At 61.0% G+C, this 57671-nt stretch carries 49 protein-coding genes (2 of these 49 cut by a window edge); 24 read left to right on the forward strand and 25 right to left on the reverse strand.

Going from position 1 to position 57671, the window contains the following annotated elements; genetic code table 11:
* Positions 1-157, forward strand: the end of a protein-coding gene (locus ACA046_RS32050; protein ID WP_076013163.1) for an aminoacyl-tRNA deacylase and HDOD domain-containing protein. 1244 nt of this gene lie to the left of the window's left edge; only the last 157 of its 1401 coding nucleotides appear in the window; its start codon lies off the left edge, out of view; the stop codon is at positions 155-157.
* A gap of 135 nt (positions 158-292) precedes the next feature.
* Here the strand turns inward: ACA046_RS32050 and ACA046_RS32055 are convergent, their stop codons facing one another.
* From ACA046_RS32055 to tagH, 13 genes are all read right to left on the reverse strand, one after another.
* Entirely contained in the window at positions 293-673 is a 381-nt protein-coding gene (locus tag ACA046_RS32055; RefSeq protein WP_008439448.1) for a hypothetical protein, read from the reverse strand.
* Between the two features lie 125 nt (positions 674-798).
* A complete protein-coding gene (gene tagQ / locus ACA046_RS32060; RefSeq protein WP_421523266.1) occupies positions 799-1722 on the reverse strand; it encodes a type VI secretion system-associated lipoprotein TagQ in 924 nt (307 codons plus the stop codon).
* Positions 1723-1806: 84 nt separating this feature from the next.
* A complete protein-coding gene (locus ACA046_RS32065) occupies positions 1807-3519 on the reverse strand; it encodes a formylglycine-generating enzyme family protein (RefSeq protein ID WP_063033839.1) in 1713 nt (570 codons plus the stop codon).
* Entirely contained in the window at positions 3512-4696 is a 1185-nt protein-coding gene (locus ACA046_RS32070) for an ABC transporter permease family protein (RefSeq protein ID WP_459024759.1), read from the reverse strand. Before ACA046_RS32070 ends, ACA046_RS32065 begins: the two co-directional genes overlap by 8 nt.
* Positions 4696-5400: an ABC transporter ATP-binding protein gene (locus tag ACA046_RS32075; protein ID WP_459024761.1), complete on the reverse strand. Its 705-nt coding sequence runs from the start codon at positions 5398-5400 to the stop codon at positions 4696-4698. The genes ACA046_RS32070 and ACA046_RS32075 overlap by 1 nt, the downstream gene beginning before the upstream one ends.
* On the reverse strand, positions 5400-8417 hold the full coding sequence (locus ACA046_RS32080) for a serine/threonine-protein kinase (protein WP_497675613.1): 3018 nt from the start codon (positions 8415-8417) through the stop codon (positions 5400-5402). Before ACA046_RS32080 ends, ACA046_RS32075 begins: the two co-directional genes overlap by 1 nt.
* Complete coding sequence (locus ACA046_RS32085) at positions 8414-9133, reverse strand: PP2C family protein-serine/threonine phosphatase (protein WP_076013169.1); 720 nt, start codon at positions 9131-9133, stop codon at positions 8414-8416. Before ACA046_RS32085 ends, ACA046_RS32080 begins: the two co-directional genes overlap by 4 nt.
* Positions 9134-9787 (reverse strand): type VI secretion system-associated protein TagF, encoded by a 654-nt coding sequence (gene tagF, locus ACA046_RS32090; protein WP_497675614.1) that lies wholly within the window; start codon positions 9785-9787, stop codon positions 9134-9136.
* Positions 9784-13284 carry a type VI secretion system membrane subunit TssM gene (tssM, locus tag ACA046_RS32095; RefSeq protein WP_497675615.1) on the reverse strand — a complete coding sequence of 1167 codons (3501 nt, stop codon included), beginning with the start codon at positions 13282-13284 and terminating at the stop codon, positions 9784-9786. Before tssM ends, tagF begins: the two co-directional genes overlap by 4 nt.
* Positions 13281-14570, reverse strand: coding sequence for a DotU family type VI secretion system protein (locus tag ACA046_RS32100; protein WP_063033833.1), 1290 nt, complete (start codon positions 14568-14570; stop codon positions 13281-13283). The genes tssM and ACA046_RS32100 overlap by 4 nt, the downstream gene beginning before the upstream one ends.
* A gap of 6 nt (positions 14571-14576) precedes the next feature.
* Entirely contained in the window at positions 14577-15911 is a 1335-nt protein-coding gene (gene tssK / locus ACA046_RS32105) for a type VI secretion system baseplate subunit TssK (RefSeq protein ID WP_076013173.1), read from the reverse strand.
* A gap of 14 nt (positions 15912-15925) precedes the next feature.
* On the reverse strand, positions 15926-16432 hold the full coding sequence (gene tssJ, locus ACA046_RS32110) for a type VI secretion system lipoprotein TssJ (protein WP_063033831.1): 507 nt from the start codon (positions 16430-16432) through the stop codon (positions 15926-15928).
* Positions 16433-16484: 52 nt separating this feature from the next.
* Entirely contained in the window at positions 16485-17822 is a 1338-nt protein-coding gene (tagH, locus tag ACA046_RS32115; RefSeq protein ID WP_497675616.1) for a type VI secretion system-associated FHA domain protein TagH, read from the reverse strand.
* A 404-nt stretch (positions 17823-18226) separates the two neighbouring features.
* On the opposite strand from tagH, the gene tssA reads away from it, so the two are divergent.
* The 16 genes from tssA to ACA046_RS32195 all read left to right on the forward strand — a co-directional run bounded on the left by tssA (position 18227) and on the right by ACA046_RS32195 (position 38321).
* Positions 18227-19246: a type VI secretion system protein TssA gene (tssA, locus tag ACA046_RS32120; RefSeq protein WP_497675617.1), complete on the forward strand. Its 1020-nt coding sequence runs from the start codon at positions 18227-18229 to the stop codon at positions 19244-19246.
* 54 nt (positions 19247-19300) lie between these two features.
* Positions 19301-19807 (forward strand): type VI secretion system contractile sheath small subunit, encoded by a 507-nt coding sequence (tssB, locus tag ACA046_RS32125; protein WP_010168268.1) that lies wholly within the window; start codon positions 19301-19303, stop codon positions 19805-19807.
* 2 nt (positions 19808-19809) lie between these two features.
* Entirely contained in the window at positions 19810-21306 is a 1497-nt protein-coding gene (gene tssC, locus ACA046_RS32130; RefSeq protein ID WP_017476732.1) for a type VI secretion system contractile sheath large subunit, read from the forward strand.
* Between the two features lie 153 nt (positions 21307-21459).
* Positions 21460-21948 (forward strand): Hcp family type VI secretion system effector, encoded by a 489-nt coding sequence (locus ACA046_RS32135; RefSeq protein WP_003213345.1) that lies wholly within the window; start codon positions 21460-21462, stop codon positions 21946-21948.
* Between the two features lie 209 nt (positions 21949-22157).
* Positions 22158-22673, forward strand: coding sequence for a type VI secretion system baseplate subunit TssE (tssE, locus tag ACA046_RS32140; protein WP_063034108.1), 516 nt, complete (start codon positions 22158-22160; stop codon positions 22671-22673).
* Positions 22670-24529 (forward strand): type VI secretion system baseplate subunit TssF, encoded by a 1860-nt coding sequence (gene tssF, locus ACA046_RS32145; RefSeq protein WP_063033828.1) that lies wholly within the window; start codon positions 22670-22672, stop codon positions 24527-24529. The genes tssE and tssF overlap by 4 nt, the downstream gene beginning before the upstream one ends.
* Positions 24493-25536: a type VI secretion system baseplate subunit TssG gene (gene tssG / locus ACA046_RS32150; RefSeq protein ID WP_008439466.1), complete on the forward strand. Its 1044-nt coding sequence runs from the start codon at positions 24493-24495 to the stop codon at positions 25534-25536. The genes tssF and tssG overlap by 37 nt, the downstream gene beginning before the upstream one ends.
* Positions 25529-28201 (forward strand): type VI secretion system ATPase TssH, encoded by a 2673-nt coding sequence (gene tssH / locus ACA046_RS32155; protein WP_497675618.1) that lies wholly within the window; start codon positions 25529-25531, stop codon positions 28199-28201. Before tssG ends, tssH begins: the two co-directional genes overlap by 8 nt.
* A gap of 158 nt (positions 28202-28359) precedes the next feature.
* Positions 28360-30306: a type VI secretion system Vgr family protein gene (locus ACA046_RS32160; RefSeq protein WP_497675619.1), complete on the forward strand. Its 1947-nt coding sequence runs from the start codon at positions 28360-28362 to the stop codon at positions 30304-30306.
* Between the two features lie 15 nt (positions 30307-30321).
* The gene (locus tag ACA046_RS32165) at positions 30322-30756 is read left to right on the forward strand and encodes a DcrB-related protein (RefSeq protein ID WP_017476738.1); all 435 of its coding nucleotides are present in this window, start codon (positions 30322-30324) and stop codon (positions 30754-30756) included.
* Between the two features lie 14 nt (positions 30757-30770).
* Positions 30771-35093: an RHS repeat-associated core domain-containing protein gene (locus ACA046_RS32170; protein WP_497675620.1), complete on the forward strand. Its 4323-nt coding sequence runs from the start codon at positions 30771-30773 to the stop codon at positions 35091-35093.
* Positions 35093-35680 carry a hypothetical protein gene (locus tag ACA046_RS32175; protein ID WP_497675621.1) on the forward strand — a complete coding sequence of 196 codons (588 nt, stop codon included), beginning with the start codon at positions 35093-35095 and terminating at the stop codon, positions 35678-35680. Before ACA046_RS32170 ends, ACA046_RS32175 begins: the two co-directional genes overlap by 1 nt.
* 71 nt (positions 35681-35751) lie before the next feature.
* Complete coding sequence (locus ACA046_RS32180; protein ID WP_497675622.1) at positions 35752-35910, forward strand: hypothetical protein; 159 nt, start codon at positions 35752-35754, stop codon at positions 35908-35910.
* 12 nt (positions 35911-35922) lie between these two features.
* The gene (locus ACA046_RS32185) at positions 35923-36684 is read left to right on the forward strand and encodes a pentapeptide repeat-containing protein (protein WP_497675623.1); all 762 of its coding nucleotides are present in this window, start codon (positions 35923-35925) and stop codon (positions 36682-36684) included.
* Positions 36685-36815: 131 nt separating this feature from the next.
* Positions 36816-37013 (forward strand): hypothetical protein, encoded by a 198-nt coding sequence (locus ACA046_RS32190; RefSeq protein WP_497675624.1) that lies wholly within the window; start codon positions 36816-36818, stop codon positions 37011-37013.
* Between the two features lie 438 nt (positions 37014-37451).
* Positions 37452-38321, forward strand: a complete 870-nt coding sequence (locus ACA046_RS32195) for a hypothetical protein (protein WP_459024791.1) — start codon at positions 37452-37454, stop codon at positions 38319-38321.
* 110 nt (positions 38322-38431) lie between these two features.
* Here ACA046_RS32195 and ACA046_RS32200 read toward each other — a convergent pair whose 3' ends face one another.
* The 3 genes from ACA046_RS32200 to ACA046_RS32210 form a co-directional block, all read right to left on the reverse strand.
* Entirely contained in the window at positions 38432-38707 is a 276-nt protein-coding gene (locus ACA046_RS32200; RefSeq protein WP_003213368.1) for an HU family DNA-binding protein, read from the reverse strand.
* A 191-nt stretch (positions 38708-38898) separates the two neighbouring features.
* Positions 38899-40047, reverse strand: a complete 1149-nt coding sequence (locus ACA046_RS32205; protein ID WP_497675625.1) for an NAD(P)/FAD-dependent oxidoreductase — start codon at positions 40045-40047, stop codon at positions 38899-38901.
* 41 nt (positions 40048-40088) lie between these two features.
* A complete protein-coding gene (locus tag ACA046_RS32210; protein ID WP_003213373.1) occupies positions 40089-40256 on the reverse strand; it encodes a rubredoxin in 168 nt (55 codons plus the stop codon).
* Between the two features lie 196 nt (positions 40257-40452).
* On the opposite strand from ACA046_RS32210, the gene ACA046_RS32215 reads away from it, so the two are divergent.
* The gene (locus tag ACA046_RS32215) at positions 40453-41016 is read left to right on the forward strand and encodes a chorismate--pyruvate lyase family protein (RefSeq protein ID WP_459024794.1); all 564 of its coding nucleotides are present in this window, start codon (positions 40453-40455) and stop codon (positions 41014-41016) included.
* Positions 41016-41906 (forward strand): 4-hydroxybenzoate octaprenyltransferase, encoded by an 891-nt coding sequence (gene ubiA / locus ACA046_RS32220; RefSeq protein WP_497675626.1) that lies wholly within the window; start codon positions 41016-41018, stop codon positions 41904-41906. The genes ACA046_RS32215 and ubiA overlap by 1 nt, the downstream gene beginning before the upstream one ends.
* Before the next feature lie 32 nt (positions 41907-41938).
* Here the strand turns inward: ubiA and ACA046_RS32225 are convergent, their stop codons facing one another.
* Complete coding sequence (locus ACA046_RS32225; RefSeq protein ID WP_497675627.1) at positions 41939-42319, reverse strand: COG4315 family predicted lipoprotein; 381 nt, start codon at positions 42317-42319, stop codon at positions 41939-41941.
* A gap of 152 nt (positions 42320-42471) precedes the next feature.
* Here ACA046_RS32225 and phoB point away from each other — a divergent pair, with 152 nt between their 5' ends.
* The 3 genes from phoB (at position 42472) to ACA046_RS32240 (ending at position 45992) form a co-directional block, all read left to right on the forward strand.
* Positions 42472-43161: a phosphate regulon transcriptional regulator PhoB gene (phoB, locus tag ACA046_RS32230; RefSeq protein ID WP_003195617.1), complete on the forward strand. Its 690-nt coding sequence runs from the start codon at positions 42472-42474 to the stop codon at positions 43159-43161.
* A 79-nt stretch (positions 43162-43240) separates the two neighbouring features.
* Positions 43241-44527, forward strand: coding sequence for a phosphate regulon sensor histidine kinase PhoR (gene phoR, locus ACA046_RS32235; RefSeq protein WP_459029469.1), 1287 nt, complete (start codon positions 43241-43243; stop codon positions 44525-44527).
* Between the two features lie 124 nt (positions 44528-44651).
* On the forward strand, positions 44652-45992 hold the full coding sequence (locus ACA046_RS32240; RefSeq protein ID WP_076013189.1) for a hemolysin family protein: 1341 nt from the start codon (positions 44652-44654) through the stop codon (positions 45990-45992).
* Positions 45993-46104: 112 nt separating this feature from the next.
* On the opposite strand, the gene ACA046_RS32245 is transcribed toward ACA046_RS32240, so the two are convergent.
* The 8 genes from ACA046_RS32245 to ACA046_RS32280 all read right to left on the reverse strand — a co-directional run bounded on the left by ACA046_RS32245 (position 46105) and on the right by ACA046_RS32280 (position 56442).
* Positions 46105-46755, reverse strand: coding sequence for a M23 family metallopeptidase (locus tag ACA046_RS32245; RefSeq protein WP_497675628.1), 651 nt, complete (start codon positions 46753-46755; stop codon positions 46105-46107).
* Between the two features lie 132 nt (positions 46756-46887).
* Positions 46888-47787, reverse strand: a complete 900-nt coding sequence (locus ACA046_RS32250; RefSeq protein WP_459024803.1) for a response regulator — start codon at positions 47785-47787, stop codon at positions 46888-46890.
* A 168-nt stretch (positions 47788-47955) separates the two neighbouring features.
* The gene (gene phoU, locus ACA046_RS32255) at positions 47956-48717 is read right to left on the reverse strand and encodes a phosphate signaling complex protein PhoU (RefSeq protein ID WP_076013194.1); all 762 of its coding nucleotides are present in this window, start codon (positions 48715-48717) and stop codon (positions 47956-47958) included.
* Positions 48718-48789: 72 nt separating this feature from the next.
* Positions 48790-49623, reverse strand: a complete 834-nt coding sequence (gene pstB / locus ACA046_RS32260) for a phosphate ABC transporter ATP-binding protein PstB (protein ID WP_076013195.1) — start codon at positions 49621-49623, stop codon at positions 48790-48792.
* A gap of 139 nt (positions 49624-49762) precedes the next feature.
* Complete coding sequence (pstA, locus tag ACA046_RS32265; protein WP_459024806.1) at positions 49763-51433, reverse strand: phosphate ABC transporter permease PstA; 1671 nt, start codon at positions 51431-51433, stop codon at positions 49763-49765.
* A gap of 15 nt (positions 51434-51448) precedes the next feature.
* Positions 51449-53482 (reverse strand): ABC transporter permease subunit, encoded by a 2034-nt coding sequence (locus ACA046_RS32270; protein ID WP_459029471.1) that lies wholly within the window; start codon positions 53480-53482, stop codon positions 51449-51451.
* Between the two features lie 430 nt (positions 53483-53912).
* Positions 53913-54902 carry a phosphate ABC transporter substrate-binding protein PstS gene (locus tag ACA046_RS32275; protein ID WP_076013198.1) on the reverse strand — a complete coding sequence of 330 codons (990 nt, stop codon included), beginning with the start codon at positions 54900-54902 and terminating at the stop codon, positions 53913-53915.
* A gap of 250 nt (positions 54903-55152) precedes the next feature.
* The gene (locus tag ACA046_RS32280) at positions 55153-56442 is read right to left on the reverse strand and encodes an MFS transporter (RefSeq protein WP_497675629.1); all 1290 of its coding nucleotides are present in this window, start codon (positions 56440-56442) and stop codon (positions 55153-55155) included.
* A gap of 456 nt (positions 56443-56898) precedes the next feature.
* Here ACA046_RS32280 and ACA046_RS32285 point away from each other — a divergent pair, with 456 nt between their 5' ends.
* Positions 56899-57303, forward strand: a complete 405-nt coding sequence (locus tag ACA046_RS32285; protein WP_003176975.1) for an acyl-CoA thioesterase — start codon at positions 56899-56901, stop codon at positions 57301-57303.
* Positions 57304-57360: 57 nt separating this feature from the next.
* A protein-coding gene (locus ACA046_RS32290) for a D-hexose-6-phosphate mutarotase (RefSeq protein ID WP_459024812.1) crosses the window boundary here: on the forward strand, positions 57361-57671 show its 5' end (the start). It continues 589 nt past the right edge of the window; the window shows 311 of its 900 coding nt (coding positions 1-311); the start codon lies at positions 57361-57363; its stop codon lies beyond the right edge, outside the window.

A 57671-nucleotide genomic window follows, 5' to 3' on the forward strand; every position in this document is an offset into this window, starting at 1 on the left:
CAGCCGGGGGATCGGCTCCGGGCCGGACGAAGACATCCCGGACGAACTGCTTGAGCGCCTGGGGCTGACCCGAGACAAGGCAGAGGATGTGGTGGCTAAAGTGCTGGATGCGGAAACGTTACTGCGCGAGTTGGCGTCGCAGTTCAGCCAGGGATAAATCGGGCGCCTGTTACACCGTATTCGCGAGCAAGCCCGCTCCCACATTCAATCCCATTCCAAAGTTGGAACTCGGTCGAATGTGGGAGCGGGCTTGCTCGCGAATGCAGGCGACGCGGTATTGCTGAAGAAACCCCTAGCCTTTGGGCTTTTTCTTCGGCTTCAAATACTTGGTCAACCCCTGGAACCAGATCACCAGCGCCGGGTTGCCCTTGATCTGGATCGACTTGTCCTGAATCCCCGTCATGAACGCCAGTTGTTTGTTCTTCGCCTGCATCGTGGCGAAGCCGTAGGCGGCGTCCTTGAAGGCAATAGCAAACGCAGGCGCGGGATGAACACCCGAACGGCTGGTGATGCGCTGGTCTTTGACGATGAAGTGACGGGCAACCTTGCCGTCGAGAGTCTGCAGCTGGAACGCCAGGTCCTTGTCACCCAACTGCTGCTGGAACGCAGGGTTGGTGCGGCTGGCTTTGCCCATCAACAGGCCAAGCATCCAGAGAAGAAAGCGAAATTTCATGCACACGGCCTCAGTGTAATTATTGGGTGGCCGCAGCAGTTTAACGATTTGCGCAAATAACGCTACCGATCTCCCGTTTTAGCAGGAGATCGGCTGGCGTTTACCGCTTATAGCAACAACTTTGCTTAGACGTTAGGGCAAGGAACCGGTGCCCAATCCGCCAGGTTTGGATCGCGGCAAGTGCCTTCGATCTGCGCTTTACCGGCGCTGGCAACCTGCTTGCTTTCAGCTTGCTTGGTCTGGGCGGTCTGGATGGTTTTCTCGGTCGCTACGGCTTCTTTCGGCACGGTTGGCAGCACCGGCTTCTTCGCGACTTTTACCGGCTTCTTGCCTTTAGCTGGCGTCACCACCGGCGTGGTATCGGCAGTCGCAACAGTAACGACGTCGGCACGTTGTACGCCCACTTGTTGCAGATCCTGCTCGTACGCCTGGGTGTAGTTGTTCAGGTCTTCGCTGGCCTTGCCGTTTACCGCGACGATCAGGTCGTTGGACTCTTTCAGGCCCGAGACGATTTCTGCCAGGCGCTTGCGGCCTTCGGTGTCGTTAACGGTCTTGGCCTTGCGGTCAGCCACCAGCTTGGTGAATGCGCTCTGATAGCACTGCTGGGACGCCTTGGCATACGCGGTGCTGCGATCGATGTCGGAAGCGCGCTTGTTGACGTCAGTGGCGTAGGAGGCGATGCGCTGGTTGTCATCGGTGATCTGCTTCTGGCGCTCGGTGTAGTAACCCGCTGCACCACCGGCCAGGGCGCCGCCCGCTGCGCCGATCGCGGCGTTGCGGCCACGCTTGTCGGAGTCGCCGGTCAGGGCGCCCAGCAAAGCACCACCGGCCGCACCGATTGCAGCGCCGGTGACTACCGACTTGGTCAGGTCCGAATCGGTAGCACGCAGGTGCTGCACCGGCTCGTAGCAGTTCGGGTAGTACTCGACCTTGGTGGTCGAGGAGACCTTGGAGGTTGGCGACGTTGCGCAACCGGTCAGCACGGTGCTGAAACCAGCAGCGATCAACAGCAGATGACGCTTGGAAACTGCCTTACGGGAAAAAATCATCGTTGTGTTCTCTTTTAAGTTTGACTTGCCCAGCACGGCCCACCGCCGCCTGAGTCCTTTCCAAGCTCGCCATACAACCAACGGTCAAGACCGCTGACCGCTCGCTGCGAGCAATTCCTTCAAAATCGTCGCCGGGTCGGCCCGCTGTTGCTTGCGGTAGTTGCCCACATGGCGAACGAATAACGTCGCACGCGTCACCAGGCTCTTGCCCAGTACCGGCTTGCGATCCAACTCTTCCTTGATCCGTTGAAACTGCGCCTGGATCACGGCATCGGTGTAGCGCGTGCCGGTGGCCAGGTTGTCGATATAGATCGCCACCGCGCCGTCCAGCGCGCTGCGCCCATTGGTGATGGCCGTGGCGAACAGCTGCGCGCTGGCTTCATCCTTGGCGTCGATGGCCTGCTGGCGGCTCTTCTGCAAATTGATCAGGCGGATGTTGTAGTTGTTGATGGTCTCTGCCACCAGGGCCGCAGACTGAATCAGGTTGCCGGCCGCTTCTTCGCGCTGCTGGGCGATCAGCGAGACGTTGCGCTTGAGCTCTTCGTTGACCAGCCCAAGTTCGGCTTGCAGGCGCGGGTCGACGCTGGCGGCGATGATGCTGTCCAGGCGCTTGGTCGGGTCCTGGGCGTCGTCGATGGCGTCGGTCAGCGAGGCCAGGCGGCCTTCTTTCTGCCACTGGGCGAACAGTTCCTTGTAGCGCGAGCGCGGTGCCGACAAGGCGCCAATCGCCACGCGGAAGCCGGTGGTCTCGTTGCTTTGTTCGGTGCCGTCGGCGGCGAACAACGGGTACTCGCGGCGCATGCCGGTGAACAGCGTGCCCTCGCCTTCCAGGTAGTTGCCGCCCTTGACCACGAACCCGCCATAGGTACCCTGACGACGCCCGGCGTGCACCAATTGAAAGGACTCCTGGACCATTTCCGCCGCGTTGCCGATCACATCGAACATGCCGATCGGGTTGGGCAACTTGGTGCCGATGGGCATCAAGCGTGCGGCCTGGCCGGTGCCACCGGCGACCTGATTGAACACCGCATAATCGGCGAGGGGGCCGTCGCTTTCGCTGCCCTCGGTGCGCCGTGGGAACAGCCGGCCTTCCAGGTCCTGACGGCTGACTGCCTGGCCGCCGCGTGCGGCAAACTCCCACTCCACCTCGGTAGGCAGGCGCACAAAACCCAGACCGCCGTCATCCGCCGAAGCACCGCGACCACTCACCGGCAGCAGCTCGCGGTGATACTTCATCAGCCACGCGCTGTACACCGCCGAGAAGCGTTCCGCCTCAAAGCGCGACAGCTTGACCTTGGGCAGGCGCGCCGCCATGCCGGTGGGTACGTCGCACGCCGGGGCCGGCTCGCCACTGGCCAGGGACTGCGCCTGGGACATGACCTGCGCGTATTGCCGTGCGGTGACTTCGTACTTGCCGATGAAGTACAGCATCGGCTTGAGCGGGGTCTTGGCGTCGGTCTTGGGCATCAGCGGCGCGATGACCTTGTTCCAGTCCTTGGGCAGGTCCTTGAGGGTGAACTGGCCGTTAATGAAGTCCCGGCGATAACCGGAAATGAACGACTGCTGGTAGCCCGCTTCGCCCTCGCTGAACGGGTAGCCGAGGCTGATCTCGCGGTCATCCAGGGTGCCTTGGGCCAGCACATAGGCGTAGCGGAACACCATGTTGCCTTCGCAGGGCAGCGGCAGGCTGACGTCGTCCGGCAACGGCTTGGGGTTGTCCAGCTTGTCGCTCGCCTCATCGGCCCAGGCCACGCAGGACAGGGTCAGCGCCACGGCGGCGCCCAGTAACTTATACATCTCTGATTCCTTCAGAAGCCTGGATCCGCGCCACACGCCAACCGCCACAGGCCGCCGCCACGGCGCTGACGCCAAGGACAGCTGCCAAGGCCAGGCCGTAGTGACGCGCCAGCAGGTGACTGGCGTACTCGCCCGGCACCTGCACGAATAATTGGTTCAGGCCGGACTGCGCCAGGCCATACAACACGCCACTCAATACAGCGGAAAACCCGGCGCTATAGAGCGCCTGCAACACCACGAACAGCAACAGCCCGGCGGTGGAAAACCCCAACAGCCGCAACACCGACAACTCCCGACGCTTGCGCTCTACCGCTGCCAGCGCTCCGGCAAAGATCGCGGCAAATGCGCCCGCCAACGCCAGCCCGGCGATGATCCAGAACACGATCGACAGGTTGCGGCTCAACGACTGCACCTGGGCGATAGTCTGGGCCTGGGTCGACACCAGCAGATTCTGCCCGGCGAAATACACTCGCAACGGCTCCACATCCACCAGGCGCCGTGCATACAAACGGAACGCCGGGTAAACCCGCTGCTCACTCACGCCCACCGCATCGCCGTCCCAGCCAAACGCCGGCACCGCGCGGCCATCGCGATAATCTTCCGCCGCTTCCAGCAAGCCCAAGGGCGCAAACAGCCCATCCCGAGCGAACGCCTCCAGCGGCAATACCTGCAGCACTTGAACCCGAGTGCGCTGCGACTCGACCCGCCCCGCCACCTGGCGACCAAAAACCGCCTCCAGCCAATCCCCGGCCTTTGCCCCGAGCTTCTCGGCGGCGGTGTGGCTCAGCACGATTTGATCCAGGCCCTTGGGCATCGGCATGCCGGCCAGCAATGGATCGTTGTCGGCGGTCGGCAGCATCTCCACCGTCACGGCGCCCAACTGCGCCGTCGCCGCAATTTGCCGGGTGCGTGGCAAGGCAAACGCCACGTCGCCGCGCTGGCGGAGCTGCTCGACAAACTCATTGCTGAATCGACCACCGCCCAACGGAATAATTTCCCGGGTGGCCGGGTCGTTTTCCAAACGTTCGGTCAAACTGCTAACCAGTCCATATTTCAGGCCAAATAACACCAGCAACGGCGCGATCACTGCCACCAGTGCGAGCACCGAACACACCGACAGCCACGCATCGTTGCGGTAATCCTGCCAGGCCAGGGAAGCCACCAGGGCGATACGCATCAGCAGGCCTCCCCGAGGGTCGCGATGACGCCGCCGTCGGTGTCGCGACGGCAACTGATGCGCCGCACCTGCAAGCCACTGGCCCGGGCCAGGGGTTCGTCATGGGTCGCGATCACGCAGCACGCGCCGTTATTCCGGGCTTGGGCCAACAGCGCCTGCATCACCCGCTCGGCGTTCAACGGGTCAAGCGCAGCGGTGGGCTCATCCGCCAGCAACAGCTGCGGACCGTGGGCCAGGGCTCGGGCACAGCTGACCCGCTGGCGCTGGCCGACGGACAACGCCGCCGGCTTCTTATCCAGTTGATCAGAGATTTCCAGCTGCTCGGCCAACCGCGCCACGCTGCCATCGTCCCTCAACCCCAGGAGTTGCCGCGACAATGCAATGTTGCCGCGCACATCGAGAAAACCCAGCAGGCCGCCGGTTTGCAGTACATAACCCAGGTGCCGACTGCGCAGGTCCGCCAGCGCACTTTGCTGATCGCCGCGCCAGAGCCCGGCGATGTCGATGCGGTTGAACTCGAACTGCCCAACCTGATCCGGCGCCAACACCAACGCGAGCAAATCCAGCAAGGTGCTCTTGCCACAGCCACTCGGCCCGACCACCGCCACTTGTTCACCCGCACGCAGTTGCAGGCCCGGTATCACCAGGCTGTAGCGCTGGGCACCAACGCCCCGGCTCTTGTGCACCGCGCTCAAGTTCAGCATTACGGCAGCGTCGACAGCGGCACGCGGTACAACGCATCACCCGGCTCGGCATCGCCGAAACGGACCCAGTTCGCCACGTCGTTATGGAAGGTCTCGTAGAGGCGGATTTTCGAATCCAGCTCGTCGATAAAGTCTTCCTGCTCGGCCACACTCAACGACAACCACAAGTCCTGGGTCATGTTCAGCGACTTGCTGCGGTACGGCAGGCCTTCGAGGTATTCGCCAAGAATGCCGCCGTCCGCCAGGTTGCCGCCTTTTTTCAAGGCCTGTGGATCGCGACTCATGTAGGCCGAGGCGCTGGCGATTTCCTGGAAGAAATCCTTCGGTGAGGTCTGGGTTTTACGCGCCGCGTCGACGATCAGTTTCAGTGACTGCTGCAAGTCGTTGAGCTGCAATTTGGTCAACATCACGCACACCTGGAAGGCCGGCAGTGCGGTGTTGGTCAGGTCGCGGTCGGCGGTCCAGGCACTCACCAGTTGCGGCGCCTGGCTCGCGGTTTTGCGGCCGAGGAAATCCATGTGCATCGCATAACCGACGGCGGCGGATTTGTCCGCCAGGGTCGGCGTGGTGCTGAGCAGCGGCACCGGCTGCGGCGTGTTGCTGCGCACCTGATGCACCAGATTGGCGAACACCGTACCGATCTCGTCGACCCGCTCGCCGAACTTGCGCACATCGCCACCGGGCACCGGCGTGTACAGGTCGCCGATCTGCGGGTTGGCGTCGGCGGTGAGTGTGCGGTACTGGGTTTCGGCGCCGCTGTGGGTTTTCTTGCCGGCGTCGGTGCGCAGGTGCAGGGCGTAGATCTTGATCTGCTTGCCCAATGCAGCCTGGCGTACTTCGGCTTCGTTCATCTGGGTGGTGGCGAACGGGTCGTTCTTGCGCAGCGCACCGGCGTCGGTCACCAGCAGGATCAGGCGCCCGCCGTAGCCGGACCAGTCCATGCCTTCCACCGCCTGCATCACACCGGCGAACGCATCTTCGTTGAACGAGTGGCTGGACACAGTGGACGCCTTCACCTGCCGCGCCATGTCGAGAAAGCGTTGCGGGTCGCGGCCCTGGTCGAGGGTGATCAGGGTCTTGGCCACGTATTCCAGGCCGGGGGTTTTCCTGATGCTGTTGCGAAAGCCCACCAGGCCAAAGCTCACACTGTCCAACTCACCACGTTCGGCAATACGGGTTTGCAGTTCGTGGACCACGTCGCGGACCTGGTCGATATACGGCTGCATGGACACGGTGGTGTCGACCACCAGCACCACGGCCGTACGGAAGGCATCGGCGTGGGCGTCGGTCACCGGGGTTCGGCCGACGGCCTTGGCAATGGTGTTCGGTGTGCTGCCGGGGTCGATGGAGGCGACGTTGAGCAACTGCACCGGCTGGCCGTTTTCGTCGAAGCTCTCTTTGGAGTCGAAGATCGGCAACAGGTAGAACTGGTTTTGCGGAACGGCGCTGGTGCTGGGTTCCAGGGCCAGCACTTGCTGGTTGTCCTCGCTGTTTTTCTGCACCTTAAGCAGCAGGTTTTTCGCCGCCGCCGGATCAGCCAGCAGTTTTTCCACTTCTGCGGATTGGCGCAGGAACATCACCGGTGCCCGGCCCGAACGCTCGGTGAACTTGAGCACCAGGCTCTGCTTCCAGTCGCTGACTTGCGCCGCCGGCAACCAGCCGTCGCTGCGCCCGTCGGTGGCAGCACCAACCCGCAGCCACGGGCTGCCGTCGACGTCCTTGCGCTGGTAGACATAGAGCACCGAAAACGCCGGCAAACCTTCGCCTGCCGTGCCGCCCGCGTCACTCGACAGTTTTGCGCCGGGCTTGCTCAGTACCCGCTGGAACAGGGTTTTCTTGCCTGCCATCAGCAACGGCCGTTGGCCGCCATCGGCCTGCGCCGTAACCGGTTGCGCGGCAGGCGGCGTGGCAGGCGGTGTGACGGCCTTGACCGCGTCGGCAACCGGCGGCGCGGCGGGTGCGTCATCTTTCAACCACCAGTAACTCGCGCCACCAATCGCCAGCGCGACCGCTACGGCAACCGCTGCCAACGCCATCATCGGCCCACGGTTCTGTTCGGACACGGCGGAGTGTTGCGTCGGTGTTACCACCGGCTGGCGCACGGGTTGTGGCTGCGGCTTTTCAGTCGGAATTTCGATTGATACCGGCGTCAGTCCGGCCAGGTCATTCGTGACCGAAAGCGGAATCGGCAAAGGCCGAATCAACGTCGCCTCGACCTCGGCCTCCTTCGGCAACTGATCCAACGCCGTCAGCAACGCCGCTGCATCCGGGAAACGTTCCGCCGGGTCTTTGGCCAGCAGCTTGCGCAGTACCTCTTGATAACGCCCGTGATGCACCGGCAACTCCGGCAGCGGTTCAGTCAGGTGCGCCAGCGCAGTGGAAAGCGCATCGGTACCGTTATAAGGCAGCTTGCCCACCAGAATTTCGTAGAGCACCACGCCCAGCGCATACAGGTCGGCACGGCCATCAATCTCCTGGCCCCGCGCCTGCTCCGGGCTCATGTAGCTCGGCGTGCCAACCGCAAATCCGGCCTGGGTGAACTGCGTGCGGTCATCCAGGGATTTGGCGATACCAAAGTCCGACAACACGGCCGTGCCATCCGCGCGGAACAGAATGTTCGCCGGCTTCACGTCACGGTGGACCAACCCCTGGGCGTGGGCATAGCCCAGCGCCGACGCGATCTGGCGGATATACGTCAGCCCCTGCTCCGGCGTCAGGCCAGCGGCGATGCGCTCCTTGAGCGTGCCATTGGGCAGGTATTCCATGGCCATGTAATACAGCTCACCGACATTGCCGATGTCATGGATGGTCACGGTGTGCGGGTGGGACAGGCGCGCCAGGGTCTTGCCTTCGCGCAGGAAGCGTTCGCAGAAGCTCGGGTCGGCCGCCAGCGCTGCCGCCATGATCTTCAGCGCCACCTTGCGCTCCAGGGACCGCTGGGTCGCCAGGTACACGCTGGCCATGGCGCCAACGCCAATTTCGCCTTCGATGTCGTAGCCGGGAATGACGATGTTCATGTCGACACCTTCACAACGATGGCGGTGATGTTGTCCGGCGCGCCGCGATTGAGCCCCAGGTGCACCAGGCTGCGGACGATTTCGTCAGGCTCGGCATGGCTCAACACTTCGCGAATCTCGTGGTCCTCGACGGTCTTGTTCAGGCCGTCGCTGCACAGCAGGTAACTGTCGCCGGGGGCGATCAACAGGTCGACCGACGACAACGCCAACTGCGCTTCCACGCCAATCGCACGGGTGACGATATTCGCCCGTGGGTGCACCCGGGCGTCGGCTTCGCTGAGCAGGCCGCTGTCCTGCAAGTCCTGCACGTAGCTGTGGTCGCGGGAAATGCCTTCCAGCACGCCATCCCGCAGGCGGTACAGGCGGCTGTCGCCGGCCCACAGACACACGCCGCGCAAGCCTCGGGTGGCGAGCAACACCACGGTGCTGCCCATCATGCTCACGCCACGGTGGGCGGTTTCTTCGCGTACTGCGCCGTTGACCCGCAACAGGTCGCTGCGCAATGCCGCGGTGTATTCCTCAAGGGAACGGCCGACGGGAATACTGCGCAGGCTATCGACGATCAAGCTGCTGACGTAGTCCCCTGCCGCATGCCCGCCCATGCCGTCGGCCACCACCCACAGGCCGTTTTCCGGCAAGTCGAGGCAGGCGTCTTCATTGACTTGGCGAACCATGCCGACATGGCTTTTGCTGGCGGATTTGAACGTGGACCGCATCTACACAACACCTTCTTGGCCAAGCAAAAATTGCGCAAAATCGTCGGCGGCAGGCAGGCCCTGACACCGCAATAAACCGGGGGAAATCTGTTGCGAACCACGGCCCCACCACAGGCTCGCGCCTTCGCAGGCCTGTTCGGCAAGCGCAGTCATCCGCGCTTGCGGGTCTGTGGCAGCGACGCGTTGCAGGCCGGCAAAGCGGCTACCCAAGGTGCGTGGTTGGCAGGCTGGAGCGCCGAGGGATTCGATCCCGTCGCTGAAACCTTCGAAGGTGGCGCCGGCATCCAGCGTGCTCAGCAGCAGTTCTTCCACTTGTTCAAACCAAGCGTCCGGGCCGCTGACGACGGAGGCCGGATCGCTGTCGTGATCCAACAGCGCAGCCACCGTCAGCGGGAAATAGCGCCCTACCCGGTCGATGCTTGGCATCACCACGCCCACCGCCGCGTCCGGCCCGCACACACCGGGTGCCAACACGAAGCGCCACAACGGGCTGACCAGGTAAGCGTTCAACCAGTCAGCCCCAAGGCGGCTCTGGCTGGCGAGTAATCCGGACGCCAGCCAGCTGTCCCAAGGACCGATAAAGCTCTGCGGCAGCGCGCGGCTGACAAAGTCGCCGCGGCTGGCCAACTTGCCGTAGAAACCCAGCGTGTTCATAGCCGCTCCGGCAGGCTGAAGCCGTTAAGCACGCGGCTCTTGAACGGGTTGAAGGCGCTGTTGGCCCGCAACTCGTAGGAGATGCTCGCACCGTCGACTCGCAGGCGCAGGTTGAAACGGTCTGGCGAATTGCCGGCGGTCAGGTCTGATTGTTCCAGCAACCGGAACCACGCCCACGGGCCATCCAGCGTCACACCGGAGCGCCCACTGGCCGACGGCGGCATGATGGAAATGCGCACCACACCAATGCTGCCGGGATTGGGCCACTGCATCGCAACCGGGCGGCTCGGGCCATGGTCGTAGCTCAGTTGCTGGCCGTCCAGGTCCAACAGGAACTGGGTGATGGTCGCGTCCATGGCCACCGGCTTGAGCTCAAAGCGCACGATCGGCTGGGTGCCACCGGCACGGAAAAACGCATCACGAATGGTCGCCGCGCGCTGGAAGGTTTGCAGCACGCCCGGCGCGATGCCGAGTTTCTGCGCCGCGCCCGGCTGCCAGCGCCAGGTTTGCGTGGAGGTGTCGACGTAAGGTTGCAGGTACTTGCGGAAGTAATTGTCCATCACCCCGCCCACCCCAAAGAACTGCCCGAAGTCATCCAGGGTCGCGTCCCGCGCACTGCCGGGCGACATCGGATAGCGCCCGGCCAGTGACTGGCGATACACGTTCACCACTTCACTGACCCACGCCGCGTTCAGCTGGTTACGCACCCCGCCCATCATGCTGTTGGTGGTGGAGTTGACCACTGACTTGACCATGCCCTGCACCAGCGGCGGCTGGCGTTCGGCATTCAGGCTAACCCGCGTGGCCGCAGCCGTTGCCTGGTTTTTCGCTTCGCCGAGCAACGCATCGCCACTGGCGCCGACCATGGCGCTGACCTGCACATACAACGCATTCATGTCCGACAGCAGGCCATCAATGGCCGCCGGTTCGCCGTCGTTCTTGCTGACGATGCTGTTGAGTTCGGCGAAGTGCGCCGTCACCGGATCTTCACTGGCCGCCGGTGCATTCGCGGTCGGTTGGTCCTGGCCGAGCAGGCTGCCGAGGCGCTCCTTGAGCTTGTCCACGCCACCCTCCACCGGCGCGCCCTTGGCGGCCAGCAGGCGTTCTTCCGCCTGCAAGTCGGTCTCCTTGGACACCGCCACCAGCAGCTTCTTCAGCGGCGAGGTCGGCCCGGAAATCACCCGCAAAACGTCGGCCGCCTGGGCCACGCTGGTGATCGGCACAAAGTCGATGTCAGCCAGCAAGGCGTCCCACTGGCGTTGATAGTCCTGGAAGTACAGGCGACGCACGTCGGCCGCGAGGCTGACCACGTTCTGTTGATCGGCCGGCTCGCGGCCCAGCACCCATTGCTCTTCAGCGAGGGTGCCAGTCTGGTTCAGGCTGGTCAGCAGGAAGCCCTGGCGATAACCCTTGGCGGTGAAGAAGCCGCTCAACGGCTCACCCAACGGCTTGCCACTTTTGCGACTGAACACCAGCGCGGCATCGCGGCCCGCCGCTTCGTTGATGCGAAAGTCCGGCACGCCTTCCGGCAGTTTCTGGCGCTTGATGCGGTCGTAGACGCGCTGGGCCACCGGCAGTTGCTGCAGTTGCCGACGCAGGTCGTCGATCAAGCGCGGGTCAAGCCGGGCGCTGGGCGGATGCCGCTCGAACAAGGCCTGCAAGTGCCCGATCAGTGCCTGGCGTTGGTCCGCCGGCAGGTCTCGCGGCAGGTTGCGGTCCCAGTCCAGGGCGATCCAGGCCTTGATGAAGTCCGGGTCGTAATGCTCACTGTCAGCGAGCATCAGGTAGGCCTTCAAGCCTTCATAGAGGAAGTCGGAATTACCGCCGCCGTGCAGTTGCTCTTCGATACGCGTCACCAAACGGGGCGCGAACACGGCAATCAACAGCTTGCGGTAGACGCTGGCGGATTCGGCTTCGAGCATGTCGCCCTGATACAGGCCCAAGCCTTCGGACCAGCTCGGCGAGTCCCCCGCCAGGTTCTTCACCGCATTGAGCAGCGGCAGTACCGCCAGTACTTCGCGCTGCGCCGGGCTCAGGTTCTGCACGGTCTGGCCCAGCGGTGCGACCTTCTGGTCAACCTGGGCGATGTAGGCCTGGTTGGCGCGATAACTCACCCACCACAGGGTACTGACGACCAGCACCAACGCCACGGTTGCGGCCAACACGCCACGGGCAATCCACTTGCGACGGCGCTCGACCTTCGGGTTGACGCCCACCAGGCCGCGCTCGGCAAACGCCACGGCGGTGAACAGTTTTTCGATGAAATAGCTGCGCCCGGTGCCGGTCTGGCGCGCCAGGTGCTGGCGGTCCAAGTTCATGCTTTGGGCCATGGCGCCGATCAAGCGGTCAATCGGGCTGCCTTCCTGGGTGCCGCTGGTGAAGTACACGCCGCGCAGCAAGACGCGCTCTTCAAAGGCGTTGGGTTTGAACACGCCTTCGAGGAAGCCTTGCAGGCAATCCTTCAACGCGCCGAACTGCTGCGGGAAGCCGTAGATCAGGTCGCGCCGCGCCGGGTCGCGTTCCTGTTGCAGGCGTTCCACCAGGCGCTCGTTGAGCCGCTGTTCCAGGCCGGCGAATTCGCTTTGCAAATGGGCCAACGGGCTGTCGCTGTTCTTGCCGTCGTCGAGGGCAAAGGTCATGCCCCACACCTGGGCGCGTTCTTCCTTGCTCAGGTTGTCGAAGAACTCCATGAAGCCCGGCACCAGGTCGAGCTTGGTCAGCATCAGGTAGATCGGGAAGCGCACGCCCAGTTGGGTGTACAGCTCCTGGATGCGCAGGCGGATCGCAGCGGCATGGGCGGCACGCTCGGCGTCGCTGCCCAGCAGCAGGTCCGAGAGGCTGATGGCGATAAATGCACCGTCAATCGGGCGCCGGGAACGCTGCTTTTTCAGCAGGTCGAGGAAGCCCAGCCAGGCGGCTTTATCCACCGTGGAGTTGCTGTCCTGGGTGGTGTAGCGGCCAGCGGTGTCGAGCAATACGGCTTGGTCGGTAAACCACCAATCGCAATTGCGCGTACCGCCCACGCCCCGCACCGCACCGGCCCCCAACTGCGCAGCCAAGGGAAAGTGCAGGCCGGAATTGACCAGCGCGGTGGTCTTGCCCGAACCCGGCGGGCCGATGATCACGTACCACGGCAGCTCATACAGGTTGCGGCGCTCGTCACCGCCCAGCTTGGCCTTTTTCAACAGGGCCAGGGCTTCGTCCATCCGCTGGCGCAGGGTTGCCAGCTCTTCGGCAGTGGCGACACTGGCCGGGTCTGCCGGGGTTTCTGCGGCAAGGCTGCGCATCACCTCGGCGGCCTGGCGGCGGGCCTGGATAATCCGGAACACGCGGTAGGCAATCCACACCGCGAACACCAGGATGATCAGCGCCCAGCGGCGCCCTTCCGGCACCAGCACATCGAGCAATGGCCCCACAAACCAGATGATCAGGCTTAAGGCGATCAGACCCAACAACGGGATCACCCAGCGAATCAAAAAACTGAAAAACGCCTTCACTCGACCCCCTCCGCCAATACGGTGATTTCTACCCGGCGATTGCGCGCACGGCCTTCAGCAGTGGCGTTGGTCGCCACCGGCTCGGTGTCGCTACGGCCCTCGGCGCTGAAGCGTTCCGCCTGGCCGGTCTTGGCCGCGAGAATCTCCAGCACCGACTTGGCCCGCGCCTCGGACAGCGCCCAGTTGGACGGGAAACGCAGGGTCGCAATCGGACGGTTATCGCTGTGGCCGGTGACGCGCACCTGGCCCTTGACCTTGCGGATGGCGTCGGCGATGCGCAGCATCAGCGGCTGGAAGTCATCAACGATGCTGGAGCTGGCCGAGGCGAACAGTTCATCGCCACGGATGGTCACCACGGAGCGGTCGACAGCATCTTCCACCGCCACGCGACCGGCCTTGATGTCTTCCACCAGGAAACCCGCCAGGCGTGGCCGCTCGATGATTTTCGGCTGCGCTACCGGACGGTCGATGGCCTGCACCGGGATCTCGCCCAGGGCATGAATATTCTTGAACACCGGCTCGGCATCCGACGCCAGTTTCATCCGCAACCCGAACAGTAACGCCAGCAACAGCGCCACGCCGATCGCCACGGCGATCCACGGCGGCATGAATTGCGCCAGGCGATCACGGGCCACGGTCACGCCGCGCCAGTGGGGCGACAGCTCGCGCTCATGCTCGCCACGGGCACTGCGAATCGCCGCCGCGGTGCGCTCGCGCAAGGCTTCCAGCTGGCTGCGGCCGTCGTTCATCACGCGGTAGCGACCTTCGAAACCCAGGCACAGGCACAGGTACAGCAGTTCCAGCAGGTACAGGCGTTCCCGCGGGCTTTGCAGGCAGTGATCCAGCAACTGGAAGACCTTTTCGCCGCCCCAGGCTTCGTTGTGCACGGTGATCAGCAGGCTCTGCTTGCCCCAGTCACTGGCACTGCCCCACGGCGTACTCAGCACGGCTTCATCGAGGGCGGTGCACAGTGCGTAACGCGCGAGCAGCACATCATTGCGGGCCACGCCGGCGGCCTCGGCACGTTCTTCAAACTGGCGCAGGTAGGCCAGCAATTGCGCGCGCAGGCTCGACGGCGCCGGGTGCGAAATCGTGTTGCGCAAGCGCGTCAGCAGCGACAGCAACGGGCCGGCGGCGCTTTCCAGCGGGTTCAGGCCTTGGGCCTTGCCGGTCAGGATCGGCGCGGCAGGCATCGACAGCGGCGCCGGTTCTGCGCGAACCGGTTCCGGTGCGCGGCCACCCGGGCGCGGCATGAACTGGGTGCGGTCATCGTCATTGGGATGCATCGCGGATTATCCTCGGATGGCCCAGAAAGCCAGGTTCAACCCCGGGAACTGGCCAGCGATGTGGAACGCAAAGCCGCCGGAATTACTCAGTTGCTGCCAGTGCTCGCTGCCCCGGTCCAGCTCGTAATAGGTGCTGCCTGCGTGGTACGGAATCTGCCGTGGCGCCACCGGCAGCGGCAGCAGGCCGATGCCCGGCAGTTGCAGGTTGACCAGGTCGCGGATGTGTTCCACCGAGCCGACTTTGCTTTGCTGGCCGAAACGCGCGCGCAGGGTTTCGCCCGGCACATCGGCACGCACCACCAGGATGAAACTGGCGCTGTCGATCAAAGTTTTGTCGGCCAGCATCGCCACGTGCACGCCGTAGGCTTTCTCGACAATCGGGATCGGCGTGGCCTTGCTGTCGATCAGCATCGACAGTGCTTCGCGCAGCGCCTGCATCACCGGGGTGAAGCTCAGGGCCAGGTCGTCATGCTGGTATTGCGGGTATTCCTGGGGGCGGCGGCCAGTGGTGGAGAAGGTCGAGAACTCGCCGGCCAGGCTCACCAGCTCACTGAAGAAACGCTCCGGGTGCAGCGGGCTCAACTGGCTCAGGTGCTGGATCAGCGGCTGGGCACGGTTGACCAGTTGCAACAGCATGAAGTCGGCAATTTCCGAAGCGCCACCGGCGCCCGAAGCCACTACGCGCCCGGCCAACGCTTCGCCGCGCTGGTGCAGCAGGCCCAGCAGTTCGCTGCGAAACGCGGTCAGCGGTTTGCTGGCAGCCACGTCGAGTACCGGCGGGATGTAGCTGTCGTCCAGCACCAGGGCGCGGTCGGCGCGTTTTTCCTTGATGCGCACCAGGCCGATGGCTGCGTAATCGCTGATGCCATCCTGGGCAGTCAACAGCCGCAGGGCACGGGAACCGACCGCCACCGGCGCACGGTTTTCAAAGGGAGCGTTGTCGTCGCGCACTTCGCGCACCTGGCTGACGTAGCGCGCCGCTTCCAGGGCTTCGCCTTCGTCGACGGTGTCGCGGGCGCCGGCACGCTTGAGCGGCAGCGCCAGGTAGACCAGGCCATCGCGCAGGTGGTCGTCGATGTTCAACGGGCTCGGCGCCAGGTCATCCTGGGGGATATTGAACGGCGTACCGTCGGGCAACAAACCGCGTGCCGAGACAATCGCCAGCTTGCCCTGGGCCAACAGGCCCTGGTCGATCAACAATTCGGAGAAGCCCCAGGCCCCTGCCGACAACGGGCGGCTGCGCGCATCGATCAGGTTTTCCAGGTAACGGTCATGCTGCTGGAAGTGCTGCGTTCCGATGAACATGCCTTCCGACCAGACCACGCGATTGTTCCAGGACATGGGGGCTCCGATTCTTATTGGGCAGGGCTGGATGGGGGAACCACGACGTCGGCACGCACCGCATGCACATCGAGGCTGATCTGGTATTCGGTGTATTGGCGCGCCGGCACGTTAAGCACGGTGCGCCACACGGCGCGGTCCAGTTCGCGATAGCCCACCAGCAGGCCGATCTGGCGGGTGGACGGGTCGAGGTCGCGCTGGATGCTCAATTGCTGGCCGGGCTGGATCACCACTTCGTCCTGGTCGAGCAGGTCGAGGCCGAGGGTCGACTGGGCGCGATCGGCCAAGGCGAAGTAGTCGGAACGGCTGAAGGTGGCGGCGTTTTTCAGTTCGAAAATCCGCACCCGTACCGGGGCTGCCTGGCCATTGGCGCCGGGGTTGAGCCCGGCGATGGCGTGGAAATGCAGCTCGACGGCGGCGGTGTCTGCCTCAGCCTCGGGGGCTTCGGGCTTGGCCGCATCCTTGGCACACGCCGTCAGCAGAAGCGCGGTGGCGGCTGCGAGTAAAAACCTGGGAATCATCCTGCGTCCTCAATGACGTACTTAGCTATCCGTTGTTCCATGTACTGCGATGTTAGTGACGCTGTCGGCTGCTGTGCTCTTCGTAGGCACGGCTGAATTCACGCCCGAACAAGTCCTGGAAATCTTCCTGGGCCTCGCGGGAAATATTGCTGTAGAGCTCGGTGAACTGCTGCCAGTACTGGGCCTGGCGCGAACCGTTGAAAATGCTCGACAGCCCGCCGGGTTTGCCCATGCGCTCTTCGAGCTGCGCCGGTTCAAAGCGCGTCAGCAGGTGCTTGATGGCGGCTTCGACCCCGGCCATTACCGCCAATTGGTGTGCGCGCAGATCGTCGAAACTGTCGCGAACCGCCACGTCCGGCGCCATAAACGCCTGGTTGCTGTGACGTAGGAGCAGCAGTAACGCTTCATCGGCGTTGGGGGCGAATTTCAACGGGTTGTTTTCCACCGGTTGAATCACCGTCTGCTGCATGCGGAACTCACCCTTGAGGCTGCTGCGGGCACGCAATACGTCGATCAGGCCTTCGACCATCAGCCGGTAGCTGCGGCCGATGCTTTCCATCTGGGTTTCGGCCTGGGCCTTGTCCAGCCGCAACTGATCGAGGCCGGCACCGCGCAGGAAGGCTTGCAGCAAATCGGGTTGGTTGGCGTCGACCACCGGGAGCGGTTGCTCGACCTTGGGTGGCTCGATAATCGGTGCTGGAGGAGGTGGCGGCGGCGGCGGCGGCGGCGCAACAGGCTTGGGTGCCGGGGCATCACCAAACAAATCCCAGTCGTCGGGAATGATTGAGCCCGAGACCACCGGCGCAGGCGGTTCAGCCACGGGCAGCGGTGTCGGCGGACGGAAGTCGTGTTGCTCGGCCGGTACGTGATCGTGCACGGTGGCCGGCGGGACACTGGTGGGCGCGAGGAAGTCGAACAGGTCCGGCAGGGTGTCCATCGACGAGGCGCCCTGGAACTGCGGCGCGATGACCGGGTGCGGCGTCGGGGTGCTCACGGCGGCGCCCATCAGGGCTTCGAAGCTGTTGGAGGCGTCACCGGTGAAAGACGGGGTATCTGTCACTTTCAGGTTGAAATCGATACGCGCCTGGATTTCGTAATCACCGATGCGGATCAGCTCACCGTCTTGCAATGGCTCGCTGTTTCCCCGGCGCAAACGGATGCCAGCGTTGACTAGCTCAACACCGTTAGTGCTGTTATCGGTTAAATAATAACGACCATCTTTGTATTGAATAACGCAATGCTGCGTGGAAACCAGGCGCTCCGGGTCAGGCAGTATCCAGTCATTTTCGGAACCGCGGCCAATAGCCATCACCCCCTGATCCATGGACTTTTCAGGGCACTGGCCAGGGGTAATCTTGTGATAACTAGTGATAGTCAAACACAGCGACATCATGCCTCCTTGCTGATACTTCGCGCGCGGCCGTTCCCTGGGAGAAATGCTCCCGAGGGATCCACGACAGATCCTTCCAAAACCTTGAAAGCCTGCTTCAACCCGCGTAATAGCTGATCTTAACCGGCCTGTATGACAAAAATCCTGCCTCGGCACCTGCTTCGACTGATCAGTCGCGCAGGATGTTAAGCACCGCACATCTGTCATAGAGGGCGAATAGCTTACCTTGACAAGGCATAAGTACTACACCAAAAATGCACAACTTCTTGAACACCAATGATGGCACTTTGAAATCAGCATGATGTCAAAGCGCTAAATATGACCAAGAAAACATGCAAAGTTCCTCGCGCAACTAATGCATGAGTTGCCCGTCATCTAACGGGCTGATAGGGAGATCGAATTTAGTGGATGTGCCTCTGCTGCTCGCCGCCGTTTCCGCGACTTCGCCTTGTGGCGAAGACTTGGAATATGACGCCGATTATTTGCATCTTGAGCGTGCCGCACAGGGTCAACCCGAGCGCAGCATGGGCGACTCGATCCTGCCCGCCGAACCTCCGGAATGGCGCAGCATCCAGCAGCAAAGCCTCGACCTCCTGCAACGCAGCAAAGACCTGCGCATCACACATTTCCTGTTGCAAAGCGCCCTCGCCCTCCAGGGCATCGCGGGGCTTGCCGACGCGCTCACGCTGATCAACGCGCTGCTGCGCGAATACTGGGCCGACCTGCATCCGCGCCTGGATGCCGATGATGACAACGACCCCACCGTGCGCATCAACGCCCTCAGCGGCGTGGCCAGCGACGCGAACATCCGCCTGCTGCGCGAAGCCATTCTTACCCGTTCGCGCACCTTCGGCCCCGTCAGCCTGCGCGCCGCGCTGAATGCCAGCGGGCTGCAGAATTTTCCCGGCGAAAGCCTCGGCGCCGAACAGCTCAACGGCGCGTTCCTCGACAGCGATGCCGAGCAACTGCAAGCCACCCGCGACGCGCTGAACGCCGCCCGCGCCGCCTGTGATGCCATCGAACAATACGTCAGCGACCAGGTCGGTTCCGCCCAGGGCGTGGACCTCGGCCCCTTGAAGCAACTGCTCAAGCAGGCCGTGCAGGTACTTAACCAATACGCCCCACACAGCGGCGCCGCCAGCGAGCCCGAGGTTGTCAGTGACGACAATGCCCCCTCGGTTGAATACGCCGCCGCGCCCGTTGCAGCACGCCCGACCGGCGACATCGCGAGCCGCGATGAAGTGCTGCGCAGCCTCGACAAAATCCTTGCGTACTACACCCGCCACGAGCCTTCGAGCCCGCTGCCGGTGCTGTTGAACCGAGCGAAGAATCTGGTGCACGCCGACTTTGCAGCCATCGTGCGCAACCTGATTCCCGACGGCATGTCCCAATTTGAAAATCTGCGCGGGCCGGACAGCGAATAAGCGTACGGATCGCGCAGTTACAACACCGTCGCTCAAGCGACCAGGAGCAGCAACGTGGCGAAGCAAAGTTCTCAGAAATTCATCGCGCGCAACCGTGCGCCTCGGGTGCAGATCGAGTACGACGTCGAGCTCTACGGCGCCGAGAAAAAGGTCCAGCTGCCCTTCGTCATGGGTGTGATGGCCGATCTCGCCGGCAAGCCCGCCGAGCCTCTGGCGCCTGTGGCCGACCGCAAGTTCCTTGAAGTGGACGTCGACAACTTCGACTCGCGCCTCAAGGCCATGCAGCCACGCGTCGCGTTCCACGTGCCCAACGAGCTGACCGGCGAAGGCAACCTGAGCCTGGACATCACCTTCGAAAGCATGGACGACTTCAGCCCCGCCGCCGTGGCGCGCAAGGTCGACTCGCTGAACAAGCTGCTCGAAGCCCGCACGCAGCTGGCCAACCTGCTGACCTACATGGACGGCAAGACCGGCGCTGAAGAAATCATCATGAAAGCGATCAAGGACCCGGCATTGCTGCAGGCCCTTGCGAGCGCGCCGAAGCCGGCAGGGGACCAATAATCATGACCGAGAATACCGCCCGCGAAGGCGCCCAGAACCTGGGCGCTACCGAAGAAACCAGCGAGTTCGCGTCGCTGCTGCTGCAAGAATTCAAACCCAAGACCGAGCGTGCCCGCGAAGCCGTGGAAACCGCCGTGCGCACCCTGGCCGAGCAGGCACTGGCCCAGACGGACCTGGTGTCCAACGACGCGATCAAGTCGATCGAATCGATCATCGCCGCCATCGACGCCAAGCTCACCGCCCAGGTCAACCAGATCATCCATCACCAGGATTTCCAGCAACTGGAAAGCGCCTGGCGTGGCCTGCACTACCTGGTGAACAACACCGAGAGCGATGAGCAGCTGAAGATTCGCGTGCTCAATATCTCCAAGCCGGACCTGCACAAGACCCTGAAGAAATTCAAGGGCACCGCGTGGGACCAGAGCCCGATCTTCAAGAAGATGTACGAAGAAGAATACGGCCAGTTCGGCGGCGAACCTTACGGCTGCCTGGTGGGCGACTACTACTTCGACCAGTCGCCTCCCGATGTGGAGCTGCTGGGCGAGCTGTCGAAAGTCTGCGCTGCGATGCACGCACCGTTCATTGCCGCTGCTTCGCCGACTGTGATGGGCATGGGCTCGTGGCAGGAACTGTCGAACCCGCGCGACCTGACCAAGATCTTCACCACCCCGGAATATGCCGGCTGGCGCTCCCTGCGTGAATCGGAAGACTCGCGCTACATCGGCCTGACCATGCCGCGCTTCCTGGCGCGCCTGCCGTATGGCGCCAAGACCGACCCGGTGGAAGCCTTCGCCTTCGAAGAAAACACCGACGGTGCCGACAGCTCCAAGTACACCTGGGCCAACGCGGCCTACGCGATGGCGGTGAACATCAACCGTTCGTTCAAACACTTCGGCTGGTGCTCGCGCATTCGTGGCGTGGAGTCTGGCGGTGAAGTCGAGAACCTGCCGGCCCACACTTTCCCGACCGATGACGGCGGTGTGGACATGAAGTGCCCGACCGAAATCGCCATCAGCGACCGCCGTGAAGCGGAACTGGCGAAGAACGGTTTCATGCCGCTGCTGCACAAGAAAAACACCGACTTTGCCGCCTTCATCGGCGCCCAGTCGTTGCAGAAACCGGCCGAATACGATGACCCGGACGCCACCGCCAACGCCAACCTGGCCGCGCGCCTGCCGTACCTGTTCGCCACCTGCCGTTTCGCTCACTACTTGAAGTGCATCGTGCGCGACAAGATCGGTTCCTTCAAAGAGAAGGACGAGATGCAGCGCTGGTTGCAGGACTGGATCCTCAACTACGTTGACGGCGACCCGGCGCACTCCACCGAAACCACCAAGGCCCAGCATCCATTGGCGGCTGCCGAAGTGATCGTGGAAGACGTTGAAGGCAACCCGGGGTACTACAACTCTCGGTTCTACCTGCGCCCGCACTACCAGCTTGAAGGGCTGACGGTGTCGCTGCGCCTGGTATCGAAACTGCCTTCGGCGAAAGGCGCGTAACACCGTCGCTCGTTCCCACGCTCCGCGTGGGAACGCCGCTCGGGACGCTCCGCGTCCCAGTGACGCAGAGCGTCACAAGATGCGTTACCACGCAGAGCGTGGGAACGATCAGCGTTAACAAATTCTGTGGCTGAGACCACACAGGGAGAAAACATGGCTGTTGATATTTTCATCAAGATCGGCGACATCAAGGGCGAGTCCATGGACAAGGCCCACAAGGACGAAATCGACGTATTGAACTGGAGCTGGGGCATGGCCCAGTCCGGCAACATGCACGTTGGCGGTGGCGGCGGCGCAGGCAAGGTGAACATCCAGGACCTGTCGCTGACCAAGTACGTCGACAAGGCCTCGCCTAACCTGATGATGCACTGCGCAAGCGGCAAGCACATCGACAAGGTCACGCTGACCGTGCGCAAGGCCGGCGGTGAAAGCCAGGTCGAGTACATGATCATCAACCTGGAAGAAGTGCTGGTCACCTCCCTGAGCACCGGCGGTTCGGGCAGCGATGATCGCCTCACCGAAAACGTGACCCTGAACTTCGCCCAGGTGATGGTGGACTACCAGCCACAGAAAGCCGACGGCACCAAAGACGGCGGCGCGATCAAGTTTGGCTGGAACATTCGCTCCAACACCAAACGCTGATTTGTCACCCTCGCTCCGTAGCAGCTGTCGAGCGGAGCGAGGCTGCGTTCGAGGACGAAGTCCTCGCAATCCGGCACCGATAGTTGACTGATAAGTCCCGGTGCCCGGTTTACGACTGCTTCGCAGCCGAACGCAGCCTCGCTTCGCTCGACAGCTACTACGGGTCGGGCACTTTGTTCCTCTCGCAACCCGTCCGTGGAGCTGCTTTGGTGGTAACTGAAATTGCTTCCCGCGATCGTCTGCAACCGTCTCTGCTGGACCGGTTGACCGACGATGACCCGACCAATCCCAAGGAAAGCGCCGACAAACGCGTGCTGTCCCTGAGCCAATTGAAAGCCTCGGTGCTGCGTGACCTGACGTGGCTGCTCAACACCACTTCACTGCTCAACGCCGATGCCACGCTGCACACGCCGGCCGGTACTTCGGTGGTCAATTACGGGCTGCCTGCCCTGGCGGGCAACAGTGTCTCCAGTGTCGACGTCAGTGCTCTGGAAGCCTTGATTCGACAAGCTATCGCCACCTTCGAGCCGCGTATCCTGCGTCATACCTTGCGGGTCAAGGCACGCGTGGGCCATGGCGAGATGAATCATAACGCCCTGAGTTTCGAGATCGAGGGCGACCTGTGGGCGCAGCCGGTGCCGTTGCGCCTGTTGCTGCAAACCGACCTGGACCTGGAATCCGGCCATGTGCGTGTGGTCAACGCCGACCAGCGGAGACGCCCATGAACCCGCGCCTGCTGGAGCTGTACAACCAGGAACTGCACCACGTGCGCGAAAGCGCCGCCGAGTTCGCCAAGGAATACCCGAAGATTGCCAGTCGGCTGACCCTGTCCGGCATGGACTGCGCCGACCCGTACGTCGAGCGTTTGCTCGAAGGTTTCGCGTATCTCACGGCCCGGGTCCAGCTCAAACTCGACGCCGAGTACCCGACCTTCACCAACAACCTGCTGGAGATCGCCTACCCGCACTACCTGGCGCCGACCCCGTCGATGACCGTGGTGCAGTTGCAGGCCGATCCCGATGAAGGCTCCCTGGCCAGTGGTTTTCCACTGCCCCGCGACACCGTCCTGCGCGCCGCGCTGGGTCGCGAAACCCAGACCTGCTGCGAGTACCGCACCGCGCACCCGGTGACGCTGTGGCCGTTGCAGGTCGCCCAGGCCGAGTACTTCGGCAACCCGTCCGCCGTGCTCGGGCGTTTGGCCGCCAGTGAACCCAAGGCCAAGGCCGGTCTGCGCCTGACCTTGCGTACCGGCGCCGAACTGCCGTTCAACAGCCTCGCCCTGGATAACTTGCCGCTGTACCTCAGCGGTGCCGACGAGCAACCGTTCCGCCTCTACGAACAACTGCTGGGTAATGCCTGCGCGGTGTTCGCGCGCAAGCCTGGTGGCGATTGGGTTGAACGCCTGCCGCCGGATGCCTTGCGCTCCCGGGGTTTCGACGACGCCGATGCGGCAATGCCGGTGGTGCCTCGGGCATTCCAGGGCTATCGCTTGCTCCAGGAATACTTCGCCCTGCCCCACCGTTTTCTGTTCGTTGAATTCGCTGAGCTGAGCCGCGCCGTCAAGCGCTGTGACGGCCAGGAGCTGGAACTGATCGTGCTGTTCGACCGCCACGATCCGAGCCTGGAAGGCAGCGTCGGCAAGGCGCAATTCGTGCCGTTCTGCACCCCGGCAATCAACCTGTTTCCCAAGCGCGTGGACCGGATTCACTTGTCCGAGCGGGTCAACGAACACCATGTGATCGCCGACCGCACGCGGCCGATGGATTTCGAGATTCACTCCTTGAGCGGCATCACGGGCCACGGCACCGGGCCCGAGCAACCGTTCTTGCCGTTCTACGCAGTACGCGATCCGTCGCGCTATGGCCGTGACCAGGCTTACTACACGGTGCGCCGCGAACCCCGCGTGTTGTCCAGCGACCAGCGCCGCAACGGGCCGCGCTCCACCTATGTGGGCAGCGAAACCTTCGTCAGCCTGGTGGACACCCAGCAAGCGCCGTACCGCCATGACCTGCGCCAACTGGGCGTTACCGCGCTGTGCACCAACCGCGATTTACCGTTGTTCATGAGTGTGGGCAACGGCAAGACCGACTTCACCCTGGCCGACAGTGCGCCGGTCTTGGCCGTGCGTTGCGTCGCCGGGCCAAGCCGCCCGCGCGCCAGCCATGCCCATGACGCCAAGGCATGGCGCCTGATCAGCCAGTTGTCGTTGAACTACCTGTCGCTGAGCGAGCAAGGCCAGGGCGCCGCCGCGCTGCGTGAACTGCTGCGTCTGTATGGCGACAGCAACGATGCCGCCCTGCAATTGCAGATCGAAGGCCTGCGGGAAGTCAGCAGCAAAGCGGTAACCCGCCGCCTGCCGATGCCCGGCCCGATCGTGTTTGGCCGGGGCCTGGAGATCACCCTGGAATTTGATGAAAACGCGTTCCGCGGCACCGGCGTGTTCCTGCTCGGTGCGGTGTTTGAACGGTTCCTGGCACGCTATGTGTCGATCAACAGTTTTACCGAGACGGTGATCCGTACCACCGAACGCGGCGAGATCATGCGATGGAAAGCCAAGCCCGGACGCCGTCCGACCCTGTGAGTACTCTGGATGCGATGCATCAGGAGCCCTGGGAATATGACTTCTTCCAGGCGCTGCGTCGTATCGAGTGCGAATCGCCGGACCTGCCACGCCTGGGACATTCCCTGCGCCTGGCGGATGACCCGTTGCGTCTCGGGCAGCAGGCCGATTGCACGTTTGCGCCGGCCACATTGGCCTCGGTCGAACCTGGGGCTGAAGGCCAGCCGGCACGGCTGGAGCAGTTCTTCTTCGGCCTCGGCGGCCCCAACGGCCCGCTGCCGCTGCACATCACCGAGTACGTGCGTGAGCGCCAGCGCAACAACGCCGACAGCACCAGCAAGCGCTTCCTGGATGTGTTCCACCACCGCCTGCTGACCCTGTTTTATCGCGCATGGGCCGAGGCACGGCCGACCGTCAGCCATGACCGTCCGGACGATGACTACTGGTCGGCGCGCCTCGCGGCACTGAGTGGTCGCGGTACACCGAGCCTGCTCAACCAAGGCCTGATCCCCGACACGGCGAAGCTGCATTACAGCGGCCACCTGTCGGCGCAAACCCGCTACCCGGATGGCCTGAAAGCGATTCTCGGCGAGTACTTCGGCCTGCCGGTGGAGATCGAAGAATACGTCGGCCAATGGCTGGAACTGCCCGAGCGCAGCCGCGTGAGTGTCAGCGCCAACCAACTGGGCGTGGACTTTTGCCTGGGCAGCCACGTGTGGGACCGCCAGCACAAATTCCGTATCCGCCTCGGCCCCCTGAAGCTCGATGACTACATGGGCATGCTGCCTGGCAGCCAGCCGTTCAACGAGCTGGTGGCGTGGGTCGCGGAGTACCTGGGCCATGAACTGGACTGGGACCTGAACCTGATCCTGCAACAACCGGAAGTGCCGGCCCTGCAACTCAACGGCCAGTTCCGTCTCGGTTTCAACACCTGGCTCGGCCAACCCGAGCATGACGCCAACGACCTAATCCTGGCCCGGCATTACGCCGAACACGCCAACACCTCAAGGAATCCAGAGCATGGGTGAAATCAGTCGCGCCGCACTGTTCGGCAAACTCAACAGCGTGGCCTACAAGGCCATCGAAGCCGCCACCGTGTTCTGCAAGCTGCGGGGCAACCCGTATGTGGAACTGGCCCACTGGTTTCACCAGTTGCTGCAACTGCAGGACTCGGACCTGCACCGCATCATCCGGCAGTTCAACGTCGAGCCGGCGCGCCTGGCCCGTGACCTGACCGAAGCCCTGGACCGCCTGCCCCGTGGCTCGACGTCGATCACCGACCTGTCATCCCATGTGGAGGAAGCGGTCGAGCGTGGCTGGGTCTACGGCAGCCTGATGTTTGGCGAAACCCAAGTGCGCACCGGCTACCTGGTGCTGGGGATCCTCAAGACGCCAAGCCTGCGCCATGCGCTGCTGGGGTTGTCTGGGGAATTCGACAAGATCAAGGCCGAAGCCCTGAGCGAACGCTTTGACGAATACGTCGGCGACTCGCCCGAAAATGCACTGAGTGCCAGCGACGGTTTCAACGCCGGCGCCGTTCCGGGCGAGGCCAGCGGCGCCATGGCCCCGAGCGCGATGGGCAAGCAGGAAGCCCTCAAGCGCTTCACCGTCGACCTGACCGAACAAGCCCGTAGCGGCAAGCTCGACCCGATCGTCGGGCGTGACGAAGAGATCCGCCAACTGGTGGACATCCTCATGCGTCGCCGCCAGAACAACCCGATCCTTACCGGTGAAGCCGGTGTCGGCAAGACCGCCGTGGTCGAAGGCTTCGCCCTGCGCATCGTCGCCGGCGACGTGCCGCCAGCGCTGAAAGATGTGGAACTGCGCAGCCTGGATGTGGGCCTGCTGCAAGCCGGCGCCAGCATGAAAGGCGAGTTCGAACAGCGTCTGCGCCAGGTCATCGAAGACGTCCAGGCCTCGCCGAAACCGATCATCCTGTTTATCGACGAAGCCCACACCCTGGTAGGTGCCGGTGGCGCCGCCGGGACCGGTGACGCGGCCAACCTGCTCAAACCCGCCCTCGCCCGTGGCACCTTGCGTACCGTGGCCGCCACCACCTGGGCCGAGTACAAGAAGCACATCGAAAAAGACCCGGCCCTGACCCGCCGCTTCCAGGTGGTACAAGTGGCCGAGCCGTCGGAAGACAAGGCGCTGCTGATGATGCGCGGCGTGGCCTCGACCATGGAGAAACACCATCAGGTGCAGATCCTGGATGAAGCCTTGGAAGCTTCGGTGAAGCTGTCCCACCGCTACATTCCGGCGCGTCAATTGCCGGACAAATCCGTGAGCCTGCTGGACACCGCCTGCGCCCGCGTCGCGATCAGCCTGCACGCGGTGCCGGCGGAAGTCGACGACAGCCGCCGTCGAATCGAGGCGCTGGAAACCGAGCTGCAAATCATCGCCCGCGAGCATGCGATCGGCATCGCCATCGGTGCGCGCCAGACCAACAGCGAAGCGCTGCTGGGTGCCGAACGCGAGCGCCTGGCCACCCTGGAAAGCCGTTGGGCCGAAGAGAAAACCCTGGTGGATGAGTTGCTCGCCACCCGTGCAACTCTGCGCGAAAAAGCCGGCGTGGTTGACAGTGATGCGGGTAATAACGAGAGCGACGAACTGCGTGCGCAACTGGTCGACCTGCAACAGCGCCTCTCCACACTGCAAGGCGAAACCCCGCTGATCCTGCCGACCGTGGACTACCAAGCGGTGGCCTCAGTGGTCGCCGACTGGACCGGCATCCCGGTGGGCCGCATGGCCCGCAACGAACTGGAGACGGTGCTCAACCTCGACCAGCACCTGAAGAAACGCATCATCGGCCAGGACCATGCCTTGCAGATGATCGCCAAGCGCATCCAGACCTCCCGCGCCGGCCTCGACAACCCGAGCAAGCCGATTGGCGTGTTCATGCTTGCCGGCACCTCCGGCGTAGGCAAGACCGAAACCGCCCTGGCCCTGGCCGAGGCCATGTACGGCGGTGAGCAGAACGTGATCACCATCAACATGAGCGAGTTCCAGGAAGCCCATACCGTGTCCACCCTCAAGGGCGCGCCACCGGGCTACATCGGCTATGGCGAAGGCGGCGTGCTGACCGAAGCCGTACGGCGCAAACCCTACAGCGTGGTGCTGCTGGACGAGGTGGAAAAAGCCCACCCGGACGTGCACGAGATCTTCTTCCAGGTATTCGACAAGGGCGTGATGGAGGACGGCGAAGGCCGGGTGATCGACTTCAAGAACACCTTGATCCTGCTGACCACCAACGCCGGTACCGAGCTGATTTCCCGGGTCTGCAAAGACCCGGCGAACATCCCAGAGCCCGAGGAAATCGCCAAGGCCCTGCGCCAGCCGTTGCTGGAGATTTTCCCGCCGGCGCTGCTCGGCCGCCTGGTGACCATTCCGTACTACCCGCTGAGCGACGAGATGCTCAAGGCGATCACCCGCCTGCAGCTCAACCGCATCAAGAAGCGTGTGGAGAACACCCACAAAGTTGCCTTCGATTACGACGACGAAGTCGTCGACCTGATCGTGTCCCGCTGCACCGAAACCGAAAGCGGCGGGCGGATGATCGACACCATCCTGACCAACAGCCTGCTGCCGGACATGAGCCGCGAATTCCTCACCCGCATGCTCGAAGGCAAGGCGCTGGCGGGGGTGCGGATCAGCACGCGGGATAACGAATTGCACTACGACTTCAACGATTGACCTGACGGAATGCGATCAAAACTGTGGGAGCGGGCTTGCTCGCGAACGCGGCGTATCAGTTGATGCATCCGGTGACTGATTCACCGCGTTCGCGAGCAAGCCCGCTCCCACAGTTGGAGCCGGTTCCTACAGTTATTACGCAATTTACGGGTTAACCGATGTTATTCAACCAATCGTCACGCCTGGCCAAGATCACCAGCCCCCTGGGGCCGGATGTGCTGCTGCTCAATGAAATGGGCGGCGGTGAAGAGTTGGGTCGGCTGTTCAACTATGAGCTGCAACTGACGTCCCTGGACGCCAACATCGACCTCAACCAGTTGCTGGGCAAGCCCATGAGCGTGGGTCTGCAACTAGCGGACGGCGGCGAGCGGCATTTCCACGGCATCGTCGCGCGCTGCAGCCAGAACATCGATCAGGGCCAGTTCGCCAGTTACCAGGTGACGTTGCGCCCCTGGCTGTGGCTGCTCAGCCGTACGTCCGACTGCCGGATTTTCCAGAACCTGAGCATCCCGCAGATCATCAAGCAGGTGTTCCGTGACCTGGGGTTTTCCGACTTCGAAGACGCCCTGAGCCGGCCGTACCGCGAGTGGGAATACTGCGTGCAGTACCGCGAGACCAGCTTCGATTTCGTCAGCCGCTTGATGGAACAGGAAGGCATCTACTACTTCTTCCGCCACGAGCAGGACCGCCACGTGCTGGTGCTGGCCGATGCCTACGGTGCCCACGCCAACGTGCCCGGCTACGCTTCGGTGCCTTACTACCCCAAGGACGAGCAGCAACGCGAACGCGACCATATGCACAACTGGCACCTGGCGCAGGAAGTGCAACCGGGCTCCCTTGAACTCAACGACTACGACTTCCAGCGCCCCAGCGCCAGCATCGACGTACGCTCGGCCATGCCGCGCCCGCACACCGCCGGCGACTACCCGCTGTACGACTACCCCGGCACCTACGTCAAAAGCGAAGACGGCGAACACTACGCCCGCACCCGCATCGAAGCCCTGCAAACCCTTCATGAACAAGTGGAGTTCAGCGGCAATGCGCGGGGCCTGGGTTCCGGCCACCTGTTCAGCCTCACCGGCTTCAGCCGCCGCGACCAGAACCGCGAATACCTGATCGTCGGCGCCCGCTACTACATCTCCCAGGAAAGCCTCGAAAGCGGCGGTGGCGCAGCCTCGGCCCAGTTCGAAAGCACCCTTACCTGCATCGACGCGCAACAGAGTTTCCGCCCACTGGCCAACACCTACCGGCCCATCGTCAAAGGCCCGCAGACGGCGCTGGTGGTGGGGCCCAAAGGCGAAGAAATCTGGACCGACCAATATGGCCGGGTCAAGGTGCATTTCTATTGGGACCGCCACGACCAGTCCAACGAAAACAGCTCGTGCTGGATTCGCGTATCGCAGTCGTGGGCCGGGAAAAACTGGGGCTCGATGCAGATTCCACGGATTGGCCAGGAAGTGATTGTGAGCTTCCTGGAAGGTGATCCGGACCGGCCGATCATCACTGGCCGCGTGTACAACGCCGAGCAGACGGTGCCTTACGACTTACCGGAAAACGCCACCCAAAGCGGGATGAAAAGCCGCTCCAGCAAAGGCGGCACGCCGGCCAACTTCAATGAAATCCGCATGGAGGACAAGAAGGGGTTGGAGCAGTTGTACATCCATGCCGAGCGTAATCAGGACATTGTGGTTGAGGTGGATGAAAGCCATTCGGTGGGGCATGACCGGAACAAAAGCATCGGGCATAACGAGACGGTGACCATTGGCTCGAATCGCCTGCGGGTCGTGCGCAACAACGATACCGTGCTGGTGGGCGGGGCCAAGTCTGACAGTGCGGCCACGACCTACACCGTCGAGGCTGGCGACAGTATTCGCCTGGTGTGCGGCGCCAGTGTGATTGAGCTCAAGGCCGGTGGAGACATCAACCTGACCTGTGGCTCGTTCAACCTGTTTTCCACCGGCAGCAGCAAAATCCAGACGAAGGGCAAACTGGATATCAACCTGGGCAGTGACAAGGGCACGGGGCCCGGTGCCCAAGGCGTGCAAAGCACGATCAAGTCCGCCGTCGAATCAAAATTCCCTGGCAAGCCCGGCGCTGGTCAATAACGAGATTTATCCACCATGAATTACCTGATCAACGAAGCCCAATTCACCCTGCCCGATGCAGAGGTGCAGGACACCTCGATCAACATTCTCAAGTTCGCCAAGCTGGGCACCACCCTGGTGGTGAGTCGCAGCCCCTTGGCAGATGGCGAGACCTTGCAAAACAACTTCGAGGGCCAGCTGAAAAAGCTCGAACAGCAGGTCAAGGACCTTCGTTATTCGCCGGCGCAAGCCATCAAGGTGGGCCCAGCGCAGGACATCGACGCCTTTGAAGTCCAGAACCGTTTCAACAAAGGCAGCGACAATATTTACCAATATCAGTTGGCAATGCAGATACCCGGCACACGCAACCTGATCGCCTTGAGCTACGTCAAGACCCAGCCCCTGGGGCCTGCCGAGGCGGCACATTGGGCAACGCTCAAGAACACGCTCAACTTTGCCGTCACCCCCTGAGCAGAGTCTGAACAATGAGTGAAGACCTCTGGGCTGCCCGCGAAGGCGACGCGCTGCTGCACACCTCGGTGATGGCCGATATTCTCGGCGGCGTGCTGGAAGTGGCCGCCTATGCCGCACTCACTACTGTGGGCTGCCTGGCCGTTGCAGGGGCGGTTTTCCTCGCGACCGGTGCGACCATCGCCACAGGCGGCGTTGCATTGGTTTTGGTAGTTGGGGCAGTCATTGGGATCACTGCGGGGCTCACAGGGGCCGACCTGAAAATATCCAGTTGGTGCGAGTCCGCCGCCAACTGGGTGTTCCCGCCGGTGATCGATGCCTTCATCACCAGCGGTTCGGACAACGTCTTCATCAATGGCAAAAAAGCTGCCCGCGCCGCTGGCAAGATGACTGCTGTTCCGGTCGCACCCAGCGAACCGCCAGCCCCCAGCTTCCTGGACATGGCCGGGGAGTTTTTCTCCCAGATGTGGCGCCCGACCGTCGCCTCCCCCTCCCCCGGCACCGAGCCTTGCCCACTGGACACCGTGGGGTGCACCAAGCACCCGCCCATGCCCCTGCAATTCATTGCGGAGGGTTCCAGCTCGGTGTTCATCAACGGGCAGCCTGCGGCACGCAGTGGTGATCGCAGTACGTGCGACGCCAAGATTGGTACAGCCCCGGGCCTGATCTCGCCGGATGTGCGCATCGGTGGCGGGACCATCGTGGTGCAAGAGATTCGCAGCGGCAAGACGCCGGGCGTGGGTTTGGCGATTGCGGTGGTGATGGCGTTGCGGGGTAACCTGAAATGTTTCTGGACCAAGCTGCCGTGCCTGGTTGGTGGCTTGGTGGTGGGCGGTGCCATTTCTTATGCAACCAGCAAGGTTACCTCTGCGCTCAAGAGCGCCATGAATGGCTCGCCCAATCCGGTTCACAGCGCGACCGGGGCCAAGGTCCTGGGTGGGGACGAGGAGCTGGATTTCGTGCTGCCGGGTTTGCTCCCGATAGATTGGCAGCGTTTCTACAGCAGCCTCGACACACGCCAGGACGGTCTCTTCGGCGCGGGCTGGAGCGTTGCGTATGAAGTGTCGATTGAGATAGATGCAGACGAAAACCTGCTCTACATCGATGAGCAAGGGCGCCGCCTGGAGATCGGCTACATCCCCTTGTCCGGCGGAGCATTCGACCCGGGCGAAGGCCTTGCGGTCAGGCGCAGTGCCGACGGCGCGGTATTGATCGAGAGCATCGACGGCCTGTATCGCCTGTTCGAGCCCGACCCGCTGAACAGCGCGCGGATGCGTCTGCAGCTGCTGGGTGATCGCAATGAAGGGCGGATCTTTCTCGACTACGACGCTCAGGGGCGGCTGTATCGCCTGCGCGACACCCATGACTTGATGCACGTCGAACTGAGCTACTCGGCTGAACACCCACGGCGCGTGAGCCACATCGAACGGCGTTATCTGCGCCAGGAACATTTCGATGCGCGCAGCGATGTGCTCGTCAGCTACCGCTATGACAGCAACGGCGACCTGGCTGAAGTGTTGGACGTGCAAGGCACAACCCTTCGACGCTTTGCTTATGACAATGGCCGGCGAATGGTCGAACACCAGTTGCCGAGTGGCCTGCGCTGCTTCTATCAATGGAGTGCAGTGACCGGCCCCCACGGTGACGAGTGGCGCGTCAGCCGCCACTGGACAGACGCAGGCGATGAATACACCTTCGACTACGATCTCGACGCCGGCATTACCCGCGTGACCGATGGCCTGATGCGCGTCAGCACACGAGAGTGGAACCCGCAGTACCAGATCACTCGCTACGTCGACAACCTGGGCCATACGTGGCTGTTCGAGTGGAGCGAAGACCGCCAGTTGCTCGGCGCGACTGACCCGCAAAACGGTCAGTGGCGCTTCAATTACGATGAGACCGGCAACCTGAGCGCGGTGATCGACCCGCTGTCCAGAACCAGCGGCACGCAGTGGCTCGCGCACTGGGCATTGCCCCAAGTAGAGACCGACCTTGCGGGCAACAGTTGGCATTACCGCTACGATCAGCGAGGCAACTGCATCGAGGAAATCGACCCGCTGGGCAATAGCACGCGCTATGTCTACGACGGGTTCGGTCAACCGGTGCGCATCATCGATGCCACGGAAAAAACCAAAACGCTGCATTGGAACGAATGGAGCCAACTGGTCGAAGCGGTGGATTGCTCGGGTTATCCCACCCGTTATCAATACGATGCCTTTGGCAATCTGGTGGTGCAGACCAATGCGGAAGGTGAGTCGGTTCGCTACCGGTACGGTCCTCAGGGGCTATTGCTGGAATGCCAGCTCCCGGATGGCCGCGTGGAACAGTTCCAGCGCAGCGCCAGCGGTTACCTGACGGCCCATGTCGACCCGGCCGGAAGCACCACGCGCTATGCCTATGACCTGCGTGGCCTGGTCAAACAGCGCTGGGATGCGCATAACCGCACGGTCATGTTCGACCATGACGCCTATGGCCGATTGCGCAGGCTGACCAATGAGAACGGCGAAAGCTATCACTTTGAGTGGGATGCATGCGACCGCATGGTGCGGCAGCAAGACCTCGACCAGAGTCAGCGCTGCTACACCTATGATCCGCTGGATGATGTCGTCGCCGTGGATTTCCTGCCGGGGACGGAAGGCGAACCGGTAGCGCCGCTGTCACACCAATTTCAGCGAGATCCGGTTGGACGCCTGGTCAGCAAAGTCACCGCGGACGGCACCACCGTTTACGAACATGATCTGAACGACCAACTGGTCGGCGTCACGTTCACCGCGATTGACGGTCGGCAGCAGCGACTGGGTTTCAGCTACGGCGCACTGGGGCAACTGCTGCAGGAGCAAAGCACAGCGGGCTCCTTGCAGCATCACTACGACGAATTGGGGAACCTGATTCAGACCCAGTTGCCCGACGGGCGATGGCTGAACCGCCTCTACTACGGCAGCGGTCACCTGCATCAGTTGAATCTCGATGGAAAGGTCATCAGCGACTTCGAGCGTGATCGTTTGCATCGCGAAGTGCAGCGCACTCAAGGTCAACTCAGAACAAACACCGTGTATGACCGCAGCGGAAGGGTTCGCTCGCGCCAGCGCCGCAGTATTGACCAACCGTGGCAGTTGCCGCCGTTGGTTGAGACTGACTACAGCTACGATCCCAGCGATAACTTGATCGGGCGTCGGCGTATTGACCGTGTTCATGATCGTCAAGAGCAGCTGGGTTACGACAGTACCGAACGTATTCTCGTCAGCCACCAAGTAGGCCAGACCGAGACCTTTGCTTATGACGCGGCAGCCAACCTGCTTGACGGCCCACAGCAGGGTGGCTTGGTAAGGCATAACAGGCTGCTCACCTACCAAGACAAACGCTATAAATACGATGCTTTTGGTCGAATGATTGAAAAGCGTAGTGCTGCTCGAGGCTTGCAACGGTTTGCCTACGACGCAGAAAGCCGACTGGTTGAAGTGCGTAATGAAAACGGCAATGTGGTCAGGATGACCTACGACCCATTGGGCCGTCGCACTGAAAAAACAGAGCATGACAACGATGGCTATCCACTGGGGGTGACACGCTTCACCTGGGACGGATTACGCCTGCTGCAGGAACATAAACACAGTCAAACCAGCCTCTATATTTATGAAGACGAGGGTTACGAACCCCTTGCGCGTGTCGACGGTATGGGGCCGCTGCAAAAAATCCGCTATTACCACAACGACCTCAGTGGCCTACCGGAGCAGCTAACTGAGGATGACGGTCGTGATGTTTGGCGCGCGAGCTATCGGGTATGGGGTAACACCTCGGAAGAGGTGCGTGAACCGTCCTACATTGAAGAGCAGAACCTGCGATTTCAGGGGCAATACCTTGATCGCGAGACGGGGCTGCACTTCAATACGTTCAGGTTTTACGATCCGGCTGTCGGGCGGTTTACGACGCCGGATCCGATTGGGTTGGCTGGGGGGATCAATCTATATCAGTACGCGGTAAACCCGACAGGCTGGGTTGATCCTTGGGGGCTTTCGGCTTGCGCGCCGACACATCACATTGCCACCAATAAACACTCTAAATGGACTGCTAAATTTCGCGTCCTGTTTGAGAAAAACGGGTTGGGCAAGTTCAAAAATGGCAAGTCCCGCAGAGATGTCCTCAATGACCCGTTGAACAAAGTTGATGTGCCTGGACACAAAGGCCCGCACCCTGAAAAAATGCACGCAGAGATTTATAAACGTTTGAAAGCTGCTAGCAGAAAAGGATCGGATCAGTTTAAAGCGGAGCTCGCAGAGCTTAAAAAGGAAGCACTAGACCCCACATCCACTCTTAACAAAATTTTGAGGATGGTTGATTAATGAACTATTTCAAGCTCAATCCGAATGTCAGCAGTGAGAAATGGGAGGGGTACGTCAATCTTGGAGAGCTCATTTACAAGGGGGAGGAGGTCGATGACATAGCGCTTTCCAATAGCCGAGGACCGTGCAATTTGAAACCGCTGCATTATGAAATTCTTGTCGACGGTATAACCGCCCCAGTCAACACAATCGGAGCGGATTTCTTTGTATTCGATGAGTCTATTAAAGGGCTGGATAACCTGGCGGCCGAGCGTGTGCAATATTTACGCATCGCCCATGAAAGCCAAAAAGCACGTTACCGACTCTTGCATGCCTACAATCATGTCGACTGCGTCGATTGGGCCTTATCCAAATACGAAGCCTGGCCGGAAGAGCACGTGGTCAAGGAATGGCAAAATCCAAGAGGACGTTTTTTCTTCGATCCGGTACTGATCGCCAAAAAAATCCCTGAGACTGCCGAGGTCTTTCGTTTGGTGGGCTGGGGGGGAGCGTTCAACATCGTCATTTGTGAAGCGTACAAAGAGAAGTTGCTAGCGTTGGATTTCGATCACTCTTTTTTGGAGTTCCATCCCATCAACCTAATGTAATTGGAGAACTATCATAGGATCTGAGCCAAGAGCTTAAGCGCAATGTCAAAGCACGCTTTAAGAGATCGGACATGAGTCAGCTGACTGACTGTCACGTTTTTTGCGGCGTGGAGATGGCTCTTGCTGAAAAGAAATCCGCCTCGATGGAGGCTGACGGCGCAGAGGATTTCGCCCGGCAGCTTTACGAAGACGAAGACCATTTACCCTTAGGATTGGGGCAATGGTTATGAAGGAATATTATGGTGAGTGACATAATTTCATCAAAATTACTTTCCAGCGTTTCGCAGGACGGACTCGTTTTACCTAAAAAAACGCGTTTTGAAAACGAGCTGATCAGCGGTTGCAAATTGAAAGACGCGAAACTCTGCGATCCGATTTTTGATCAATGCTTTTTGGAAAATTGCGACTTTGAGAAAGCTGACTTTTCCGGCTCGCGATTCTTCAATAAAACATCCTTGACCCATTGCTCGTTCAAAAACACAAACTTTCAAGGATCAGGGTTCAGCAATAGCAAATTTGAGAACTGCACGTTTGTGAAGTGCGACTTTCGAGAAGCGTCCTTGAGGGACTGCACCTTCCTCAACTGCACATTCTCTCAGTGCACGATTATTGACAATTCATTTAATGCAAAAAACATATCCACCATTAAATTCGCTGGAAAACTCCAGGAAGTTAATTTCATATCAGAACAACCCAACACCCCACTTTCCGCCGACTTTGAACTTTGCAAATTCGATTATGTAACCTTTGAAAACTGCGACCTGGAAAATATAATCCCGCCCATCGAGCCTAAACACATTTTCTTCAAAGACGTGGCGCTCCGTGCGAAAAAAGCACTTACTACCATATCTACAGAACCTGAAAGTCAGATCAATAAAATATTGAAGCGTCGACTGTTAAAGCTTACAACTCAAAGAGGCGCTATTTTCAATATTGAAAACCTTGAAGATTATGAGGGAAAGGAATTCACCTCACGATTTATTTCACTTCTTCAAGATGCTTAAGCAAGGCGCAGGAAAAAGACACATTAAGAGGGGGTGTCCTTTTAATTTACCGCATGCCAATCTGCCCTCCTACGCTTATAAACTCAATTTGGATGTAATAGGCAGAGAAAATCATTTCCTAGGAGTTGCCTATGGCTCGCGACGATTTAATAAAGCTTATATTGAAAATTCAGCGCAGCGAAGGAACTGATGAAGAGGTAAATGCGGACTTAGACTTATTGGCAAATAGTGTTTTAGATCCGGAAGCTGCCGACTATATTTTCCAACACGAATGGACCGCTGAGTTCATCGCCGACAAAATTATTTCGTACACCCCTATAGTGTTATAAAGTGCAATCCTTATAGGGTGATGACTAGGCCTGAGGACTATAGAGGAGGCAGATTTATTTAGATCAACCATCATCAGATAAATTAAATAAATCCGTCCCCCATTACCTCTGCCCCCATTACCTCTTTTACCCACCACGCCTGTTTGCCTGTTTCGTACGTTATAAATTTTCACGATAAACAATCCCTCGCTATCAAAAAAGATATAAAAGGGACAGATTTATTTAGATTAACGGACATAAGAAATTAAATAAATCCGTCCCCTTTACCTCCTTACCTTCTCACCCTAACTAAAAGAAATAACCGCAAGACAGAAACATTATAAAAAACTGTAAGGTCTGACAGGTATGTCGAGACGTAATTCCTACTAAAGTCGTGCTTAAGCCGAGCCTATGGCCAGACGCATCCGCGTAAGTGCCTTTTAACGAAGGAATCCTCACATGTCCAAACCAACAGGGTCTGACATCCACGCTGGCAATGTATCTGCGCGGGCCAAAGTAAGTGGGCAAATTCACACCATTAATACGACCAACGTGACGGTAACACACACGCCGACCGAATGGCGGTACGCAGGATCCGTGTTTTTATTTCAACCACCACCGAGTGGTGTTTACGGCGTCCAACTTGCCATTCCTCCCAACACTCCAGCAGGCATCCACCCATTCGGACCAAACAGCAATATTCGGGCGTTCTATGAAATGCCAAAAGCTTCATTGCTCAATGCATATCAGGCCGTCAGTGGGTCCATCCATCTCAAGACGGATCCTACGCCAACTACACTGGAAGCGGATTTTCATTTTATAGGAAGAAGCCCAGCAGTTTCCGATGATGCCGAAATCACCGACGGTACTTTCTCGCTTAATACTGAGGCGCACCATATCCCCAGCAGTCACGGGCATTTGAAAGTTCACGTAGACCTCAACAGCCTGCCCTCGGAACATACCGAGATCAGCTCAACACTTGCAGACAAATTTGTATTTGATTCGAATCTGGTTTACATGCGTCCGGCGCTGGGAGCGCCCTTTCTGGAAATCAAATCCATTTATCTACCCGAAAACGCGGAAATTTATATTTTCATCCCTAATGACAAACTGGAGACCGCACAGGAGCTCGATATTAAAGATGATGAGAGTGGCGAATATGCGATCGCCATCCTGCGCAGGAACGGTTACTTCTATAGAGCGTCCATCGGTCGCATAACCTACACCTACGATGCGAAGAATGAAGTTCTCAAGGCGAAGTTTCACTTCCAGGAAGGGAAAGACAACAACTTTTCGGATGGAGCTTTGGAAGTCAGCGGTTTGGAGTAGTTCCAACAAGACTGCACTTCAACCACAAAAAATGGGCACCCGACCCAGTCGGCGTGCCCATTTTTTATCCCGCGCTCGCACTCGCATGTGCGTAGCGCAGGCTTCTTTACTTACGGATTGACGCTGTCTTTAAGCGACTTGCCTGGCTTGAACGCAACGGTGTTGCTCGCCTTGATTTTCACCGGCTCGCCGGTTTGCGGGTTTTTGCCGGTGCGGGCGCCGCGGTGGCGCTGCAGGAAGGTGCCGAAGCCCACCAGGGTGACGCTGTCCTTGCGATGCAGCGCGCCGGTGATTTCTTCGAGTACGGCGTTGAGTACGCGGTTGGCCTGTTCTTTGGTCAGGTCTGCTTTTTCAGCAATAGCGGCTGCGAGTTCTGGTTTACGCATAAGTGAAGCCTCTTTGACGGTTTTTTGTTGTTATGTCCGTGCTGCTCTCTTTCGGAGCAGCGCCCAAGGCGCCGCAGGCTCTACTCTGCGGCAGACGGGAGTGAGGATGGCATGCCATCGGGGCCTGCGCCAGTCTCACGGCGACCTTTCTACGGTCAAAATGATGCTTATTCCGACAGAACGACCAGCATTTACGCCAGCAGCGGCGGAAGTTCTTTGTTAAGGGCCAGTTTTTCCATCACGGCCGTGCCGGTCAGGGCGTAACCCAGCAGGCGCCCGCTGGCGTCGCGGCACAGGGCCTTGATGTCGCCGCCCTGCCCTTCGACGCTCCAGACGCCTTCGGTACCCCGTGGCGGTGGAGAGACGACCAGCTGGCAGACCGGGGTTTTTACCGTGACGGGCATCGGGCCGTAGCTGACAGCGGTCGCGTTGCCCGCCAGCGTCTGCGCCAGGGCGCGGGCGCAGCTCATCAGGGGCATTACGTACAGCAGGTTCAGGCCATCGACCTCGGCGCAGTCGCCCAGGGCGTAGATATTGGCGTGGGAGGTCTTGAGGTGGCGGTCCACCATGATCCCGCGGTTGATCTGCAAGCCAGCGGCTGCCGCCAGATCGACACGCGGGCGCAGGCCGATGGCAGACACCACCAGGTCACACTGGATCACTTCGCCATCAGACAGGTGGGCTTCCAGGCCGTCAGCGTTGCGTTGCAGGCGATTGAGCACCGGGCCCAAGTGGAAACGCGCGCCCAGGCCTTCGAGGCCGGCCTGCACCGCTGCAGCCGCCGCCGGGTGCAGCAGGGTCGGCATGACTTGCTCGCATGGCGCGACCAGGTCAATTTCGTAGCCGCCGAGGATCAAGTCGTTGGCGAACTCGCAGCCGATCAGCCCGGCACCCAGCAACAGCACCCGGCGCTTACCGGCCGCCGCCGCGCGAAAGCGCGCGTAGTCTTCGAGGTCGTTGATCGGGAAAATCAGCTCGGCGGCATCACCCTGTACCGGCACCCGCACGGTTTCTGCGCCCCAGGCCAGGATCAGGTCGCGGTAGATCACCGCTTCCTCGCCGATCCACAAACGCTTGTGACCCGGGTCGATGCCGCTGATGCGGGTGTGGGTGCGCACTTCGGCCTTGAGTTGCTCGGCCATGGCGCCCGGTTCAGCCATGCTCAGGCCGTCGGCTTCCTTGTTCTTGCCAAAACCGGTGGAGAGCATGGGCTTGGAGTAGGAGCGCCCGTCATCTGCGGTGATCAGCAACAGCGGGGTTTCGCTATCAAGCTTGCGAAACTCCCGAGCCAGGTTGTAACCGGCCAAACCCGTGCCGACGATCACGACAGGTGCGTTCATTCCTTTCTCCTTGTAGTACGGTTCTTGAATTGCTTCTTAAATCAGCCGATTTCGATCATTTCGAAATCCATTTTGCCCACGCCGCAGTCCGGGCACAGCCAGTCTTCGGGGACGTCCTGCCACAGGGTGCCCGGGGCGATGCCGTCATCCGGCCATCCGTCTTTCTCGTCGTAGATCAGCCCACAGACGACACATTGCCACTTCTTCATCACTTGCTTCCTCAGGGTCCAGGCGTACTGGCCGACGGTCGATAGATCCAGCCTTGCCGTGCGGCTCAGGGCGTTTTGTACTGATCAGCAGGCGCAGATGCAAGCATGATCGACGCATGGGCCTGGCGCGTCCCGGCAAAAGTCCAGGGCACCATGGTAAGCTCGCCGCCTCATTAACTGCCAATAATGACCCTCCGTGCCGCATTCAAACGCCCTTCCCGATGCTTGCCGATGGCTGACCCAGAGCCTTCTGAGCCCACTGCCCGCGCCGCTGACACTCAACTGGCTGTTCGATGAAGGCTCCCTGACCCGGCGCCTTACACGCCTGTCCAGCGATGGCTTCAGCGTGACGCCGCTGTTCGAAGGCTGGCAACCACTGCGAGACGACGAATGCGCCGCCCTGGACCTGCCCGCCGCCAGCATCGGCTGGGTGCGCGAGGTGTATTTGCGCGGCCATGGCCAGCCGTGGGTGTTTGCCCGCAGCGTGGCAGCCCGCAGCGCCTTGCAGGGCGACGGGTTGCACATGGATGAGTTGGGCAGCCGGTCGCTGGGGGAATTGCTGTTTTGTGACCATGCCTTCACGCGCCAGCCGATCGAAGTATGCCGCTATCCACGGGAATGGCTGCCCACCGCCGATCAGGCCGATAACCTGTGGGCGCGCCGCTCGCGCTTTGATCGCGGGCCGCTGAGCGTGCTGGTGGCGGAAATTTTCCTGCCGACCCTGTGGCAAGTCGTGCACGACCATCCGGAGAATTGCTGATGTACCAGCGCCTGCTCAAGTCCCTGAATCGCTTGAACCCCAGGGCCTGGGACTTCATCCAGTTGACCCGCATGGACAAGCCCATCGGCATTTATCTGCTGCTGTGGCCCACGCTGTGGGCGCTGTGGATTGCCGGCAAGGGTTCGCCATCGCTGCTTAACATCGTGATTTTTGTACTCGGCGTGGTACTGACCCGGGCCGGCGGTTGCGTCATCAATGACTGGGCCGACCGCAAGGTCGACGGTCACGTGAAGCGCACCGAACAGCGGCCGCTGGTGAGCGGCAAGATCAGCTCAAAAGAGGCGCTGGTGTTCTTCGCGGTGCTGATGTTCGTCAGTTTCCTGCTGGTGCTGCTGACCAACTCCATGACGATCTGGCTGTCCCTGGGCGGCCTCGCGCTGGCGGCCAGCTATCCATTCATGAAGCGTTACACCTACTACCCGCAGGTGGTATTGGGCGCGGCGTTCTCGTGGGGCATGCCGATGGCGTTCACCGCGCAGACCGGTAGCCTGCCTGCCGCAGCGTGGCTGCTATACATCGCCAACCTGTTGTGGACGGTGGGTTACGACACCTATTACGCAATGACTGATCGCGACGATGACCTGAAAATCGGGGTCAAATCCACCGCCATTCTGTTTGGCGAAGCCGACCGGGTGATCATTCTGAGCTTGCAGGGTCTGGCGCTGGCTTGCCTGTGGCTGGCGGGGATGCGCTTTGAGTTGGGTGGCTGGTTCCACCTGGGCTTGCTGGCGGCGGCCGGGTGTTTTGCCTGGGAGTTCTGGTACACCCGGGACAAGGACCGCCTCAAATGCTTCAAGGCGTTTTTGCACAACCACTGGGCCGGGCTGGCGATTTTTATCGGGATTGTGGCGGACTACGGGTTTCGGTGAAGGGCCACGCCCCCCACCGCTAGCAGGTTGACTCAGGGCTTGGCGACTTTCCAGGCCCCGTCCATTTTGCCGTCACCGGTCATATCGCCGGCCTTCTTGTCCATAATGAAGGTGTAGAGCGGCTTGCCGCTGTAGGCCCATTGGCTTTTCTGGTCGTCGCGGGTGATGACGGTCCACTTGCCCATGGGCTTGTCGGTGGATTCGGTCATCAACGGCGGCCAGTTGGTGGCGCACTTGTCATTGCACATGGATTTGCCATCAGCATCCTTGGCAAAGGTGTAGAGGGTCATGCCTTTGTGGTCCACCAGCATCCCGTCCTTTGTCATTGCCGGGTCTGCCGCAAACGCCAGTGTCGGCAGCGTTAACGCGACCGTTACCAGCAGGGTTTTCCAGGAAAAAGTACTGTGAGTCATGGGAACCTTCCTTTTGTGGTTGTCAGGATTCGGACCCCAAGCGTAGTCCAGAGAGGCGCCGAATGCTCAAGCGACTAAATTACTGTCACACGACTGCAATAATTCCGTTATCTAATGCGGCGCAAGACAGTTAAATGACAAGAGGATTTAGCATGGTTGGCAGGAGCATTCTGATCGTTGACGACGAAGCGCCCATTCGCGAGATGATCGCCGTTGCGTTGGAAATGGCCGGCTATGACTGCCTGGAGGCGGAGAACTCCCAGCAGGCCCATGCCATTATCGTCGACCGCAAGCCGGACCTGATCCTGCTGGACTGGATGCTGCCCGGCACCTCCGGCATCGAATTGGCCCGCCGCCTGAAGCGTGACGAGCTGACCGGGGATATCCCGATCATCATGCTCACCGCCAAGGGCGAAGAGGACAACAAGATCCAGGGCCTGGAAGTCGGCGCCGATGACTACATCACCAAGCCCTTTTCCCCACGAGAACTGGTCGCCCGTCTGAAAGCCGTTCTGCGCCGTGCCGGCCCAACCGATGGCGAAGCGCCTATCGAAGTCGACGGCCTGATTCTGGACCCTATCAGCCACCGCGTGACCATCGACGGCAAACCCGCCGAGATGGGCCCCACCGAATACCGCCTGCTGCAATTCTTCATGACCCATCAGGAGCGCGCCTACACCCGCGGCCAACTGCTGGACCAGGTCTGGGGCGGCAATGTGTATGTGGAAGAGCGCACCGTCGACGTGCATATCCGCCGCCTGCGCAAAGCCTTGGGCGACGCTTACGAGAATCTGGTACAAACCGTGCGCGGCACTGGCTACCGGTTTTCCACCAAAGGCTGAGCCAGCCCGAACTGCCCAGACAGCTGAAAGGACGCGTGTTTAAGTGAACCAAAACTGGCATGGCACCCTGATCCGCCACATGCTCCTGCTGATCACCGGCTGCCTGCTGGTGGGCCTGGTCAGCGGTTATTACGGCTGGAGCCTGGCCGTCGGCATCGGCCTCTATCTTGGCTGGACCCTCAAGCAATTGCTGCGCCTGCACGAGTGGCTGCGCCAGCACAAACCTGATGAAGCACCACCCGACGGTTACGGCCTGTGGGGCGAGGTGTTCGACAGCATCTACCACCTGCAACGCCGCGACCAACGTGTACGCGGGCGGCTGCAGGCGGTAATTGACCGGGTCCAGGAGTCCACCGCCGCGCTGAAAGACGCAGTGATCATGCTCGACAGCGACGGCAACCTGGAATGGTGGAACCGCGCCGCAGAAACCCTGCTGGGCCTCAAGACGCCCCAGGACAGCGGCCAGCCGGTGACCAACCTGGTGCGCCACCCGCGTTTCAAGGAGTACTTCGAGCAGGACAACTTCGAAGAAGCCCTGGAAATTCCGTCGCCTACCAACGACCGCGTGCGCATCCAGCTGTACCTGACGCGCTACGGCAATAACGAACATTTGATGCTGGTGCGCGATGTCACGCGCATCCATCAGCTGGAACAGATGCGCAAGGACTTCGTCGCCAACGTCTCCCACGAACTGCGCACGCCGCTGACGGTGATCTGCGGCTATCTGGAGACGCTGCTCGATAACGTTGAGGACGTGAACCCGCGCTGGACCCGTGCCCTGCAACAGATGCAGCAGCAAGGCGGGCGCATGCAAACCCTGCTCAATGACCTGCTGTTGCTGGCCAAGCTGGAAGCCACCGATTACCCCTCGGACAACCATCCTGTGCCGGTGCAAAGCCTGCTGCAGACCATCAAGAGCGACGCCCAGGCATTGTCCGGGCAGCGTGAACAGCAGATTACCCTCGAAGCCGACCCGTCGATCCTGCTCAAGGGCAGCGAGGGCGAGTTGCGCAGTGCGTTTTCCAACTTGGTGTTCAACGCCGTCAAATACACCCAGGACAAGGGCAACATCCGCATCCGCTGGTGGGCCGATGACCAGGGCGCACACCTCAGCGTGCAAGACTCCGGAATGGGCATCGACGCCAAACACTTGCCGCGCCTCACCGAACGCTTCTACCGCGTCGACTCCAGCCGCAACTCCAACACCGGCGGCACCGGGCTCGGCCTGGCCATCGTCAAGCATGTGCTGCTGCGCCATCGCGCGCGGCTGGAAATCAGCAGCGTGCTCGGCCATGGCAGTACCTTTACCTGCCATTTCCCGCCGGCCCAGATGACACGCTCACGGGTCATTCATCAGGACGAGTGACCCTCCACCCGGCAGCCGCCACTAGGCAAGCGCCCCGTCAGCCGCTACATTGGCGGACTTGCGCCTGCCTTTCAGGCCCACCTGCTCACCCTTTTTGATTAGACGGAACCCGCAAAACCCCATCATGGACCCTTCCCCTGGCATCACCCTCGCGACACTCTTCGCCGACTTCGGCATGATTCTTTTTGCACTGATCCTGGTACTGCTCAACGGCTTTTTCGTTGCAGCGGAATTTGCCATGGTCAAACTGCGTTCGACCCGGGTCGAGGCCATTGCCCACAAAAACGGCTGGCGCGGGCAGATCCTGCGCACCGTACACAGCCAGCTCGACGCGTATCTGTCGGCCTGTCAGTTGGGTATCACCCTCGCCTCCCTGGGCCTGGGCTGGGTCGGTGAGCCGGCCTTCGCGCACATCCTCGAGCCGTTGCTGGGCGCGATCGGCGTGCAATCGCCGGAAGTGATCAAGGGCGTGTCGTTCTTTGCCGCCTTCTTCGTGATCTCGTACCTGCACATCGTGGTCGGCGAGCTGGCGCCCAAGTCCTGGGCCATTCGCAAGCCTGAGTTGCTGTCGCTGTGGACCGCCGTGCCGCTGTACCTGTTCTACTGGGCCATGTACCCGGCGATCTACCTGCTCAACGCCAGCGCCAACGCTATCCTGCGCATCGCCGGCCAAGGCGAGCCTGGCCCGCACCACGAGCACCATTACAGCCGTGAAGAACTGAAACTGATCCTGCACTCCAGCCGTGGCCAGGATCCGAGCGACCAAGGCATGCGTGTATTGGCTTCCGCCGTGGAAATGGGCGAGCTGGAAGTGGTCGACTGGGCCAACTCCCGGGAAGACTTGGTGACCCTGGACTTCAACGCCCCGCTCAAGGAAATCCTGGCGCTGTTCCGTCGCCACAAGTTCAGCCGTTATCCGGTGTACGACGCGGTGCGCAACGAGTTTGTCGGCTTGCTGCACATCAAGGACCTGCTGCTGGAACTGGCGGCCCTGGACCACATTCCCGAATCGTTCAACCTCGCCGAGCTGACCCGTCCGCTGGAGCGCGTATCGCGCCATATGCCGCTGTCGCAGTTGCTTGAGCAGTTCCGCAAAGGCGGCGCGCACTTCGCCCTGGTGGAAGAAGCCGACGGCAAGATCATCGGCTACCTGACCATGGAAGACGTGCTGGAAGTGCTGGTAGGTGACATCCAGGACGAACACCGCAAGGCCGAGCGCGGCATCCTCGCTTACCAGCCGGGCAAGCTCCTGGTGCGTGGTGATACACCGTTGTTCAAGGTAGAGCGACTGCTGGGTGTCGACCTGGACCACATCGAAGCCGAAACCCTGGCCGGGTTGATCTACGACACCCTGAAACGGGTGCCGGAAGAGGAAGAAGTGCTGGAAGTCGAAGGCCTGCGGATCATCATCAAGAAGATGAAAGGGCCGAAGATCGTGTTGGCCAAGGTGCTGTTGCTCGACTAGCCGCCCTGTAGGAGCGAGCTTGCTCGCGAAGGACGTTAACGATAACGCTGGGATCCTGACACCCGGCAGCGCCCTCAGGTTTTTCGCGAGCAAGCTCGCTCCTACAAAAGCCTTATCGCGTGCCCAATGCAAAATTGGGCAACGCCTGCACCGGCTGGTTGAATTCATAGGGAATTGACACCAGCCCCAACACCGTCGTGCGTTGCACCACAAAATGCAGATGCGGCCCGCTGCTGTTGCCGGTATTACCCGACAGCGCCAGCGGGCTGCCCACCGCCACTCGCAGCCCTTCCCTGACGCTGACCGACCCTTGCTTGAGGTGCAGGTACACGCCCTGCGTGCCGTCATCGTGCTGCACCCGCACGAAATTGCCCGATGGATCACTGCCGCGCCCGGATTGGGTGTTCTCGGTTTTCAGCACCACACCTGCGCGTGCCGCAATGATCGGTGTGCCTTCGGGCATGGCGATGTCCATCGCGTAGCGGCTTTTGAGCTCGGAGTGGCTGAAGGTGCCGTTGGGGCCTTGGGTGAGACGGAACGGGCCGCCACGCCAGGGCAAGGGATAACGATAGGAAGCGGGTTGCGACGGATATACAGGCTTGGGAATCACCCGATCCTGATACACAAACGCCTGCGCCCCGGGCGTGTACCGGTCGCTGAAGACCACGGCGCCGTCAGGGTCGATGGATTTGTAGAGGGTCATGGACATCGCCGGCATGACACCGGCGAACAGTCCACAGAACAGCAGTGAGCGCACGAGCATCGGGTTGGCCTGCCAGGGACGACTGGATGGCAGGCTAACAAGGGATCATGACAGTGCTATGTGAACCAAACACTAACCCTGTGGCGAGGGGGCTTGTCCCCTCGCCACAGGTTTTTTGGAGACCCCATCAGGTCATGCACCCGGCACAAAATGCTTCTGTGCGGTCCCGCGGGCGATCAGCCGCGAGATGTAGTCGAGCTTCTGTGCATCCTGGTCGATAAACCGGAAGGTCAGTTGCAGCCAGTCACTGTCAGGCTTGGGCTCGTAGGCCACGACGGCGTGCAGGTAGCCGTTGAGACGGGCCACCTCGGCGTTTTCGCCCTGCTCCAGGTCGAGCACGGCGCTTTCCAGTACCTGAGGCAGGATTTCACCGCGACGCACCACCAGCAGCGCCTCCTTGATACTCAGGGCTTTGATCACGCATTGCTGGGTGCCACTGGACAGGCGCAGTTGGCCCTGGCCACGACCGCCGGCTGGCGATGCTGTCGCAGCAGCCTGCACCGGAGGGCTGTTGAGCAAGCCTTTGCTCGGTGCCGCCACTGGCGCCGGCTTGACCGCTTCAGGCTTGCCACCGGTCAGGGCGCTCAGGGAATCGTTGCCGAACGCCGAGTTCATCTTGGTCGGCGCACTGGCGATCAGCGCGTCGAGGCGGCCGATCTTGTTCAGCGCCTGCTTGACCTTGTTCAGCAACTGCTCGTTGGTAAACGGCTTGCTGACGTAGCCGGAAACCCCGGCCTGGATCGCCTGCACGACGTTTTCCTTGTCGCCACGGCTGGTCACCATGACGAACGGCATGGCTTTGAGATGAGGCTGTTCACGGCACCAGGTCAACAGTTCCAGGCCGGACATTTCCGGCATTTCCCAGTCACACAGCACCATGTCGAAGGTTTCGCGCATCAGGATGGCCTGGGCCTTTTTGCCGTTCACCGCATCTTCGATCTTGATCCCCGGGAAGTAGTTGCGCAGGCACTTCTTCACCAGGTCGCGAATAAACGAGGCGTCATCCACCACTAATACACTGACTTTGCTCATCGACCCTTCATCCTATAAAAACCCCGGCAAGCATAACGCTTCGCTGATGGCATTTCGCCAAAACTCTTCAGTCACGCCAGGACTTTACGTTCCCCCCGCCGCGCAAAATTCGTACGCCACAAACGAAAACGCCCGACCAAAGGCCGGGCGTTTATTTCTCGGGCAATCTTACTTATCGTCAGGAACGCCCGGAACATTAGGGATTTGATCAACCGTGCCTTCAACTTCGGCTTTCATGCGCTTGAGGCCCATGTGCCGCACGTCGGTACCACGGACCAGGTAGATCACCAGTTCCGAGATATTGCGCGCGTGGTCGCCGATGCGCTCCAGCGAACGCAGCACCCAGATGATGCTCAGCACCCGCGAGATAGAGCGCGGGTCTTCCATCATGTAGGTCGCCAGCTCGCGCAGGGCGGTCTTGTATTCGCGGTCGATGATCTTGTCGTACTGGGCCACCGACAACGCCAGCTCGGCGTCGAAGCGGGCAAACGCGTCGAGGGCATCGCGGACCATGTTGCGCACCTGGTCACCGATGTGGCGCACTTCGACATAACCACGCGGCGCTTCGCCTTCTTCGCACAACTGGATGGCGCGGCGGGCGATCTTGGTGGCTTCGTCGCCGATGCGCTCCAGGTCGATCACCGACTTGGAAATGCTGATGATCAAACGCAGGTCGGACGCCGCCGGCTGACGACGGGCCAGGATGCGCAGGCATTCTTCGTCGATGTTACGTTCCATCTGGTTGATCTGGTCGTCGATCTCGCGCACTTGCTGGGCCAGGCCGGAGTCGGCCTCGATCAGCGCGGTGACCGCGTCGTTGACTTGCTTCTCCACCAGACCGCCCATGGCCAGGAGGTGGCTGCGCACTTCCTCAAGCTCGGCGTTGAACTGCGCGGAGATGTGATGGGTAAGGCCTTCTTTGCTAATCATGTTGGCGTCCTTGGAACGTCCAGTAAGGTGCGGTCGACCGCAGCATCAGTTCAGTGAGCAACCAGCCACCTGCTAGCCGTAGCGACCGGTGATGTAGTCTTCGGTCTGCTTCTTCGCCGGGTTGGTGAACAGGGTATCGGTGTCACCAAATTCCACCAGTTTGCCCATGTACATGAACGCGGTGTAGTCGGAAACCCGCGCGGCCTGTTGCATGTTGTGGGTCACGATGACGATGGTGAACTTGGATTTCAGTTCGTAGATCAGCTCTTCGACTTTCAGCGTGGAAATCGGATCGAGTGCCGAGCAGGGTTCGTCGAGCAGCAGCACTTCCGGCTCCACGGCGATGGTGCGGGCGATCACCAGACGTTGCTGCTGGCCACCGGACAAACCGAGGGCCGACTCGTGCAGGCGGTCCTTGACCTCGTCCCACAGTGCCGCGCCTTTCAAAGCCCATTCAACGGCTTCGTCGAGGATGCGCTTCTTGTTGATGCCCTGGATGCGCAGGCCGTAAACCACGTTTTCATAGATGGTCTTGGGAAACGGGTTGGGCTTCTGGAACACCATGCCCACCCGGCGACGCAGCTCGGCCACGTCTTCGCCCTTACGGTAGATGTTGGTGCCGTACAGATTGATCGCGCCCTCGACGCGGCAGCCGTCCACCAGATCGTTCATCCGGTTGAAGGTGCGCAGCAGGGTCGACTTGCCGCAACCGGACGGGCCGATGAAGGCGGTCACGCGCTGCTTCGGGATGTTCATGCTGACGTCGAACAGCGCCTGCTTGTCGCCGTAGTACAGGCTCAGGCTCGGGACTTCGATGGCCACGGTTTCCTGGGCCAGGCTCAGGCTCTGCTTGTCGCGACCCAGGGCTGACATGTTGATGCCGTGGGAATGGGTTTCATGTTGCATGGGATGCTCCCTGTGCTACCAATTCGTTTTGTGGCAGCGGGCTTGCTCGCGAAGGCGTCAGGTCAGTTGACCCATGTATGACTGATACACCGCATTCGCGAGCAAGCCCGCTCCCACATTTAGTCCGCGTTCACTTCAATTAACTGTCCAACGCTTTGTATTTTTCGCGCAGGTGGTTACGAATCCACACCGCCGACAAGTTGAGCGTGGCGATCACCAGCACCAGCAGCAAGGCAGTGGCGTACACCAGCGGCCGTGCGGCTTCGACGTTAGGGCTCTGGAAGCCGACGTCATAAATATGGAAGCCCAGGTGCATGATCTTCTGGTCCAGGTGCAGGTACGGGTAGTTGCCGTCCACCGGCAGCGACGGCGCCAGTTTCACCACACCTACCAGCATCAGCGGCGCCACTTCACCGGCGGCGCGGGCCACGGCGAGGATCATGCCGGTCATCATCGCCGGGCTGGCCATCGGCAGGACGATCTTCCACAGCGTTTCCGCCTTGGTCGCGCCCAGTGCCAAAGAACCTTCACGTACGGTGCGAGGGATCCGCGCCAGGCCTTCTTCGGTGGCCACGATCACTACCGGTACCGCCAACAGCGCCAGGGTCAGGGACGCCCAGAGCAGGCCAGGCGTACCGAAGGTCGGTGCCGGCAAGGCTTCGGCGAAGAACAGCCGGTCGACCGAGCCGCCCAGTACGTAGACAAAGAAGCCGAGGCCGAATACGCCGTAAACGATGGCGGGTACACCGGCCAGGTTGTTCACGGCGATGCGGATGATCCGCGTCAGGGTGTTCTGCTTGGCGTATTCACGCAGGTACACCGCCGCCAGCACACCGAACGGGGTCACGATCATCGCCATGATCAGGGTCATCATCACGGTGCCGAAGATCGCCGGGAAAATCCCGCCTTCGGTGTTGGCTTCCCGTGGATCGTCGCTGAGGAATTCCCAGATCTTGCTGAAGTAGAAGCCGATCTTGGTCATGTAACCCATGGCGTTCGGCTGGTAGGCATGCACCACCTTGCCGATGCCGATTTCGATTTCTTTACCGTTGGCATCGCGGGCGGTGAGGCTGTCGCGGTTGAACTGGGTATGCAGGTCCGCCAGGCGGGCTTCGATGTCCTTGTAGCGGTTGTTCAGTTCGGCGCGACCGCTGTCCATATCGGCTTGAGCGGTGGCGTCCAGCTTGCCTTCCAGCTCCAGCTTGCGACCGTGCAGGCGGATGCGTTCGAGGCCGGCGTTGATTGCGCCGATGTCGGACTTCTCAAGGGACTTGAGCTGGGCCGCGAGCTTGTTGACGCGGTCGACGCGGGCTTGCAGTTCCGGCCAGGCCGCCTCGCCTTCAGCGATGACCTTGCCGTCCTGCTTGACGTTGACCAGGGTGCCGTAGAAGTTGCCCCATTCACGACGCTCGATAGCCATCAGTTCGACCGGCTTGGTCTGGTTGGTCAGCCACTCGCCGACGATCCAGGTGAAGTCGTTGCCGTTCAAGTCACGGTTGCCGACCTTGATCAGCTCGCGGGTCATGAACTCCGGGCCCTGGTCCGGCACCGGCAAGCCAGCGCTTTTCAGACGCTCGCGGGGCACTTCTTCTTTCTGCACCACTTCGCCAACGACGATATGGTTTTCCTGGCCCGGCACGTTGTAGCTGGCCTGGATCAGGTCGGCCGGCCAGAAGTGGCCCAAGCCACGCACGGCAATCACGGCCAGCAAACCAATGGTCATGATGACCGCGATGGACACCGCGCCACCGCTGATCCAGACGCCCGGGGCGCCGCTCTTGAACCATCCATTCAGGGAGTTCTGTTTCACAGACTTCTACCTTTCTTAAAGCGACGAGTATTTCTTGCGCAGACGCTGACGAATCAGCTCGGCGAGGGTGTTCATGACAAAGGTGAACAGCAGCAGCACCAGCGCCGAGAGGAACAGCACGCGATAGTGGCTGCCGCCGACTTCCGATTCGGGCATTTCCACCGCGACGTTGGCCGCCAGGGTGCGCAGGCCTTCAAACAGGTTCATCTCCATCACCGGCGTGTTACCGGTGGCCATCAGCACGATCATCGTTTCACCGACCGCGCGGCCCATGCCGATCATCAGTGCCGAGAAGATGCCCGGGCTGGCGGTCAGGATCACCACGCGCGTCATGGTCTGCCATGGCGTGGCACCCAGGGCCAGGGAGCCCAGGGTCAGGCCGCGCGGCACGCTGAACACGGCGTCTTCGGCGATGGAGTAGATGTTCGGGATCACCGCGAAACCCATGGCCAGGCCGACTACCAGGGCGTTGCGCTGGTCGTAGGTAATGCCCAGGTCGTGGGAGATCCACATGCGCATGTCGCCGCCGAAGAACCAGGTTTCCAGGTACGGGCTCATGTACAGCGAGAGCCAGCCCACAAACAGGATCACCGGGATCAGGATCGCGCTTTCCCAGCCATCGGGAACCCGCAGGCGGATCGACTCAGGCAGGCGGCTGAAGATGAAGCCGGCGACCAGGATGCCGATCGGCAGCAGCATCAACAGGCTGAAAATCCCCGGCAAATGCCCTTCGACATACGGCGCCAGGAACAGGCCGGCGAAGAAGCCGAGAATCACCGTCGGCATCGCTTCCATCAACTCGATCACCGGCTTGACCTTGCGGCGCAGGCTCGGGGCCATGAAGTAGGCGGTGTAGATCGCAGCGGCGACGGCCAGTGGCGCAGCCAGCAGCATGGCGTAGAACGCGGCCTTCAGGGTACCGAAGGTCAGGGGCGCCAGGCTCATTTTGGGTTCGAAGTCGGTGTTGGCGGCGGTCGATTGCCAGACGTATTTAGGCTCGTCGTAGTTTTCGTACCAGACCTTGCTCCACAACGCGCTCCAGGAGACTTCCGGGTGCGGGTTGTCCAGCAGCAGCGGTTGCAGCTTGCCGCCGGCTTCGACGATCACCCGGTTGGCCCGTGGCGACATGCCGAAGATGCCAGTGCCGTCCACCACCGGGTCCACCAGCAACGTGCGGTGGGCGGTACTGTGGAACACGCCGAATTTGCCGGAGGCGTCGAGGGCAGTGAAGCCTTTGCGGCGTTCTTCGGCGGCGATTTCAACGATAGGCGCGGTGCCCATCTGGAAGGTGCGGATCTGCTTCAGGCGTTGTTCGCCGTCCGGGTCGCGGGCCATGAACCACTGGGCCAGGCCGCCGCTGGAGTTACCGATGATCAGCGAGATGCCGCCCACCAGCTGGGTGCTGGCCGTGACTTGCGCAACGCCGTCGTCCAACAATTTGTAGCGACCGTTGAGGCTGTTGTCCCGCAGGCTGAAAACGTCGGCCTGGGCGCGACCGTTGATCACGTAAAGCCACTGCTGGCGCGGATCGACAAAGATGGCTTTCACCGGCTCGGTCATTTGCGGCAGTTCGATGCGCTTCTGCTCGGTGGTGACTTCCTCGGTCATCATGTTTTCTTCACGGCTGATGGACAGCACGTTCAGATGAGCACCACTGGAACCAGCCACCACCAGCGTCGAGTCGGTCGCATTCAAAGCGACGTGCTCAAGCGCGCGGCCTTGTTCGTCGAGGACGATCGGCGTTTCGCCGTAAGGGTATTCGACGGCGGGCGAGATGGTCTTCTTGCCTTCCGGGTACGACACTTTATACGTGTGGCGGAACACCAACGACTGGCCGTTGGACAGGCCGAGGATCACCAGCGGGCTGCCGGGCTGGTCTTCACCGATGGAGGCGACGGTCACACCGGCCGGCAACGGCAGGTCAACGCGCTTGAGTTCGGCACCCGTGTCAACGTTGAAGAACAGCGCCTGGCCCTTGTCGGAAACCCGCATGGCGACCTGGTTCTGTTCTTCCATGGAAATCATCAACGGCTTGCCGGCGTCCTGCATCCAGGCAGGCGTCAGGGCGTCTTCCTTGGTCAGGTTGGCGCCGTGGAAGAGCGGGGCGACCACGTAGGCGAGGAAGAAGAAAATCAAGGTGATAGCGCCCAGGACGGCAAGGCCGCCCACCAGCACGTACCAACGGGTCAGGCGATCCTTGAGCGCGCGGATGCGGCGCTTGCGTTGCAGCTCAGGCGTATTGAAATCAATGCGCTTGGGGGGAGAAGTCGTCGTCATGGTGGAATTGGCCAGATCATTCATGCGCACACCCTAGCGATCCTGTATGACAGAAAGATGACAATGCAGTGACGCAAGAAATCCGCCGCGTAGCAGGGCTGGCAGCGGATTAAAAAATGGGAGGCGAGGTCCAGGTCTTGCAGACCCCGCCCAGGCCTTGAACGGTGGGTGAACCCAGGTTCAAGGCAGGTTTACCGGCGGCTTATTTGCCACCCTCTTTCAGGCCCAGGTCAGCCAGTGCCTTGGCGGCAACTTTGGCTGGCAGCGGGATGTAGCCGTCTTTCACTACAACTTCCTGGCCTTGTTTAGACAGGACCAGCTTCACGAACTCGGCTTCCAGCGGGGCCAGAGGCTTGTTCGGGGCTTTGTTGACGTAGACGTAGAGGAAGCGCGACAGCGGGTATTTGCCGTTCAGGGCGTTTTCTTCGGTGTCTTCGATGAAGTCAGTGCTGCCTTTCTTGGCCAGGGCCACAGTCTTCACGCTGGCGGTTTTGTAACCGATGCCCGAGTAACCGATACCGTTCAGCGAGGAGCTGATGGACTGCACAACCGACGCCGAACCTGGTTGTTCGTTCACGTTAGGTTTGTAGTCGCCTTTGCACAGGGCTTCTTCCTTGAAGTAGCCGTAGGTGCCGGATACCGAGTTGCGACCGAACAGTTGCACTGGCTTGTTGGCCAGGTCGCCGGTCACGCCCAGGTCGCCCCAGGTTTTGACATCAGCTTTGGCGCCGCACAGACGAGTCGAGGAGAAGATCGCGTCGACTTGTTCCATGGTCAGGTGCTGGATCGGGTTGTCCTTGTGCACGAATACGGCCAGGGCATCCACGGCAACCGGGATAGCGGTTGGTTTGTAGCCGTACTTCTGCTCGAAGGCAGCCAGTTCGGTGTCCTTCATCTTGCGGCTCATCGGGCCCAGGTTGGAGGTGCCTTCAGTCAGCGCAGGAGGAGCAGTGGCGGAGCCGGCGGCCTGAATCTGGATGTTGACGTTCGGGTATTCCTTTTTGTAACCCTCAGCCCACAGGGTCATCAGGTTTGCCAAGGTATCGGAACCAACGCTGGACAGGTTGCCCGACACACCAGTGGTCTTCACGTAAGCCGGAATTGCCGGGTCAACACCAGCGGCTACCGCGTTAGCGGTCGCAACGCCAGCAGCGACAAAAGTCATTGCCGCCATCAAACGTTTCAGTTTCATGCCTTGCTCCTAGCAGATAGGGATAGTTGGATCGGGGCCAAGTATCGGTAGGCCGTGTGAACACTCTATGTCTGGAATATGACAATTAGATGAAAGGCCAGCATTTATGAAAAAGCTGACAGGAAGGAGAAACTTCAATAAATCCGGGACTTGCGGGGAGTTTGAGGCGGGTTGAGCGGTGTTTCAGAAATACTCTGCAATCTATGACTGTTCCTACGCTACGGCGTAGGAACAATCTTCAGGTTGTGGGTTAACGCCCGCGCTTCCACAGGTACCCACCCACGGCCACCCCCATCACGCACAGGACAGCCACGTAGTAGGCCGGGCCCATGGGACTTTCTTTCATCAGCAGCGACACCGCCAAGGGTGTCAGGCCACCGAATACGGCATAGGCGACGTTGTAGGAGAACGACAAACCACTGAAACGCACCACTGGCGGGAATGCCTTCACCATGACATAGGGCACCACACCGATGGTGCCTACAAACAGGCCGGTCAAGGCGTACAACGGGAACAGCCAACCTGGGTGAGCCATCAGGCTGTGATAGAGCGTCCAGGACGTTGCCAGCAACAGCGCACAGCCGATGATCAACACACGCCCGGCACCGAATCGGTCGGCCAGGGCCCCGGAGGCAATACACCCCAGGCTCAGGGTGACGATGGCCAGGCTATTGGCCTGCAGCGCCACCGTAGGGCTGAAGTGGTAGACCGTTTGCAGCACGGTCGGCGTCATCAGGATCACAACGACCACACCGGCCGAAAGCAACCAGGTCAGCAACATCGACAACACGATGGCACCACGGTGGTCACGCAGCACCGCGCGCAATGGTAGCTCTGCCGCCAGGGTCTTGCGCTGCTGCATCTCGGCGAAGATCGGGGTCTCGTGCAGCCAGCGACGCAGGTACACCGACAGCAAGCCAAACACACCACCCAGCAGGAACGGAATTCGCCAGGCGTAATCCGACACCTGCTCCGGGGTGTAGAGCGTGTTGATGGCGGTGGCCACCAGCGAACCCAACAGGATGCCGGCCGTCAGGCCGCTGGTCAGGGTGCCACAGGCATAGCCAATATGACGCGGCGGCACATGCTCGGAAACGAACACCCACGCGCCTGGCACTTCACCGCCAATCGCCGCGCCCTGGATCACGCGCATCAGCAGCAACAGGATCGGCGCCCACAGGCCGATCTGCGCATAGGTCGGCAGCAGGCCCATGATCAGGGTCGGCACGGCCATCATGAAGATGCTCAGGGTGAACATCTTCTTGCGCCCCAGCAGGTCGCCGAAGTGCGCCATGATGATCCCGCCCAACGGCCGCGCCAGGTAGCCGGCGGCGAAAATGCCGAAGGTCTGCATCATGCGCAGCCATTCGGGCATCTCGGCAGGGAAAAACAGTTTCCCGACCACTGTGGCGAAAAACACGAAAATGATGAAGTCGTAGAACTCCAGCGCCCCGCCCAAGGCAGACAGCGACAGGGTTTTGTAGTCGTTGCGGGTCAGCGGGCGCGAAGGTTGCGCACTGCTTGCGGGCACGGAGGACATGGCAAGGCTTCTCTTATAGTAGTCAGGACGGCAAGCCCGGGACTTGCGGCAGGTTTGGCAAGATAGCAAATCGCTTGAAAAAGCACAGCGTCGGGCCGTTAACAGTTCAGATAAGCGAAATATTCCCGTCGCAGAACTGCAATTAACATGAGCAGGAGCACAGTTGCCGGAAAAAGCCGCGATACAGCGTCTATTTACCGACCAAATGAGCGACGGGAGGTCGTCGTGGCGCCGACGGCTCGATATACTCGCCCATTGCAAGCGCCAGACCCGCATCCTTGAGGGGCTGCTGTGCCAAAACGCCGTTGGTGTCCTCCAGCCGATTTGGCAGAGTTTCCCTTTAGTACGCCTTACGAGAAACGCATCGAGCGGTGTATGTTGGTGCTGAAACGTTTTTCCAGAAGACGGCTATCCACTTGAAATACCCATAAAGCGTCACGGGTCAGAGGCACCGGCATGATCGAACTCGAACAAGAAGATCCTATCCCGCAAGGCGATCTCGCCCTGCAAATCACCGCACTCCCGCGTGAAACCAACGGTTTCGGCGACATCTTCGGCGGCTGGCTGGTCGCGCAGATGGACTTGGCCGGCACGGCCATGGCGAGCAAGGTTGCCGGTGGCCGCGTCGCGACCGTCGCGATTGATCGCATGGCATTCCTGGTGCCAGTGGCCGTCGGCGCGCAGTTGTCCTTCTATACCCAGGCCCTGGAAATCGGCCGCAGCTCGATCCAGATGATGGTCGAAGTGTGGAGCGACGACCCGCTGTCCAGCGAATGGCGCAAGGTGACCGAGGCTGTGTTTGTGTTCGTTGCCATCGATGGCAGCGGTCGCACCCGGTCCGTTCCGTCGCGGGCGCGTTAAACATCGCGACGTTTTGACGGTCCATTGCCCATTGTCTGCCATTGAGAGCGCGCGCCTATGTCTACGCCCAACGTTGAAACCGTAAAACTGGATGAGCTGAACGCTTGGCGCATCCGCCATAACGGGGCCGAATTGGTGGTGGCCCAGCAAGGCGCGCACATCGTCAGTTACCAGCGCACCGGCGAGAAGCCGCTGATCTGGCCCAATGACGCCGTGGTGTTCAAGAAAGGCAAAGGCATTCGTACCGGCGTGCCGGTGTGCTGGCCGTGGTTTGGCGTGTTCGACCGCAATCCGCAAAGCGTCAAGGCCATGTACCAGGGCGACGAGCCGGCTGGGGCGCATGGTTTCGTACGGACCGCCGACTGGAC

The organism is Pseudomonas sp. LBUM1641 (assembly GCF_059716235.1).

Bases quoted from the DNA above. Each gene is read 5' to 3' on its own strand.
- ACA046_RS32170 (WP_497675620.1), top strand. From the start codon at position 30,771: ATGAGTGAAGACCTCTGGGCTGCCCGCGAAGGCGACGCGCTGCTGCAC.
- ACA046_RS32075 (WP_459024761.1), bottom strand. From the start codon at position 5,400: ATGCTGAACTTGAGCGCGGTGCACAAGAGCCGGGGCGTTGGTGCCCAG.
- ACA046_RS32180 (WP_497675622.1), top strand. From the start codon at position 35,752: ATGAGTCAGCTGACTGACTGTCACGTTTTTTGCGGCGTGGAGATGGCT.
- ACA046_RS32165 (WP_017476738.1), top strand. From the start codon at position 30,322: ATGAATTACCTGATCAACGAAGCCCAATTCACCCTGCCCGATGCAGAG.
- ACA046_RS32160 (WP_497675619.1), top strand. From the start codon at position 28,360: ATGTTATTCAACCAATCGTCACGCCTGGCCAAGATCACCAGCCCCCTG.
- ACA046_RS32080 (WP_497675613.1), bottom strand. From the start codon at position 8,417: ATGAACATCGTCATTCCCGGCTACGACATCGAAGGCGAAATTGGCGTT.
- tagH (WP_497675616.1), bottom strand. From the start codon at position 17,822: ATGTCGCTGTGTTTGACTATCACTAGTTATCACAAGATTACCCCTGGC.
- tagF (WP_497675614.1), bottom strand. From the start codon at position 9,787: ATGAACACGCTGGGTTTCTACGGCAAGTTGGCCAGCCGCGGCGACTTT.
- tagQ (WP_421523266.1), bottom strand. From the start codon at position 1,722: ATGATTTTTTCCCGTAAGGCAGTTTCCAAGCGTCATCTGCTGTTGATC.
- tssK (WP_076013173.1), bottom strand. From the start codon at position 15,911: ATGTCCTGGAACAATCGCGTGGTCTGGTCGGAAGGCATGTTCATCGGA.
- ACA046_RS32225 (WP_497675627.1), bottom strand. From the start codon at position 42,319: ATGACTCACAGTACTTTTTCCTGGAAAACCCTGCTGGTAACGGTCGCG.
- phoR (WP_459029469.1), top strand. From the start codon at position 43,241: ATGCTCCTGCTGATCACCGGCTGCCTGCTGGTGGGCCTGGTCAGCGGT.
- ubiA (WP_497675626.1), top strand. From the start codon at position 41,016: ATGTACCAGCGCCTGCTCAAGTCCCTGAATCGCTTGAACCCCAGGGCC.
- ACA046_RS32275 (WP_076013198.1), bottom strand. From the start codon at position 54,902: ATGAAACTGAAACGTTTGATGGCGGCAATGACTTTTGTCGCTGCTGGC.
- phoB (WP_003195617.1), top strand. From the start codon at position 42,472: ATGGTTGGCAGGAGCATTCTGATCGTTGACGACGAAGCGCCCATTCGC.
- ACA046_RS32070 (WP_459024759.1), bottom strand. From the start codon at position 4,696: ATGCGTATCGCCCTGGTGGCTTCCCTGGCCTGGCAGGATTACCGCAAC.
- ACA046_RS32285 (WP_003176975.1), top strand. From the start codon at position 56,899: ATGATCGAACTCGAACAAGAAGATCCTATCCCGCAAGGCGATCTCGCC.
- ACA046_RS32175 (WP_497675621.1), top strand. From the start codon at position 35,093: ATGAACTATTTCAAGCTCAATCCGAATGTCAGCAGTGAGAAATGGGAG.
- ACA046_RS32250 (WP_459024803.1), bottom strand. From the start codon at position 47,787: ATGAGCAAAGTCAGTGTATTAGTGGTGGATGACGCCTCGTTTATTCGC.
- ACA046_RS32065 (WP_063033839.1), bottom strand. From the start codon at position 3,519: ATGTATAAGTTACTGGGCGCCGCCGTGGCGCTGACCCTGTCCTGCGTG.
- ACA046_RS32135 (WP_003213345.1), top strand. From the start codon at position 21,460: ATGGCTGTTGATATTTTCATCAAGATCGGCGACATCAAGGGCGAGTCC.
- tssJ (WP_063033831.1), bottom strand. From the start codon at position 16,432: ATGATTCCCAGGTTTTTACTCGCAGCCGCCACCGCGCTTCTGCTGACG.
- ACA046_RS32210 (WP_003213373.1), bottom strand. From the start codon at position 40,256: ATGAAGAAGTGGCAATGTGTCGTCTGTGGGCTGATCTACGACGAGAAA.
- tssG (WP_008439466.1), top strand. From the start codon at position 24,493: ATGGAAAGCCAAGCCCGGACGCCGTCCGACCCTGTGAGTACTCTGGAT.
- tssC (WP_017476732.1), top strand. From the start codon at position 19,810: ATGACCGAGAATACCGCCCGCGAAGGCGCCCAGAACCTGGGCGCTACC.
- ACA046_RS32245 (WP_497675628.1), bottom strand. From the start codon at position 46,755: ATGCTCGTGCGCTCACTGCTGTTCTGTGGACTGTTCGCCGGTGTCATG.
- ACA046_RS32190 (WP_497675624.1), top strand. From the start codon at position 36,816: ATGGCTCGCGACGATTTAATAAAGCTTATATTGAAAATTCAGCGCAGC.
- phoU (WP_076013194.1), bottom strand. From the start codon at position 48,717: ATGATTAGCAAAGAAGGCCTTACCCATCACATCTCCGCGCAGTTCAAC.
- ACA046_RS32205 (WP_497675625.1), bottom strand. From the start codon at position 40,047: ATGAACGCACCTGTCGTGATCGTCGGCACGGGTTTGGCCGGTTACAAC.
- ACA046_RS32195 (WP_459024791.1), top strand. From the start codon at position 37,452: ATGTCCAAACCAACAGGGTCTGACATCCACGCTGGCAATGTATCTGCG.
- tssH (WP_497675618.1), top strand. From the start codon at position 25,529: ATGGGTGAAATCAGTCGCGCCGCACTGTTCGGCAAACTCAACAGCGTG.
- ACA046_RS32240 (WP_076013189.1), top strand. From the start codon at position 44,652: ATGGACCCTTCCCCTGGCATCACCCTCGCGACACTCTTCGCCGACTTC.
- ACA046_RS32270 (WP_459029471.1), bottom strand. From the start codon at position 53,482: ATGCAGGACGCCGGCAAGCCGTTGATGATTTCCATGGAAGAACAGAAC.
- pstB (WP_076013195.1), bottom strand. From the start codon at position 49,623: ATGCAACATGAAACCCATTCCCACGGCATCAACATGTCAGCCCTGGGT.
- ACA046_RS32055 (WP_008439448.1), bottom strand. From the start codon at position 673: ATGAAATTTCGCTTTCTTCTCTGGATGCTTGGCCTGTTGATGGGCAAA.
- ACA046_RS32085 (WP_076013169.1), bottom strand. From the start codon at position 9,133: ATGCGGTCCACGTTCAAATCCGCCAGCAAAAGCCATGTCGGCATGGTT.
- ACA046_RS32280 (WP_497675629.1), bottom strand. From the start codon at position 56,442: ATGTCCTCCGTGCCCGCAAGCAGTGCGCAACCTTCGCGCCCGCTGACC.
- tssF (WP_063033828.1), top strand. From the start codon at position 22,670: ATGAACCCGCGCCTGCTGGAGCTGTACAACCAGGAACTGCACCACGTG.
- ACA046_RS32200 (WP_003213368.1), bottom strand. From the start codon at position 38,707: ATGCGTAAACCAGAACTCGCAGCCGCTATTGCTGAAAAAGCAGACCTG.
- ACA046_RS32100 (WP_063033833.1), bottom strand. From the start codon at position 14,570: ATGCATCCCAATGACGATGACCGCACCCAGTTCATGCCGCGCCCGGGT.